Origin of the sequence: Micromonospora sp. NPDC049559 (assembly GCF_040676675.1) — a bacterium.
Lineage (GTDB): Bacteria > Actinomycetota > Actinomycetes > Mycobacteriales > Micromonosporaceae > JBFAPK01.
In genome coordinates, this window is record NZ_JBFAPK010000014.1 from 1 (window position 1) to 57,671 (window position 57,671).

General features: G+C 72.6%; 44 protein-coding genes and 1 pseudogene (1 of these 45 running past the window's edge). 10 read left to right on the plus strand and 35 right to left on the minus strand.

From position 1 onward, the window contains the following. Positions 1-153: 153 nt before the first annotated feature. Positions 154-3,006: a preprotein translocase subunit SecA gene (gene secA, locus AB0J86_RS17140; protein WP_363858043.1), complete on the minus strand. Its 2,853-nt coding sequence runs from the start codon at positions 3,004-3,006 to the stop codon at positions 154-156. Positions 3,007-3,176: 170 nt separating this feature from the next. On the opposite strand from secA, the gene AB0J86_RS17145 reads away from it, so the two are divergent. Continuing rightward, on the plus strand, positions 3,177-4,349 hold the full coding sequence (locus AB0J86_RS17145) for a GNAT family N-acetyltransferase (protein ID WP_363858045.1): 1,173 nt from the start codon (positions 3,177-3,179) through the stop codon (positions 4,347-4,349). 306 nt (positions 4,350-4,655) lie between these two features. Here the strand turns inward: AB0J86_RS17145 and raiA are convergent, their stop codons facing one another. The 8 genes from raiA to efeU all read right to left on the minus strand — a co-directional run bounded on the left by raiA (position 4,656) and on the right by efeU (position 14,374). Then, positions 4,656-5,321: a ribosome-associated translation inhibitor RaiA gene (raiA, locus tag AB0J86_RS17150; RefSeq protein ID WP_363858047.1), complete on the minus strand. Its 666-nt coding sequence runs from the start codon at positions 5,319-5,321 to the stop codon at positions 4,656-4,658. 248 nt (positions 5,322-5,569) lie between these two features. Further along, a complete protein-coding gene (locus AB0J86_RS17155; RefSeq protein WP_363858049.1) occupies positions 5,570-6,289 on the minus strand; it encodes a phosphoribosyltransferase family protein in 720 nt (239 codons plus the stop codon). A 20-nt stretch (positions 6,290-6,309) separates the two neighbouring features. After that, positions 6,310-8,142 (minus strand): LpqB family beta-propeller domain-containing protein, encoded by a 1,833-nt coding sequence (locus tag AB0J86_RS17160; RefSeq protein ID WP_363858051.1) that lies wholly within the window; start codon positions 8,140-8,142, stop codon positions 6,310-6,312. Next, entirely contained in the window at positions 8,139-9,803 is a 1,665-nt protein-coding gene (gene mtrB, locus AB0J86_RS17165; RefSeq protein WP_363858296.1) for an MtrAB system histidine kinase MtrB, read from the minus strand. The genes AB0J86_RS17160 and mtrB overlap by 4 nt, the downstream gene beginning before the upstream one ends. A gap of 142 nt (positions 9,804-9,945) precedes the next feature. After that, positions 9,946-10,635, minus strand: coding sequence for an MtrAB system response regulator MtrA (mtrA, locus tag AB0J86_RS17170; RefSeq protein WP_363858053.1), 690 nt, complete (start codon positions 10,633-10,635; stop codon positions 9,946-9,948). 389 nt (positions 10,636-11,024) lie between these two features. Then, positions 11,025-12,308 carry an iron uptake transporter deferrochelatase/peroxidase subunit gene (gene efeB / locus AB0J86_RS17175; RefSeq protein ID WP_363858055.1) on the minus strand — a complete coding sequence of 428 codons (1,284 nt, stop codon included), beginning with the start codon at positions 12,306-12,308 and terminating at the stop codon, positions 11,025-11,027. Positions 12,309-12,357: 49 nt separating this feature from the next. Beyond that, on the minus strand, positions 12,358-13,494 hold the full coding sequence (gene efeO / locus AB0J86_RS17180) for an iron uptake system protein EfeO (RefSeq protein WP_363858057.1): 1,137 nt from the start codon (positions 13,492-13,494) through the stop codon (positions 12,358-12,360). Positions 13,495-13,513: 19 nt separating this feature from the next. Then, positions 13,514-14,374: an iron uptake transporter permease EfeU gene (gene efeU, locus AB0J86_RS17185; protein ID WP_363858059.1), complete on the minus strand. Its 861-nt coding sequence runs from the start codon at positions 14,372-14,374 to the stop codon at positions 13,514-13,516. 239 nt (positions 14,375-14,613) lie between these two features. Between efeU and AB0J86_RS17190 the strand changes: the two genes are divergently transcribed. Next, positions 14,614-14,778, plus strand: a complete 165-nt coding sequence (locus AB0J86_RS17190; RefSeq protein ID WP_363858061.1) for a hypothetical protein — start codon at positions 14,614-14,616, stop codon at positions 14,776-14,778. A gap of 82 nt (positions 14,779-14,860) precedes the next feature. Here AB0J86_RS17190 and ahcY read toward each other — a convergent pair whose 3' ends face one another. From ahcY to AB0J86_RS17240, 10 genes and pseudogenes are all read right to left on the minus strand, one after another. Further along, positions 14,861-16,360, minus strand: a complete 1,500-nt coding sequence (gene ahcY / locus AB0J86_RS17195; protein WP_363858063.1) for an adenosylhomocysteinase — start codon at positions 16,358-16,360, stop codon at positions 14,861-14,863. Between the two features lie 606 nt (positions 16,361-16,966). Then, complete coding sequence (gene manA / locus AB0J86_RS17200; RefSeq protein WP_363858065.1) at positions 16,967-18,157, minus strand: mannose-6-phosphate isomerase, class I; 1,191 nt, start codon at positions 18,155-18,157, stop codon at positions 16,967-16,969. 155 nt (positions 18,158-18,312) lie between these two features. After that, a pseudogene (locus tag AB0J86_RS17205) lies at positions 18,313-19,233 on the minus strand (cation diffusion facilitator family transporter); the annotation flags it as partial. A gap of 82 nt (positions 19,234-19,315) precedes the next feature. Beyond that, positions 19,316-20,512 (minus strand): SIS domain-containing protein, encoded by a 1,197-nt coding sequence (locus AB0J86_RS17210; protein WP_363858298.1) that lies wholly within the window; start codon positions 20,510-20,512, stop codon positions 19,316-19,318. Between the two features lie 75 nt (positions 20,513-20,587). Then, positions 20,588-20,776 carry a Trm112 family protein gene (locus AB0J86_RS17215; RefSeq protein ID WP_363858067.1) on the minus strand — a complete coding sequence of 63 codons (189 nt, stop codon included), beginning with the start codon at positions 20,774-20,776 and terminating at the stop codon, positions 20,588-20,590. Positions 20,777-20,912: 136 nt separating this feature from the next. Next, a complete protein-coding gene (locus AB0J86_RS17220) occupies positions 20,913-22,298 on the minus strand; it encodes a phosphomannomutase/phosphoglucomutase (RefSeq protein WP_363858069.1) in 1,386 nt (461 codons plus the stop codon). A 102-nt stretch (positions 22,299-22,400) separates the two neighbouring features. Continuing rightward, positions 22,401-23,615, minus strand: coding sequence for a hypothetical protein (locus tag AB0J86_RS17225; RefSeq protein ID WP_363858071.1), 1,215 nt, complete (start codon positions 23,613-23,615; stop codon positions 22,401-22,403). 234 nt (positions 23,616-23,849) lie between these two features. Then, a complete protein-coding gene (locus tag AB0J86_RS17230) occupies positions 23,850-24,473 on the minus strand; it encodes an endonuclease V (protein WP_363858300.1) in 624 nt (207 codons plus the stop codon). 156 nt (positions 24,474-24,629) lie between these two features. Continuing rightward, positions 24,630-26,093: an aldehyde dehydrogenase family protein gene (locus tag AB0J86_RS17235; protein WP_363858073.1), complete on the minus strand. Its 1,464-nt coding sequence runs from the start codon at positions 26,091-26,093 to the stop codon at positions 24,630-24,632. A gap of 85 nt (positions 26,094-26,178) precedes the next feature. Next, positions 26,179-26,544 (minus strand): DUF3499 domain-containing protein, encoded by a 366-nt coding sequence (locus AB0J86_RS17240; RefSeq protein ID WP_363858075.1) that lies wholly within the window; start codon positions 26,542-26,544, stop codon positions 26,179-26,181. A gap of 243 nt (positions 26,545-26,787) precedes the next feature. Between AB0J86_RS17240 and AB0J86_RS17245 the strand changes: the two genes are divergently transcribed. Continuing rightward, positions 26,788-27,237, plus strand: a complete 450-nt coding sequence (locus tag AB0J86_RS17245) for a metallopeptidase family protein (RefSeq protein WP_363858077.1) — start codon at positions 26,788-26,790, stop codon at positions 27,235-27,237. 110 nt (positions 27,238-27,347) lie between these two features. On the opposite strand, the gene AB0J86_RS17250 is transcribed toward AB0J86_RS17245, so the two are convergent. Next, positions 27,348-27,605: a WhiB family transcriptional regulator gene (locus tag AB0J86_RS17250; protein WP_184534144.1), complete on the minus strand. Its 258-nt coding sequence runs from the start codon at positions 27,603-27,605 to the stop codon at positions 27,348-27,350. A gap of 420 nt (positions 27,606-28,025) precedes the next feature. After that, positions 28,026-30,572, minus strand: a complete 2,547-nt coding sequence (locus AB0J86_RS17255) for a bifunctional FO biosynthesis protein CofGH (protein ID WP_363858079.1) — start codon at positions 30,570-30,572, stop codon at positions 28,026-28,028. 795 nt (positions 30,573-31,367) lie between these two features. On the opposite strand from AB0J86_RS17255, the gene AB0J86_RS17260 reads away from it, so the two are divergent. Then, a complete protein-coding gene (locus AB0J86_RS17260) occupies positions 31,368-32,117 on the plus strand; it encodes a GntR family transcriptional regulator (RefSeq protein WP_363858081.1) in 750 nt (249 codons plus the stop codon). Between the two features lie 82 nt (positions 32,118-32,199). Then, positions 32,200-32,883 carry an MFS transporter gene (locus tag AB0J86_RS17265; RefSeq protein ID WP_363858083.1) on the plus strand — a complete coding sequence of 228 codons (684 nt, stop codon included), beginning with the start codon at positions 32,200-32,202 and terminating at the stop codon, positions 32,881-32,883. A gap of 332 nt (positions 32,884-33,215) precedes the next feature. On the opposite strand, the gene AB0J86_RS17270 is transcribed toward AB0J86_RS17265, so the two are convergent. Then, complete coding sequence (locus tag AB0J86_RS17270; protein ID WP_363858085.1) at positions 33,216-34,943, minus strand: thiamine pyrophosphate-binding protein; 1,728 nt, start codon at positions 34,941-34,943, stop codon at positions 33,216-33,218. A 719-nt stretch (positions 34,944-35,662) separates the two neighbouring features. On the opposite strand from AB0J86_RS17270, the gene AB0J86_RS17275 reads away from it, so the two are divergent. After that, a complete protein-coding gene (locus AB0J86_RS17275) occupies positions 35,663-35,893 on the plus strand; it encodes a hypothetical protein (protein ID WP_363858087.1) in 231 nt (76 codons plus the stop codon). A gap of 4 nt (positions 35,894-35,897) precedes the next feature. Here the strand turns inward: AB0J86_RS17275 and AB0J86_RS17280 are convergent, their stop codons facing one another. From AB0J86_RS17280 to frc, 5 genes are all read right to left on the minus strand, one after another. After that, positions 35,898-36,932, minus strand: a complete 1,035-nt coding sequence (locus tag AB0J86_RS17280; protein ID WP_363858089.1) for a TerC family protein — start codon at positions 36,930-36,932, stop codon at positions 35,898-35,900. After that, positions 36,929-37,507: a hypothetical protein gene (locus tag AB0J86_RS17285; protein ID WP_363858090.1), complete on the minus strand. Its 579-nt coding sequence runs from the start codon at positions 37,505-37,507 to the stop codon at positions 36,929-36,931. Before AB0J86_RS17285 ends, AB0J86_RS17280 begins: the two co-directional genes overlap by 4 nt. Before the next feature lies 1 nt (position 37,508). Beyond that, positions 37,509-39,071 carry an Nramp family divalent metal transporter gene (locus AB0J86_RS17290; RefSeq protein ID WP_363858091.1) on the minus strand — a complete coding sequence of 521 codons (1,563 nt, stop codon included), beginning with the start codon at positions 39,069-39,071 and terminating at the stop codon, positions 37,509-37,511. 150 nt (positions 39,072-39,221) lie between these two features. Further along, positions 39,222-41,390, minus strand: coding sequence for an acetate--CoA ligase family protein (locus AB0J86_RS17295; protein ID WP_363858092.1), 2,169 nt, complete (start codon positions 41,388-41,390; stop codon positions 39,222-39,224). Between the two features lie 64 nt (positions 41,391-41,454). Next, entirely contained in the window at positions 41,455-42,684 is a 1,230-nt protein-coding gene (gene frc, locus AB0J86_RS17300; RefSeq protein ID WP_363858094.1) for a formyl-CoA transferase, read from the minus strand. 392 nt (positions 42,685-43,076) lie between these two features. On the opposite strand from frc, the gene sucC reads away from it, so the two are divergent. The 3 genes from sucC (at position 43,077) to AB0J86_RS17315 (ending at position 46,601) form a co-directional block, all read left to right on the plus strand. Beyond that, positions 43,077-44,255 (plus strand): ADP-forming succinate--CoA ligase subunit beta, encoded by a 1,179-nt coding sequence (gene sucC, locus AB0J86_RS17305; RefSeq protein WP_363858096.1) that lies wholly within the window; start codon positions 43,077-43,079, stop codon positions 44,253-44,255. A 5-nt stretch (positions 44,256-44,260) separates the two neighbouring features. Then, positions 44,261-45,142 carry a succinate--CoA ligase subunit alpha gene (gene sucD, locus AB0J86_RS17310; protein WP_363858097.1) on the plus strand — a complete coding sequence of 294 codons (882 nt, stop codon included), beginning with the start codon at positions 44,261-44,263 and terminating at the stop codon, positions 45,140-45,142. A 241-nt stretch (positions 45,143-45,383) separates the two neighbouring features. Beyond that, a complete protein-coding gene (locus tag AB0J86_RS17315) occupies positions 45,384-46,601 on the plus strand; it encodes an acetylhydrolase (RefSeq protein WP_363858099.1) in 1,218 nt (405 codons plus the stop codon). 132 nt (positions 46,602-46,733) lie between these two features. On the opposite strand, the gene AB0J86_RS17320 is transcribed toward AB0J86_RS17315, so the two are convergent. From AB0J86_RS17320 to AB0J86_RS17355, 8 genes are all read right to left on the minus strand, one after another. After that, complete coding sequence (locus AB0J86_RS17320) at positions 46,734-47,084, minus strand: DoxX family protein (protein WP_363858101.1); 351 nt, start codon at positions 47,082-47,084, stop codon at positions 46,734-46,736. 101 nt (positions 47,085-47,185) lie between these two features. Then, a complete protein-coding gene (locus AB0J86_RS17325; protein ID WP_363858103.1) occupies positions 47,186-47,404 on the minus strand; it encodes a hypothetical protein in 219 nt (72 codons plus the stop codon). An 82-nt stretch (positions 47,405-47,486) separates the two neighbouring features. After that, complete coding sequence (locus AB0J86_RS17330; RefSeq protein WP_363858105.1) at positions 47,487-48,788, minus strand: alpha/beta fold hydrolase; 1,302 nt, start codon at positions 48,786-48,788, stop codon at positions 47,487-47,489. 173 nt (positions 48,789-48,961) lie between these two features. Beyond that, positions 48,962-50,326 (minus strand): OFA family MFS transporter, encoded by a 1,365-nt coding sequence (locus AB0J86_RS17335; protein WP_363858107.1) that lies wholly within the window; start codon positions 50,324-50,326, stop codon positions 48,962-48,964. A gap of 133 nt (positions 50,327-50,459) precedes the next feature. Further along, entirely contained in the window at positions 50,460-53,531 is a 3,072-nt protein-coding gene (locus tag AB0J86_RS17340; protein ID WP_363858109.1) for an NACHT domain-containing protein, read from the minus strand. Beyond that, complete coding sequence (locus AB0J86_RS17345; RefSeq protein WP_363858111.1) at positions 53,528-55,939, minus strand: AAA family ATPase; 2,412 nt, start codon at positions 55,937-55,939, stop codon at positions 53,528-53,530. The genes AB0J86_RS17340 and AB0J86_RS17345 overlap by 4 nt, the downstream gene beginning before the upstream one ends. 659 nt (positions 55,940-56,598) lie before the next feature. Beyond that, complete coding sequence (locus AB0J86_RS17350; RefSeq protein WP_363858301.1) at positions 56,599-56,859, minus strand: hypothetical protein; 261 nt, start codon at positions 56,857-56,859, stop codon at positions 56,599-56,601. Between the two features lie 152 nt (positions 56,860-57,011). Then, positions 57,012-57,266, minus strand: a complete 255-nt coding sequence (locus tag AB0J86_RS17355) for a hypothetical protein (RefSeq protein WP_363858113.1) — start codon at positions 57,264-57,266, stop codon at positions 57,012-57,014. 391 nt (positions 57,267-57,657) lie between these two features. Between AB0J86_RS17355 and AB0J86_RS17360 the strand changes: the two genes are divergently transcribed. Next, positions 57,658-57,671, plus strand: partial view of a hypothetical protein gene (locus tag AB0J86_RS17360; RefSeq protein ID WP_363858115.1) — the beginning only. 148 nt of this gene lie beyond the right edge of the window; 14 of the gene's 162 nt are visible here — the first part of the coding sequence; its start codon is at positions 57,658-57,660; its stop codon lies off the right edge, out of view.

A 57,671-nucleotide genomic window follows, 5' to 3' on the forward strand; every position in this document is an offset into this window, starting at 1 on the left:
AAACCCCCCCCCCACCCCCCAAACACCACAAAACCACTGGTGGCGCCGCCCCCCCCCCCGCCCGGGCCCCCCCCCCCCCCCGCCCCCCCGCCCCCCGCCCCCCCCCCGGTCGGGTAGTCGTCCGGCACCCGGTCGGACCGGGCGCCGCGGGGATCAGGCGCCGCCGCTGGGCGCGCCGTGGCAGCGCTTGTACTTGCGTCCCGAACCGCACGGGCAGGGGGCGTTGCGCGACGGGCCGCTGCCGCCGACCGCCTGGCCGGGCGCCGCGGTACGGCGGGGAGCCGGCGGCTGGGTACCGACGCCGAGCGCGGGCGCCTGCGTCTGCGGCTGCTCGCGTACCACGCCGCTCACGCCGGCCTCGCCGTCGACGACCGGGGCGGAGTACTGCAGCCCCTGCCGCCGGGGTGCCCGGTTGAGGCCCTTGGCCCGGATCTCCACCGGCTGCTGGTCGAGCACGACCTCGGTCGGGCCCTCCTCGGCCTCGGCCTGCTCGGCCCCCTCGACCTGGACCTCCAGGTTGAACAGGAAGCCGACGGTCTCCTCCTTGATGCCGTCCATCATCGTGGCGAACATCTCGAAGCCCTCGCGCTGGTACTCGACCACCGGGTCACGCTGGGCGTAGGCCCGCAGGCTGATGCCCTCGCGGAGGTAGTCCATCTCGTAGAGGTGCTCGCGCCACTTCCGGTCGATGACCTGCAGCAGCACCATCCGCTCGAGCTGGCGCATCGCCTCGGAGCCGAGCTCCTCCTCGCGCCGGTCGTACGCCGCGTGCGCGTCGTCCTTGATCTGCGCGAGCAGGAAGTCGGCGTCCATGCTGTTGCGCTCGCCGCCGGCCTCCTCCTCGAGGTCCTCGATCGTGACGCCGATCGGGTAGAGCTGCTTGAGGCTGGCCCAGAGCTGTTCGAGGTCCCAGTCCTCCGGGTAGCCGTCCGAGGTGGCGCCCTGGACGTACGCGGTGATGACGTCGTCGATCATGTGCTGGACCTGGTCGCTCAGGTCCTCGCCGTTGAGCACCCGCAGCCGCTCGGCGTAGACGACCTGACGCTGCTTGTTCATCACGTCGTCGTACTTGAGCACGTCCTTGCGGATCTCGGCGTTCTGGCCCTCGATCTGCGCCTGCGCGCTCTTGATCTGCCGGGTGACCATCTTCGACTCGATCGGCACGTCCTCCGGGATGTTGAAGCGCTCCATCACCGCCTCGACCGCCCCGGCCCGGAACCGCCGCATCAGCTCGTCCTGCAGCGAGAGGTAGAACCGCGACTCGCCCGGGTCACCCTGCCGGCCGGAACGACCGCGCAGCTGGTTGTCGATCCGCCGCGACTCGTGCCGCTCGGTACCGAGCACGTAGAGCCCGCCCGCCGCGGAGACGACCTCGGCCTCCTCCTCGCAGGCCTCCTTCCACCTCGGCAGGATCTCCTCGAACGCCTTCGCGTAGTCGTCCTCGTGCTCGACCGGGTCCAGACCGCGCTGGCGCAGCTCGTTGGCCGCGAGGAACTCGGCGTTGCCGCCGAGCAGGATGTCCGTACCGCGGCCGGCCATGTTGGTCGCGACCGTGACCGCGCCCTTGCGCCCGGCCTGGGCGACGATCTCCGCTTCCTTGGCGTGGAACTTGGCGTTGAGCACGGCGTGCGGGATGCCCCGGCGGCGCAGCAGCTGGGAGAGGATCTCCGAGTTCTCCACCGAGACGGTGCCGACGAGCACGGGCTGGCCCACCTCGTGCCGCTCGGCGATGTCCTCGACGACGGCGTTGAACTTGGCCTTCTCGGTCTTGTAGATCACGTCCGGCCGGTCGAGGCGGACCATCGGACGGTGCGTCGGGATCGTCACGACGCCGACCTTGTAGACCTTGTTGAACTCCCCCGCCTCGGTCTGGGCGGTACCGGTCATGCCGGAGAGCTTGGTGTAGAGCCGGAAGTAGTTCTGCAGGGTGATCGTGGCAAGAGTCTGGTTCTCCTGCTTGATCTCCACGCCCTCCTTGGCCTCGATGGCCTGGTGCATGCCCTCGTTGTAGCGCCGGCCGTGCAGGATGCGGCCGGTGAACTCGTCGACGATCAGGACCTCGCCGTCGCTGACGATGTAGTCCTTGTCCCGCTTGTAGAGCTCCTTGGCCTTGATGGCGTTGTTCAGGTAGCCGACCAGCGGGGTGTTCACCGACTCGTACAGGTTGTCGATGCCGAGCCGGTCCTCGACCTTCGCGACGCCGCGCTCGGTGATCGCGACGGTCCGCTTGGAGTAGTCGACCTCGTAGTCGCCCTCGCCGTCCTTGCCGGCCTGGAGCCGGGCCACCACGCCGGCGAACTCGCTGTACCAGCGCGCCGAGTGCTCGGCCGGGCCGGAGATGATCAACGGGGTACGGGCCTCGTCGATCAGGATCGAGTCGACCTCGTCGACGATCGCGAAGTTGTGGCCGCGTTGTACCAGCTCGTCCTTGGACCAGGCCATGTTGTCGCGCAGGTAGTCGAAGCCGAACTCGTTGTTGGTGCCGTAGGTGATGTCCGCCTCGTATGCGGCCCGGTGTTCGGCCGCCGGCCGGTTCGGCAGGATCACCCCCACCGTCAGGCCCAGGAACTCGTGCACCCGCCCCATCCAGGCGGCGTCGCGCTCGGCGAGGTAGTCGTTGACCGTGACGATGTGCACGCCCTTGCCGGAGAGCCCGTTGAGGTAGGCCGGCAGTACCGAGGTGAGGGTCTTGCCCTCACCGGTCTTCATCTCGGCGATGTTGCCGAAGTGCAGGGCGGCACCGCCCATGATCTGTACGTCGTAGTGGCGCTGTCCGAGCACCCGGGCGGCCGCCTCCCGGGCCGTGGCGAACGCCTCGGGCAGCAGGTCGTCGAGGGACTCGCCGTCGGCGATCCGTTCCCGGTACTGATCGGTCAGCGCCCGGAGCTCGGCGTCGGTGAGGTCGACGTAGTCGTCCTCGATCGAGTTGACGGCAGCGGCTACGGCCTTGAGCCGGCGCACCATGCGACCTTCGCCGGCGCGGAGGACCTTTTCCAGAATCGACACGGATCAACGCTCCCCTAGACAGTCTGCCGAACCATCGTAGGCGCTGCGCCGGGCCATCTGGCAGTCGCGGCGCTGCCCGATCACTCGAAACCGACATTCCACCCGACTATTCCGCGCGGCGACGCCAAATCCGATTACGCCCAGCGCGAACGGTCCGGCACGATGGCCCGGTGGAGCCAACGGAGCTGAACGAGGACGGCCTACTCCTGCGTCCCTGGCGGGCCGCCGACGCCGACGCGGTCCACCGCGCCTGCCAGGATCCGGACATCCGGCGCTGGACGACGGTTCCCTCGCCGTACCTGCTCGAACACGCCATCGGCTTCGTCGGCACCATCGCCCCGCAGAGCTGGGCCGCCGGCACCGGCGCCCCGTTCGCGGTCTGCGACGCCGGTACGGGCGAGCTGCTCGCCTCCTGCGGTCTGGTCGGCATCGACCACGGGCTGCGCTCGGCCGAGGTCGGCTACTGGACCGCGCCCTGGGCCCGGGGCCGCGGCGTGGCGGTACGCGCCACCCGGGCGGTCGCCCGCTGGGCCTTCGAGTCGCTCGGCATCCGCCGGGTGATCTGGCAGGCCGAACTCGGCAACCACGCCTCCCGGCTGGTCGCGCTCCGGGCCGGATTCCGGGTCGAGGGCCAGCTCCGGCTCGCCGATCCGAACCCGGCCGGTACCGGGGACGGGTGGATCGGCTCGCTGCTCCCCGGGGACCTGGACCGGGACACCTCGGCCCTGGCCGGGCCGGGGACGCTCGCCGCCCGGCGGGCCGCCGTCTTCGGTCGCCCCCAGCCGGTGCTGGCCGGCAAGGCCCGGGGCGGGGAGATCCGGCTGCGCCGGCCCGAGGAGCGCGACGTCGAGTCGCTCGTGACGACCTGCCGGGACCCCGAGACCGTCCGCTGGACCGGCGTGCCCCATCCGTACCAGCGCTCCGACGCCGAGTTCTTCACCGGGCCGTACGCCCGGGGCCGGTGGGACCGCGGCGACGGCGCGGTCTTCGTCCTCGCCGACGCCGCCGACGCCGCGGTGGGCGCGATGGAGCTGCGCATCTCCCCCGCCGACCCGACGCTGGCCGACATCGCCTTCGTCGTCGCGCCGGCCGCCCGGGGACTCGGTTACGCCTCGGCCGGGCTGCGGACGCTCTGCATCTGGGGCTTCGCCGCGCTCGACCTGGCCCGCGTCGAATGGGAGGCGTACGTCGGCAACACCGCCTCGCGCCGGGTGGCCGAGCAGGCGGGCTTCGTGCCGGAGGGCGTCCGGCGGGCCGGCGCCTGGCAGCGTGGCGAGCCCCGCGACGTCTGGACGGCCGGGCTGCTGCCGAGCGACCTGTCGGTGGACCGTGCGGACGCCTGAGGTCGTCGAGGTCGACGGCGTCCGGCCGCGTCCCTACCGGGCGGACGACGTCGACGCGCTGGTGGCGGGGGCGAACGACCCGTGGACCCGGCGCTTCGTCCCGGTCCTGCCCGACCCGTACACCCGTGACGGCACCGCAGACCGCACCCCGACCAGGTGGGGCCCGCCGGGCCCGACGAAGAGATCGAGCCTGACGAGCTGCGCCGGGTACGGCGGGCCCCGCCCTGGAGCGCCCGGCCGAGCCATCCACCGCGCCCACCACGGACGCGACAGGCCCGGCGGACGCCCACCGTCGGGTGGTCGTGGTTACCGATCGGCGATGGCGATGAGCCCGTAGTCGTAGCCCTTGCGCCGGTAGACGACGCTCGGCCGGCCGGATTCCTTGTCCAGGAAGAGGTAGAAGTCGTGCCCGACGAGCTCCATCTCGAAGAGCGCGTCGTCGACGGTCATCGGCTCGGCGGTGTGCGTCTTCTTCCGCGCGATCTGCCCGGGCCGGTCGCCGTCGAGGTCGCCGTCGAGGTGGCCGTCGAAACCGTCGAACTCCGGCTCGGCGTGGTCGAGGCGGGCGGGCGCCACCGCGGTCAGCGTGGCCAGGGCGGAACCGTTGGAGGCCGCCACGGGCAGCTCCGCGGTGGCCTCGGCGACGGATACCGGGGCGTGCCGCCCGCGGTGCACGCGGCGGCGGTCGGCCACCCGGCGCAATCTGGTCTCCAGCTTCGCGTACGCGGCGTCGAGCGCGGCGTAGAAGTCCTTGGCGCAAGCCTCCGCGCGGATCACCGGTCCGCGGGATACGCACGTGATTTCGATTCGCTGGCAATGGTCGGACTGTCGCGGATTGCGTTCGTGAAACAGCTCTACGTCAACACGAATAATCTTCTGATCGTATCGCTCGATCTTGGAGAGCTTGTCGGCTACGTGTACCCGGTAATGGTCCGGCACTTCGACATTGCGGCCCTTGACCACGATATCCACGCGTGACCTCCCTGCAGTGGACAGCCGTGCGGTGACATGACTCCCGGCCGTGCAGACCCTGTCGGGATGGTTCCCTGGCCCCGACCGGTTGCGTACTGGCGCGCCTCCTTTCGGTGCCCGGGGGAGCGGGTTGGATATCCGACATACCCCCGGTAAGGAAAACGCTAACTCCTGTTCTCCCCGACGTCACCACTTGCAGCAAGACCGTTTCGAGAAGTTTTAGGTGAAAACGCGAGCACGCAGAGTGATCATGCGCGGCGGCGGGGAGTGGCCGCCAGCACCGCGGCGCCACGCACCGCCACTCCGGCGCCGGTCAGCAGCCGGGTCGCCGCGGCCAGCGTCACGCCGGTGGTCACGATGTCGTCCAGCACGATCACCGTGGCCTGCTCGGCGGTACGCCGCAGCGCGGGCAGCCGGCCGGGGCGCAACCGGAACGCCGAGGCGGCCGCCGCCGCCCGGCCCGCGCTGTCCAGCACCGCCGAGTCCGGCCGGGGCAGCGCCACCAGCGGCTGCGCCACCGCGACCGGCCAGCCGGACCGGCGCAGCCGACCGGCGGCGTGCCGGGCGAGCCGGCGTACGTGGTCGCCGTGCCGGGCCCGGATCGCCCGGGCGGTGGCGGGCACCGGTACCAGCAGCACGGGTCCGGGCGGGCCGGCGGCGGGGGCGGCCAGCAGGGCCACCACCTCCGCGAGGAGCAGGCCCAGCGGCCGGGCCAGCCCGTGCCGGCCACGTTCCTTGTACGACAGCAGCGCCTCGCGCAGCACCCCCTGGTACGCGCCGAGCGCGGCGCACCCGGGCAGCCCGGCCGGGGCCGGAGTGGGGCGTACCGGCCCGGGGCGCAGCGCCTCCAGGGTCGCGGCGCAGGACGCGCAGACGCCGTACCGCAGCGGTACCCGCTCCGCCGCGCAGCCGGCGCACTCGGCGGGCAGCACGAGGTCGGTCAGCTCCGCCCAGACGCCAGCCACCATGCCCGGCCTCCCCGCCGTGCTCAGTAGTAGAAGAACGGCGCGGTGATGTTCGCCGTGACGCCCGGGGCCGGGGGCGGCGCACCCGCCACCGCGTCCCGCTCGATCTTGATGAAGTTGTTGTACTGCGCGTACCAGGAGACCTTGTTCACCTCGTAGAGCACCCGGGCGGTGACGGTGTTCATCGGGTACGCGGCGAGGTTCGTGACCTTGGAACCCAACTGCTCGGCGAAGGTCGTCTCCACCCCGCCGTCCAGGTTGATCTCGTAGATCGCCGGCCGCCGGTTCTCGGGGGCGGTACCCGCCACGAGAAGCTGCTGCTCGCTGCTCCAGTCGAGCCCCGAGAGGTCGGTCAGCGACGTGACGACCTGGCGGGCGGGCCCGACGGTCAGCGCCGGCCCGGTGCCCGCGGCGCCGCTCTCCGCCGTCAGGGCGGCCACGTAGAGCCGGCCGCCCGCGACGAAGGCGATCCGACTCCCCTCGAGCGCCGCGGCGACCGAGGTCACCGGGCCGGGCGCGTCGGGGAGCGCCACCTGAGCGAGCGCCGGGTCGCCGGGCTGGAACCGGTAGAGGACGCCGTCGGCGACCACCAGGCCGACGGGCTTCTCGGGGTCGCCGCCCCTGAGCCAGACCGGCCGGCTCATCGAGGCGTACGTCTTCGCGCCCGGCGTGACGCCCTCCACCTGGACCGGGCCCACCCCGACCTGGAGCCGCCGCCGCCCGTCGTCGGTCGCGGTGACCAGCGCCGCCAGCACCCCGTGCGCGCCCCGGGCCAGCGCCGCGGAGACGACGTCGTGGTTGAGGGCGGGGGCGATCGGCGTGCCGGAGTTCTGCTCGCCGATGGTCAGCGGCCGGACCATGCCGCCGTAGACGCAGTACCGTTGCGGGGCCGCGGTGCTCGGCCGGTGGTCGTTCCGCTCCTGACCCACGTCGATCACCCGGCGGGTCTGGTTTCGGATCTTGAGTTCCAGCTTGCCGTGCAGGTCCGGCGGGAGCGACCAGGCGAACTGGGTGGCCAGCCGGTTCAGCTCGGCCTCCTCGTCCGGCCCGGGCAGGGCGGAGAGGTTCACCTCGATGCGGTCACCGGTCTGCGGCACCGTACCGATCTGCTCGGTGCCGTCCGGCAGCGGCACCGCGGTGGAGGTGAGCCAGTCGGCCGGGCCCCTGATCAGCCAGCCCAGCACCTCGGTGGCCCGCCGCTGCGGCGGTACCTCCAGGGGCAGGTAGCGCAGGTCCGGCACCAGCGCGCTCCGCTCGCTGTTCCAGAAGTAGACCGTCTGCTCGCGGTAGTACTTCTTGATCGCGTCGTCGCTCAGCAGCAGCGCGGGCGGCGGTTCCAGCAGGTAGAGGCCGACGTTGCCCCGGGTGTCGTTGGGGTCGGCCTTGCCGACCTTGAAGGTGTACCGGGAGTCGGTGAGCACCGGCGGCGCCAGCGTGCCGTCGGCCCGGAGCACCCCGACCTGCTGTACCTCGATGGTGACGGAACTGCTGGAGCTGTCCTCGGTCACCAGGGGCACGTCGGTACGGAGCCGGACCACGTTGATCTGGGCCCCGCCCTGCTTCTCCTTGAAGTCCCCCTGCCGGCTCGGCACCAGGTAGTCCCGGACCCGCTGGTAGGCCTTGTTGCTCTCGCCCGCGGCCGCCTGCAGGAAGTTGGTGACGAACTTCGACACGTCGTCGCCGCTGCTGAGCCGCTGCGGCGGTATCGGCGGCGCGTCCCCGTACGGCGAGTCGTACTTCAGGGTCGGTACCTGCCCGTCGACCCGTACGTCCGTCTCGTCCGGGATGCCGCAGCCCGTCAGCACCGTCACGAGCAGCATCGACGCGCTCGCCGCCAGCAGCGGTAGGCGTCTCACGGGCTCACCTCCGTACGGGGTTCCGGCACGGCGCCGCCCGGGGCGAGCGGCGTGGCGCCACCGGCGGTGATGGCCAGCGGTGCGGCGGAGGGCTGGAGCAGGTCGTCGACCGGGGCCGTGGCGTCGGCCGGCACCAGTCGCAGCGGCGAGGTGGTCAGCCGGTCGCCGGCCCGGGCGGGCAGGGTGAGCCGGAACTGGGCGCCCTGGCCCGGCGCGCCCCACGCCTCCAGCCAGCCGCCGTGCAGCCGGGCGTCCTCCAGGCTGATCGACAGGCCGAGGCCGGTACCGCCGGTCTGCCGGGCCCGGGACGGGTCGGCGCGCCAGAAGCGGTTGAAGACCAGCTTCTCCTCGCCCGGCTTGAGCCCGATGCCGTGGTCCCGGACCGTGATCGCCACGGCGGTGGCGTCCGCGCCGAGGGTGACCTCGACCGGCCGTCCCTCGCCGTGCTCGACCGCGTTGCCGACCAGGTTGCGCAGGATCCGCTCCACCCGGCGCGGGTCGACCTCGGCGATCACCGGGTGGTCCGGTACGAGCAGCCGCAGCGGCACCCCGCACCGGGTCGCCAGCCCGTCGAGCCGGTCGACCACCCGCTCCACCACCGGCACCAGGTCGGTGGGCTCGGCGTCGAGCATGGCGAAGCCGGCGTCGAAGCGGCTGATCTCCAGCAGGTCGGTGAGGAGGCTCTCGAAGCGGTCCAGCTCGGCCTGGAGCAGCTCGGCGCTGCGCGCCACCGCCGGCTCGAACTCCTCCCGCTCGGCGAAGATCAGGTCCGCCGCCATTCGGACGGTGGTCAGCGGGGTACGCAGCTCGTGCGAGACGTCGGAGGTGAACCGGCGTTGGAGCCGGGACATCTCCTCCAGCCGCAGGATCTGGCGTTGCAGGTTGGTCGCCATCTGGTTGAACGAGGCGGCGAGCAGCGCCAGGTCGTCCTCGCCGTTGACCGCCATCCGCTGGTCGAGCAGGCCGGCCGAGAGCCGCTGGGCGGTCCGCGCGGCGACCCGGACCGGGTTGACCACCAGCCGGGTGACCAGCGCGGAGAGCAGCCCGAGCAACAGGACCAGGGCCACGCCGGTGGCCAGTACCGTCGACCGGGCCTGGGTCGCCGTGGTGTCCTGCCGCTCCAGCGGTACAAAGTAGTACAGCTCCAGCTGGCCGACGCGGGTCCGTACCGGCGAGCCGTAGACCAGGTACTTCTTGCGCCCGCTGCCCAGGTCGCCGGTCCGGATCTGGTGGGCCACCTGGTCGTTCTCGGCGACCCGCTGCCGCAGCTCCTCGCTGATCATCGGCCGGACGTCCACGGCCGGGGAGATGGCCGGTTTGATCGAGGCAGGGTACTGGTCGGCGGTGAGGGCGACGACCACGCCACCGACCTGCCGGGGGTCCCCGCCGGCCAGGTAGCCGACGGTGCTCTCCAGCGTGCCCTGCAGCTTCGGCTCGCCCGGCTGGTTGTAGACGCTGATCTGGTTCGCCGCGTACTCGCGCCCGCTCTGCAGCCGTTCCCGGACGTCCTCGGAGGTGTTCTCCAGCAGGATGTTGGTGATCTTGTCAGCCACCAGGTAGGCGAAGCCGCCCACCAGCAGGCTCGACGCGATCAGGGTGATGGAGACGACCCGGACCTGCAAGGAGCGGCGCCAGGTCTGGCGTACCGCCGAGACGAGCATCGCCACCCGCAGCACCAGGGCACGCCAGAAGGCCCGCACATTGCCGCGCGCGCGAGCGGAGAGGAGGACTCGCGCGGCGCGGCGGGCGCGGGCGAGGAACGCCGGAGTCAAGGTCGTCGGGCCGGCCACAGTGGCACCCAGCCTATCCGGTGCCCGCTTTGTAGCCGACGCCCCGTACGGTCAGGATGATCTCGGGTCGCTCCGGATCCGGCTCGATCTTGGCCCGCAGCCGCTGCACGTGCACGTTGACCAGGCGGGTGTCGGCCGCGTGCCGGTAGCCCCAGACCTGCTCCAGCAGCACCTCGCGGGTGAAGACCTGGCGGGGCTTGCGGGCGAGCGCGACCAGGAGGTCGAACTCCAGCGGCGTGAGCTTCACCTCGTCGCCGTCCCGGCTGACGGTGTGGGCCGGCACGTCGATGCTGATCTGGTTGCCGGGCGGCCCGATCGAGAGCATCTCCGGCGCGGCGTCCTCGCCCCGGCGCAGCCGGGCCCGCATCCGGGCCACCAGTTCCTTGGGCTTGAACGGCTTGACCACGTAGTCGTCCGCGCCCGACTCCAGCCCGAGCACCACGTCGACCGTGTCGCTCTTGGCGGTCAGCATGACGATCGGCACCCCGGACTCGGCACGGATCGCCCGCGCCACGTCGATCCCGCTCATCCCGGGGAGCATGAGGTCGAGCAGCACGATGTCGGGCCGGCTGTCGCGGAACGCGGCCAACGCCCGTTCGCCGTCGGCCACGAACGAGGGTAGGAAACCCTCGCTTCGCAGGACGATACCGAGCATTTCGGCCAGCGCGGGATCGTCGTCAACCACCAGTACCCGGGCTCTCATGGCACTAATATTCCACCCCCGCTCCGGCGCGTGGGACCCGCCCACGCCCCCGACGGTCCCCCGGCCCCGCGGGGATCCCGCGATCGCCGGAGAACAAAAGCCGCGCGAAACCATAACTACTGCAAGCCCGGTCGCGATCTCGCCCCAGAGTCGGATATGCGGCCGAGGATCCGAGGTTATCCACAGATCCCCCGCTCATCCACAGGCCCGACGCGGCTGCCCGGAACCGGCCCGCCTGCCCGGATCGCCGGCCGCCGGGCCGCCCCGGGTCGCCGGGCCGCGGGTCCGCGCCCGGCCGCCGGGCCGCGCCTTGCCGCGCCGGAACGGAGGGCCCGTCGCCAACGGAGGGCCGGCGCCCGGCAGAGGGCGGCCAGCGGGGACCGGCGGGGTCAGGTGAAGAGGGTCCGGCCCCAGAAGTCGCCCGCGTCGCGTACGCCGGGCGGGCAGGCGAAGAGCCCGCTGGAGACGTGCCGGAGGTACTCGTTCATGGCGTCGTTGCGGGCAAGCTGGGTCTGGATCGGGACGAACTGGCGGCGCGGATCCCGCTGGTACGCCATGAAGAAGAGCCCGGCGTCCAGCCGGCCGAGCCCGTCGGAGCCGTCCACGAAGTTGTAGCCACGGCGCAGCAGCCGGGCACCGGAGTTGCTGTCCGGGTGGGCGAGCCGGACGTGGGAGTCCCGGGGGATCCGGGGCGTACCGTCCGGTCCGGTCGCGGCGAGGTCGATCGGGTCGAACTCGCCCGAGGCGCCCAGCGGGGCACCGGTGCCCTTGGTCCGGCCCACCACGGCCTCCTGCTCGGCCAGCGAGGTCCGGTCCCAGGTCTCGATCGTCATTCGGATCTTGCGGGTGACCAGGTAGGAGCCGCCCTCCAGCCAAGCCGCTCCGTCACCGGGCTGCACCCAGAGCTGCTGCCGGAGCAGCTCCGCGTCCTCGGCCTTCAGGTTCGCCGTACCGTCCTTGAAGCCGAAGAGGTTCCGCGGCGTCGCCTGGTCCCGGGAGGTCGACGAGGTACGCCCGAAGCCCAGCTGCGACCAGCGCACCGTCACCACCCCCATGCCGATACGGGCCAGGTTGCGGATCGCGTGCACGGCCACCTGCGGATCGTTGGCGCACGCCTGCACGCAGAGATCACCGCCGGAGATCTCCGGCCGCAGCGCGTCGCCCGGGAACCGGGGCAGCTCGACCAGGGCGGCTGGCCGCCGGTCGGCGATGCCGAAGCGGTCCCGGCCGTCGGCGTCGCGGAACAGCGTCGGGCCGAAGCCGACCGTCAGGGTGAGCCCGGCGGGCGGCAGGCCCAGGGCCTCGCCCGTGTCGTCCGGCGGCGCCTCCGGCGCGCCGGAGACCGCGCCGATCACGCCGGCGTCCGCGCCCGCGGTCATCCGGGCCGCCGCCGCGCTCCACTCGCTGAGCAGGTCGACCAGCCGGGCCCGGTCCTTGGTCACCACGTCGAAGGCGACGAAGTGCAGCCGGTCCTGTGCCGGGGTGGTGATGCCGGCCTGGTGCTCGCCGTAGAAGGGCACCGCGCCCGAGGGGTGGTCCGGCTGCTGCCCGGCCGAGGCGTCCACCGCCCCGCGTACCAACGCCCCCGCCCCCGCGGCGACCCCGGCGACGCCCGCGACGCCGGCCCCGGCCAGCGCCAACGCGCCCCGCCGGGAGACCTTGATCCCGCTCACGCCGGCCTCCCGCGCCGTACCCCGCTCCGGCCCGCCCGGGGGGCGGAGCTCACTTCGCCACCACCGCGGCGACCCGGCTGATCGGTTCGGCCAGCGCGTTGACCACGTCCGACAGCTCCTTCAGCTCGGCCGGGGTGAGCTGGTTCTGCGGCTTCCAGCCGTCGCCCGCGCGGTGCCTGCCGAGCGTGGTCTCGACGTTGGCGAACTCCGTGTCGAGCTGCTTCACCAGGTCCGGCGCCCGCTCCTGGAGCACCGGCCGCAGCGCGGCGATCGCGGCCTTGGAGCCCTCGACGTTGGCGCTGAAGTCCCACAGGTCGGTGTGCGAGTACCGCTCCTCCTCGCCCGTGATCTTGCTACTGGCCACCTCGTCCAGCAGTTCCTTGGCGCCGTTGGCCAGGTTGAGCGGCGAGAGCTTCTCGGCGTTGGCCTTGGCCACGATCTCCTTGACGTCGGCGAGCAACCGGTCCGCGATCGGGCCGTCGGCGGCGATGTTCCCGGTGGTCCAGAGGTCCTTCTCGATCCGGTGGTAGCCGGTGAACTCCATCCCCTCCTCGATCACGTCCTCGCGGCCGTCGATCTTCGGGTCGAGGTCTCCGAAGATCTCCGCGACCGGCTCGATCCGCTCCCAGTACGTCCGCGCGACCGGGTAGAGCGCCTTCGCCTTCGCCACGTCGCCGGCCTTCACGGCGTTGACGAACTCCGTGGTCTTGTCCAGCAGCGCGCCGGTCTGGCTCTGCACGTACCGCTGGTAGCTCGCGCTCGCCTCGGCCAGCGCGGCGTTGTCGGTCAGCGGCGCGGCCGAGCCACTGACCTTGAAGGCGCCCCGGATCCCGTTGCCGATCATGCCCGGCTTGCACGCGGTCTGGTACGTCCCGGCGGGGAGTTCGACCCGCAGTTCCCGGCTCACGCCCGGCACCACGTTCTCCACCTCGCCCATGATCCGGTCACCGGTCGCGTAGATGTAGAACTCGGTGACCTTGGCACCGGAGTTCGTGACCTTGAAGGTGACCGTGCCCGCCGTGGTGTCGGTACGGGCCACCTCGCAGGAGCTGTCGGTCGCCTTGACCGCGATCGGGCCACCGGCCGCGGCGTCGGCGCCGTCGCTATCGCCACCACCGCAGCCGGCCAGCCCCACCGGGGCGAGCAGGCCGGCGGCGGCCAGCACCAGGAAACGGGTGGAACGCATCGGTACGTACTCCTCGCGGTCAGGCGTTCTGCGGCGCGGCCGTGGACGCCGGGCTGGTGGGACCGGCCGCGGTCGTACGTCGCGCCGGCCGCAGGAAGATGACGAGCACCGGTACGCCGTAGGCCAGCCAGGCGACGACCTCGAAGACGCTCGGCGCCGGAGTGATGTTGAACATGCCGGAGAGCAGCGCGCCGTACCAGCTCGACGGGTCGAGCACGGTGCTGATGTCGAAGGCCAGGGTGGTCCGTCCCGGCAGGGCGTTCGCCTCCTGGAAGTCGTGCACGCCGTACTTGAAGATGCCGGCCGCGACCAGGATCAGCAACGCCCCCGTCCAGGTGAAGAACCTGGTGAGGTTGATCCGTACGGCGCTGGCGTAGAGCAGGTAGCCGAGGGCCACCGCGGTCAGTACGCCACCGGTGAGCGCGTAGAGCGGGCCGGCCTCGCCGCTCGCGCCCTGCGCCGCCGAGTAGAAGATCATGGCCGTCTCCAGACCCTCCCGGACCACCGCCAGGAACGCCATCCCGGCCACCGCGAAGGCGCCGAGCGCGAGCGCCTCGGTGAGCCTGCTGCGCAGCTCCCCGGCGATCGAGCGCGCGGCCCGCCGCATCCAGAAGATCATCCAGGTCACGAAGACGACCGCGAGCACCGACGTGACCGCGTCGAAGAGTTCCCGCTCGGCGGAGGTGTTCAGCAGCGTGGTGCTGGTGTACGTCAACAGCCAGCCGAAGAGGACGGAGAGCGCCACCGCCGCGCCCACGCCGAGCCAGACCTGCGGCAGCCGGTCCCGGCGCTCCGACTTCACCAGGAACGCGACGAGGATGCTGACCACCAGGGTGGCCTCCAGCCCCTCGCGCAGGCCGATCAGGTAGGTGGCGAACATCGGAACTCCGAGGGCAGACGTAAGGCGTGCCTAACTTAGGGCAGCCATACCTTCCCCCGAATCGCGGCGCCCGTCAAGCCGTTCCGGCTGAATCCTTCGCCACGTTTCCGCTGCTCATCGACGGAGCGTGACGTCCACGTACCGGATGCGGCACGACGGAGCCGGGGCCGGCGCGGGACGCCGCAAGATCAGAGCCCGGGGGCGTCACCCGGCGGGCGCCGCTCTGGTCCAATGGGCCGGTGAAGTCCTGGCTGCCGTGGCTCGCGGTACTCGCGATCGTCCTGATCCTGAACATGCTGCGGCTGCGTCCGCTGGCCACGGCCGTCGCCACCGGCTGGCTCGTCTACTGCGTCTGGACCTGGGTACGCGCCTTCGGCGGGCGCGGAAAGGACCGGGCCGGCTGATCCCAGCCGGCCCGGTCCTTTCGTTCCCGCCTCCGGGTGCCGCCACCCGCCGAGCGCGGTCGGCGGCGGCACCCGGCAATCGTCAGTAGCGGTAGTGCTCCGGCTTGAACGGCCCCTCGACCGGCACGCCGAGGTACGCCGCCTGCTCCTTGGTCAGCTCGGTCAGCTTCGCCCCCAACGCGTCGAGGTGCAGCCGGGCCACCTTCTCGTCCAGGTGCTTCGGCAGCGTGTACACCCCGATCGGGTACTCGTCGGTCTTGGTGAACAGCTCGATCTGCGCGATCGTCTGGTTGGAGAACGAGTTCGACATCACGAAGCTCGGGTGCCCGGTCGCGTTGCCCAGGTTCAGCAGCCGGCCCTCCGACAGCACGATGATGGCGTGGCCGTCCTCGAAGCTCCAGAGGTCCACCTGCGGCTTGATGTTCGTCCGCCGCACGTCCGACCGCTTCGACAGGCCGGCCATGTCGATCTCGTTGTCGAAGTGGCCGATGTTGCCCACGATCGCCTGGTGCTTCATCCGGGCCATGTGCTCATGGGTGATGACGTTGAAGCAGCCGGTCGCGGTGACGAAGATGTCCGCCGTCTCCACCACGTCGTCGAGGGTGGCGACCTGGTAGCCGTCCATCGCCGCCTGCAACGCGCAGATCGGGTCGACCTCGGTCACGACGACCCGGGCACCCTGACCGCGCAGCGACTCGGCGCAGCCCTTGCCGACGTCGCCGTAGCCCATCACGACCGCCACCTTGCCGCCGATCAGCACGTCGGTGGCCCGGTTGATACCGTCGATCAGCGAGTGCCGGCAGCCGTACTTGTTGTCGAACTTGCTCTTCGTCACCGAGTCGTTGACGTTGATCGCCGGGAAGAGCAGCGTGCCGTTCTGCTGCATCTCGTACAGCCGGTGCACCCCGGTCGTCGTCTCCTCCGTCACGCCCTTGATGCCGGCGGCGATCCGGGTCCAGCGCTGGCCGTCCTCCGCCAGCGAGCGGTGCAGCAGTTCCAGGATCACCGCGTACTCCTCCGAGTCCGCGCTCTCCACCGGCGGCACCGCCCCGGCACCCTCGAACTGCGCGCCGCGGTGCACCAGCAGCGTCGCGTCACCACCGTCGTCGAGGATCATGTTCGGACCCGCGCCGTCCGGCCAGAGCAGCACCTGCTCGGTGCACCACCAGTACTCCTGGAGCGACTCGCCCTTCCAGGCGTACACCGGCACCCCGGCCGGCTTCTCGGCGGTCCCTTCCGGACCCACCACCACCGCCGCGGCGGCGTGGTCCTGGGTGGAGAAGATGTTGCACGAGGCCCAGCGCACCTGCGCGCCGAGCGCGACCAGGGTCTCGATCAGAACCGCGGTCTGGATGGTCATGTGCAGTGATCCGGTGATCCGGGCACCGCGCAGCGGCTGGGCGGCGGCGTACTCCCGCCGCAGCGCCATCAGGCCGGGCATCTCGTGCTCGGCCAGCTGGATCTCCTTGCGGCCGAACTCGGCGAGCGACAGGTCCGCAACCCTGTAGTCGCCCTCGGCGACCGTTCCGGGCCGGGCCTCGCGGGAAGCGCCGCCGGAGGGCGCCGGGAGGGTGCTGGTCATTGAAGCTCCTGTCATGACGGATCTGGTGGGCGACCCTCAACCTTACCGGGGCCGCCGCCCCGTGAGCGGTCAGGCGGACACCGACCGCGTCGGAAGGACCACCCGATCCGTCGGCGGGCAGATCCCGGACCGTCCCGGCGGACGGCGGCGGGCCGCCTCACCAGCGCAGGGCCGCGCCCCCGCCGACGCGCGGCGACGGGGGGCACGCGGACAGCGCGCGGGGCGAGGGCGACACCGGTTCTCCGCACCGTCGGCCACGCGGACAGCGCGGGGGCGTCCGGCGTACGCGGACAGCGCGCGGGGCGGTCGGCCGTGAACGGTCTTCCGCCCACTGTCCGCCCGCCCCGCGCATCCCCCCGGTTTGGCTGTCCCGCAACACTCCGAGGCTCTGCGCTCCGTCACGCTGCGTGGTTATAGAGTCACACTCCGCGCGTGGGCGTGTCAAGCGAAACGGCAAATTCCCGGTAATCCCGGCAAGTCGGCCCCGCGCCGAGACGGCCCCGACAGCGCGCGTAGGACCGCCGGTCACGGACGCGAGCCGGCCACGGGTGCGCGTGGACTGCGCCCCGGCGGGTCCGGCGGACCACGCCGGCCCCCGGGGCGGCGTCAGTCCAGGCCGGGGCTCGCCAGGCCCGCGGAGGCCACGTACGCCTCGGCCGCACCGGCGAAGTGCAGCGGGCCGCCGTCGGCCGCGCCGACCGCCGCCTGTCCGGCATCGAGCGTCACGCTCCCGGCCGCGTCCCGTACCTCCGACCGGCCGCTCCAGCAGAGCACCACGCGGGGCCCCGGCGGGGCCAGCTGGACCGCCGGCACGTCCTCGTCGAGCCGGACCCGGTGCAGGGCGAAGTCGTCGATCGGTACCGGCCAGGTGACGACACCCGGCCCGACCGGCGCCGGCGCGACGACCGGATCGTCCAGCACCTCGAACCGCAGCACCCGCAGCAGCTCGGGCACGTCCACGTGCTTCGGGGTGAGGCCACCGCGCAGCACGTTGTCGCTGGCCGCCATGATCTCCACGCCGGCGCCGTGCAGGTACGCGTGCAGGTTGCCCGCCGGCATCCAGATCGCCTCGTCCACGCCGAGGGTGACGTGGTTGAGCAGCAGCGCGACGAGGACGCCCGGGTCGCCCGGGTACCGCTCGGCGAGCATCCGCACCAGCGCGGCCTCCGCCGCGAGGCCGGCGCCGAGCTCGGCCGTGGCGACCGCGTCCACCAGCTTGACCCGGTCCGCGTCGGGCCAGGTCAGCAGCGTACGGACCGCCTCGCGCAGGCCCTCGGGGCCGGTGCGCAGCGCGGCCACCACACCCACCAGCGCCGGTACGTCGAACGCCTCGATCACCGCCGCCGAGGCGTACGGGTCGCGGAAGCCGCAGAGCGCCTCGAACGGCGTACGGGCGACGAGCAACTCCGGCTTGTGGTACGGGTCGGCGTAGTTGCGGTGCGCCCCCTCGGGCGCGTCCTGCTGCGCGGCGTACGCGGCGCGGGCGTGCTCGCTGTCCGGGTGCGCCTGCAACGAGAGCGGCTCCTCGGCGGCCAGCACCTTCAGCAGGAACGGCAGCCGGGGCCCGAACCGCTGCACCAGTGCCTCGCCCAGCCACCGCCCCGGCTCGTCCGCGAGCACGTCGAGCAGGCTGACCGCGCCGCCGATGCGGCGTACGGTCGCGGGCGCGCCGGGGTGCGCGCCCAACCACAGTTCCGCCTCCGGGCCGTCGCTCGGTACCGGCCGGCCCTGGAGACCGGCGATGACCGAGCGGGAACCCCACGCGTAGTCCCGGATGGGACCATCGAGCCGCTCCACCGTCAGACCCCGCTCCCGGCGGCCCGCTGCGCGTCCGCCGCGCCGCCGGCCACCGCCGGGTCGGCGGCGCCGCCGCCGGACGCGGTGCCGTTGGCGGTCGACTCGCCGCCGGACGCGGCCGGCCCGCCCGCCGTACCGGCCGCTTCCCCAGCGGGGGCGGCCGAGGCGCGGTAGATGTCCGGTTCCAGGTAGATGACCCGGGCGATCGGCACCGCCGAGCGGATCCGGGACTCGACCGCGTTGATCCCCCGGGCCAGGTGCTCGGCCGTCTCGGCCGCACCGACCGCGACCTTGGCGGCGACCAGCAGTTCCTCCGGCCCGAGGTGCAGCGTCTTCATGTGGATGATCCGCTCGACCTCGGGCCCCTCGGTGATCGCGGTCTCGATCTTCCGGACGTGCTCCGGCGACGCCCCCTCACCGAGCAGCAGGCTCTTCGTCTCGATCGCCAGCACGATCGCGATCACGACGAGCAGGATGCCGATCATCGCGGTACCGACGGCGTCCCAGATGCCGTTACCGGTCGCCAGGGTCATCGAGACGCCGAAGAGGGCGAAGACCAGACCGAGCAGGGCGCCGAAGTCCTCCAGCAGCACCACCGGCAGCTCGGGCGCCTTGGCCCGGCGGATGTAGTCCTTCCACGAGGTGTCGCCCCGGACCAGGTTCGACTCTTTGATCGCGGTGCGGAACGAGTAGGACTCCAGCGCGATCGCCACCAGCAGCACCGTCACCGGCACCCATTTCCAGCTCTCGATGGCGCCGCCGTCGTGCCACTTGTGGTACGCCTCGTAGAGCGCGAAGAGCCCACCGAGGCTGAACAGGACGATCGAGACGATGAAGGCGTAGATGTAGCGTTCCCGCCCGTACCCGAAGGGGTGCTCCGGGGTGGCCCGGCGCTGCGACCGGCGACCGCCGAGCAGCAGCAGCGCCTGGTTGCCCGAGTCCGCGACCGAGTGGATCGACTCGGCGAGCATCGACGACGACTGGGTCAACAGGTACGCGGCGAACTTGGTCACCGCGATGCCGAGGTTGGCCGCCAGCGCGGCGACGATCGCCTTGGTACCGCCGCCGGCGCTCATCGCGTCGTTCCGCCCGATCGGGCGGTGCCGGTACGTCGGGTCGCGGGGTGGGGCGACATCGGGGCGGGATCACTCCGCTCGCTCACGGGTTGGCAAGCTCCTTCATCTCGGTAACGGCCGGTACCGCCATCGGGTCCAGGCCATGGGCCAGGGCGAGATAGATCGAGGCGAAGTCGGGCACCGCGATCAGCGACGCGAGCCGCTCCAGCGCGGAGCCGCCCTCGGCGGTGACCACGTCGCAGCGCACGCCGCGCCGCTCGGCGAGGGTCTGCAGCGCGTCGGCGCGCCGCTCCTCCACCGCGAGCGGCTCGTCGGTGTCGTCGTCGGCGTTGAGCCCGCCGTCGCGCAGCAGCACGACCCGCAGCCGGGTGGCCTCCACCCCGTCCTCCTCGGGGTCGGCGAAGATGTCCCGGCTCGACTCGGCCAGCCCGCCGAAGACGCCGTCGAGCAGCCCGACCCGACCCCGCCCGGCCTCGCCCAGCGCGCCGCTGACCACGGGATAGCGCGCGTTGGCCGAGAGGGTGTCGCCGAAGCGCCGGGCGGCCACGGTCGCCAGCGGCGACGAGCCCCAGACGATCGGGACCGAACCGGCGAGGCCCAGCGCCAGCGACTTCGCCGGGTTGACGAAGGACTCGGCGGCGGGACGGCAGCGGTCGGCGTCCGCGTCCAGCCGGGCCGCGGTCTCCGCCAGGTCCGCCTCGTTGACCTTCACGAGGCCGAGCGTACGGGCGGCGAGCAGCACCGGCACGGTGAGCGCCCAGAGGCTGGCCCGGGCCGGGGCGCGCCGGGGAACCGGGATGAACGGCGCCCGGGCCCGCTCGGCGACCGACTGGAGCTGCGAGTCCGGGGCGCCGACGGCCACCAGGCGGGCGCCGCGTCGGGCCGCCGCCTCGGCCGCGCCGAGCGCCTCCGGGCTGCGTCCCGAGGCGCTGACCGCGATCACCACGTCCGCCGCGCCCACCCAGCCGGGCACGCCGGCGCTGCGGTGCGCGATCACCGGTACCGGACAGCGCGGTCCGGCGACCGTGGCGAGCACGTCGCCCGTGCGGCCCGCCGTACCGATCCCGGCGATGACCACCGCACGGGGCCGCCCCTCGTCGCCGAGCGCGGCGAGGTTCGCCTCCGCGGCGAGCGCCGCCGATTCGCGTACCTGCGCGCCGGCCGACGCGGTGAACCGGAGCATGCCGCCCGGATCGCTGTCGGCGAGCGCGGTCACGTCGTCGAGCAGGGTCTCATCGGCAACGCGTCGCCCGCGTACGCCGGCCGTGCCCTCCATCACTGCCACCCTTCGGCCTTGCGGCTCGCGATCGTCTTCACTTCTGGCCTCCCCGGAGCGTCGTCGCCCCGGGCGAACTCACTGCGTACCGGCGGTCGGCCCGCCCCGCGCCTCGTCCAGGAGCAGCACCGGCACGTCGTCGCGCACCTCGAAGATCCGGCCGCACTCCGTGCAGGTGAGCGTCTGCGCCGCCGCGTCGTAGTCCAGCGGAGCGTGGTGCGTGTCCGGGCAGGCGAGGATCTCGAGCAACTGCGGGTCCAGGGCCACGATCGGCTCCTTCACGTCGGGCGGGCGAGCGACCGGCGGTCGTCACCGGCGCAGGGATCCTATGCTGCCGGATCCTATGTCGCGTACCGTTCCGGCCGGGGCGGTACGCGGCCCGGGGCCGTCCCGGCGGTGCCCGTCAGCCGCGGATCAGCGCCAGCAGCTCGTCGCGGAGCGCCGTCATCCGCTCCCGGTCCGATGCCTCGACGTTCAGCCGCAGCAGCGGCTCGGTGTTCGAGGGGCGCAGGTTGACCCAGGCGCCGTCGTCGAAGCGGACCGTCAGTCCGTCCAGCTCGTCGAGCTCCGCCGCACCGTAGACCCGCTTCACCTCGGCCAGCTTCCCGGCCTGGTCCGGCACCGTGGAGTTGATCTCGCCGGACGAGACGTACCGCTCGAACTCGCAGGCCAGCTCCGACAGCGGGCGCTCCTGCTCGCCGAGCGCGGCGAGCAGGTGCAGCGCGGCGAGCATGCCGGTGTCGGCGAACCAGAAGTCGCGGAAGTAGTAGTGCGCCGAGTGCTCGCCGCCGAAGACGGCGTTGGTGCGGGCCATCTCCGCCTTGATGAACGAGTGGCCCACCCGGCTGCGCAGCGGTTCGCCCCCGTGCTCGCGGACGATCTCCGGTACCGCCTGCGAGGTGATCAGGTTGTGGATGATCGTGGCGCCCGGGTACTTGGCCAGCTCCCGTACCGCGACCAGGCCGGTGATCGCCGACGGGGAGACCGGCTCGCCGCGCTCGTCCACGACGAAGCAGCGGTCGGCGTCGCCGTCGAACGCCAGTCCCAGGTCGGCACCGTGCTTGCGGACCGCCACCTGCAGATCCACCAGGTTGTCCGGGTCGAGCGGGTTCGCCTCGTGGTTCGGGAACGTCCCGTCGAGTTCGAAGTAGAGCGGCACGATCGTCAGCGGCAGCGCCGGCAGCACGGCGTCGCCGAGCACCGCCGGTACCGTGTAGCCGCCCATCCCGTTGCCCGCGTCGATGACCAGCTTGAGCGGGCGGATGCCGGAGAGGTCGACCAGCCCGCGCAGGTGCGCGGCGTAGTCGGCGAGCAGGTCCCGGCGCTCGTGGGCCCCGACCGGCTCGCCCGCCGGACGCGCCTCGCCCCTGTCGAGCAGCGCCTGGGCCCGCTCCCGGATCTCGGCGAGCCCGCTGGACTGGCCGATCGGCCGCGCCCCGGCGCGGCACATCTTGATCCCGTTGTACCGGGCCGGGTTGTGGCTGGCCGTGAACATCGCGCCCGGCAGGTCGAGCACGCCGGAGGCGTAGTAGAGCATGTCGGTGGAGCCGAGTCCGGTCTCGATGACGGCCAGCCCCTCGCCGCGGATCCCGCGGGCGAAGGCGGCGGCGAGCCCCGGGGACGACTCCCGCATGTCGTACGCGATGAGCACCGCGTCCCGGTGGTCCGGCGCCTGCCGCAGGAGCTGCGCGAACGCCGTACCGAGCGCCTCCGCGCACCGCTCGTCCCACTGGTCCGGCACTGTCCCACGGACGTCGTACGCCTTGACGATCAGGGACAGATCGAACACGAGTCTCGCTCCTCTGCGGGACGGCATCAACTCCCCTGAGCGTATCGGAGCCGGTCCCGCCGCCTGGTGGCAAGTCCCGCTGGTCGCCGCCACCGGCGGGGATCAGTCCGGCAGTCGCGGCATGATCTGCGTGGCCTCGCCGAGGCGCGGCGCGCCGCCCGGCGGCACGACCTGCGTGGCCTCGCCGCCACCCGGGGCACCGGCCCGGGGCATGATCTGCGTCGCCTCGCCGAAGCCCGGCGCGCCGCCCGGCGGCACGACCTGCGTGGCCTCGCCGCCACCCGGGGCACCGGCGGACGGCAGCACCCGCGTCCGGTCGCCGGGGACCGGCCCGCCGGACCGGGGGACGACCTGCGTGGCGTCGCCGCCGGGGGCGACCGGGGGCTGCCCGTAGAGCGTCGGCGCGGGCTGCGCGGCCGGCCGCTGGCCGTACACGGTGGGTGCCGCGTGCCCGCCCGGCACGGCGCCCGCCGGCTGGCCGTACACCGTCGGGACCGGCGTCTGGTTGATCGGCATGCCCCGGTACGCGTCGATCGGTCCGGCCTCGGCCGCCGCCGGGTCGTCGCCGCGGCGGTTGCGGCGCAGCAGGAACACCAGCAGCGCGCCGCCCAGACCGACCAGCGCCACGCCGAACCCCATCGCGACCGCGCCGGCACCGAGCCCGCCGCCGCCCTGGTCGGCGGGGGGCGGGGTCGGCACGGCGGCGGCAGCCTGGGTGGGGGCCACCTCCGCCGGCACCTCGGGGGCCTCGGTCTCCTCCACCGGGGTCGGCGACGCGGTGGCGGAGCGGCTCGGCGAGGCCGACGCGTTCCGGTTCACGAGCCGCGCGGTGGCGGTGTCCCGCTCGATCGGGCCGCCCCCCACCGCCTCGGCCTCGCCGACCAGGGTCAGCGTGCCGGCCGGTGCCCCGGCCAGGAACGTCACCCGGTACCGCACCGTCACGCTCTTGCGCTCGCAGAGCACCGGCTCGTCCGGGGTGGTACGGCCGGTGAAGACCAGCCCGCCCGCGCCGCCGGAGAGGGGTACGGGGCGCCACTGGCGGCGCGTCGCGTACTCGACCTGGACCTGGTGCGCGGCGAGGCCGGCGAGCCGCATCCGCAAATCGGTGCTGACCACGGCGCAGCCTCCGCTGCGCTTGCTCACACCCACGCTCACCGCGCCGGCCGAACCACCGGCGGTGAAGCTGCTCGGCACCCGCAGGTTGACCTTGTCCTCGCCGTCGGCCGCGGCCGGGGCCGCCCCGAGCGCGACCAGCCCACCGAGCACGGCGAGTACCGTCGCGAGCCGCGCCGCCTGCTGCCGTACCCGCATCTCCACCTCGCCGTTGTGTCCTGCTGGGGTCCGGCGGACAGGCTACCGTGTCCCCCCGGCGCGCCCGCGCCAGCGAGTCCGTCGGCCACGCCGCCATGGTCGGCCATCCGACGCCGGGGCGGGCGGATCCCGGCACCGACCGGGCCGGACGGCGGATTCCAGGGTCCGGGCCGGACCGCGAATTTCAGCGTCCGACCGGGTCGGACGGCGGATTTCAGGATCGAGGCCGGCTCGCGGATTTCAGGGTCGGGGCCGGACCGTCGCGAGGGCGTCGCGGCACAGCCGGTCGGCCTGCCGGGTCGTCTCCGGCAGGCGGTACCGGGGCGTGAGCGCCAGCACCTGGGCGCAGGCGTTCTCCAGGCTCATCCGGTGGCCGACGGAGACGAAGACGGGCTTCACCCCGTCCCGCGTACGCAGCACCCGCCCCACCGTCTCGGTACCGTCGCGCAGCGGCGCCGAGTCGCCCCGACGCGGCCCGGGCTCGTCCCAGGTCCCCAGCAGCGGGGTCTTGCCGACGCCGATCGCGGGCAGCCCGGTGAGCACGCCGAGGTGGCAGGCGAGCCCGAAGCGGCGCGGGTGGGCCAGCCCGTGCCCGTCGCAGACCAGCAGGTCGGGGACGGTGGAGAGCCGGTCGAGCGCGTCCAGCAGGCCGGGCAGTTCGCGGAAGGCGAAGAGCCCGGGCACGTACTCGAAGGTCGGCCGCCCGACGCTCACGGCGGCGTCGACCACCGCCAGCGTCCGCGGGTCGAGCACGGTCACGGCCGCGGCGAGGCGGTCGCCGTCCTCGGCGTACGCCACGTCCAGACCCGCGACGGTACGGGGAGCGGCCGGCCCGGGGCCGACGAGGTCCGCCAGCGGACGCAGCCGGTCCTGCTCGGCGCGGGCCTCCTCGGCGGTACGAGGCCACCCGGGCGGCGGGACCGACCCGGCCGACGGGGACGCTGTCGACGGAGACCCTGCGAACGGGGACGACGTCGCCGGGAACGGCTCGGGTACGGATCGCGACAACGGGAGCCCGCCCTACAGTTCGAGGCCGGTGAGGACCATGACCCGCGGCTCGGTGTAGTCGTCCATGGCGCTGCGCACTCCCTCGCGTCCGGTCCCGCTGCCCTTCACCCCGCCGTACGGCATCTGGTCCGCCCGGTACGACGGCACGTCGCCGATGACGACGCCGCCGACGCGCAACGCCCGGTGCGCCGCGAACGCGGTCTGCAGGCTGTGCGTGAAGACGCCGGCCTGGAGGCCGTACGCCGAGTCGTTGACCGCCGCGAAGCCGGCCGCGTCCCCCGCCACGGGGCCGGCCACGAGCACCGGGCCGAAGACCTCCTCGGTGCTGACCCGGGCGTCGGCCGGTACGCCGGTGAGCACCGTCGGCGGGTAGCTCACGCCCTCGCGTCTCCCGCCCACGAGCGGATCCGCGCCGCCGGCCACCGCCTCGTCTACCCACTCCTCCACCCGCCGGGCGGCGGCCTCGTCGATCAGCGGCCCGACGTCGGTGGCGTCGTCGAACGGGTCGCCCACCCGCTGCTCGCGTACGGCCGCGACCAGCCGGGGCAGGAAGCCGTCGTAGAGCCACTCGTGCACGTAGACCCGCTGGACGGCGATGCAGCTCTGGCCGGCCTGGTAGTTCGAGAAGGTGGCGATCCGGCGGGCCGCCCAGGTCAGGTCCTCGTCCGAGGCCCAGTCCTCGCAGATCAGAACGGCGGCGTTGCCGCCGAGTTCGAGGGTGACGTGCTTCTCCGGGACGGCGCGCCGGATCGCGGCACCGACCGGGCCGGAGCCGGTGAAGGAGACCACCGGCAGCCGGGGGTCGGCGACCAGCGCCGGGGCGCGGTCGTTCGGTACCGGCAGCACCGACACCATCCCGGCGGGCAGCCCGGTGCCGGGGCCGTCGGGCTCGGTGACCTCGGCGAGGAGCGCGCCGAGCAGCAGCGCGGAGAGCGGGGTCGCCGGCGCGGGCTTGAGCACGATCGGGGCGCCGACCGCCAGCGCCGGCGCGATCTTGTGGGCGACCAGGTTGAGCGGGAAGTTGAACGGCGAGATCCCCAGTACCGGGCCGCGCGGCACCCGGCGGACCACCGCGAGCCGGCCGTCGGCGGCCGGATCGGTGTCCAGCCGCTGCAACTCCCCGGAGAAGCGCCGGGCCTCCTCGGCCGCCCACCGGAACGTCGAGATCGCCCGCGAGACCTCGATCCGGGCCCACTTGACCGGCTTGCCGTTCTCGGCGGTGATCAGCCGGGCGACCTCCTCGGCCCGCTCGGCGAGCCGCCGGGAGACGTGGTCCAGGGCGGCGGCCCGGACGTGCGCCGGCAGCGCCGCGGCCCGCTCGGCGACCTCGGCCGCGGCGGCCACCGCGGCCTCGACCTGCTCGGGCGTGGCATTGCTGGTACGGCCGACCAGCCGGCCGTCGTACGGGTGCCGGACCGGCAGGAGGTCGTCGCTCTCGGCCGCCCGACCGGCCAGCAGGAACGGGGTCAGCTCCACGCCGGCAGCCTACTTCGGTCGGCCGCGTCCGCCGGTGGGCGCTCCGGCGCCGGTCGTACCGGGAACGGGCGGAACGGGTGTCCGCTCAGTGCGCGGGCGGTATCACCCGGAGATGTCCCCGACGGCCGGTCTGGGGGCCGCTGTTCGGGTCGACGTCGATCTCCTCCGGGCGCTGCACCGGTCGGGCCGCCTCGCGTACCGCCTCGGCGAGCGCGACCAGGTCGTCCGTGGTCGGCGGCGGGGGCTCGAACTCGCCCTCGTGCCGCACGACCTGCCAGCCACGGGGTGCGGTCAGGCTGCGCGCGTGCTGCTCGCACAGGTCGTACGTGTGCGGCTCGGCGAACGCGGCGAGCGGCCCCACCACCGCCGTCGACTCGTTATAGACATAGGTCAACGTGGCGACGGCCTGTCGGGGGCAGCCGTTACGCGAGCAACGCCGTGTCGACCTCACCGCGGCACGGTATCTCCATTACCGGCTTCCGCACCACGGTTGACGGTCCGACACGCCGGCAACGGTGATCACAAATTCCGCCGCCGGTGGCGTTCGACACGGCCGGGCGTGCGCGGTTACCCGGCCCCGCTGGGGCTACCCTGTGCTCAGTGAACCCCGCCGCCGGGCAACCCGACGGCTCAGCCGCCCCGGTCATGGCCCCGACGAAGGTCCTGGCACCGACCAGCGGAGCGAGGAGAGGCCATGACGAGTCCGGACCGCCGCCGGCCGGTCACCGGACGCCGCACCCACCGGGACCGCCACGGGCGTGGGCTGCGCGGCCGCCTCGTCCCGGCGACGGTACCGCTGGCCCGGACGAAGGCCGAGATCTTCGACGACCTGGTGCTGGACACGGTGGAGACGCTCGAACGGCGGTTCGCCAAGGAGTTGGCGGGTGTCGAGTTCGCCGTCGAGGACGTGCCGCCGGACCTCAACGTCTACGACTCGGACGTGCTGGAGGACGGCGAGGTACCGCTGGCGCGGCTCCTGCCCGGCCGGCCGGGCCGTCAGGAGGTGCCGCCCCGGATCGTGCTGTACCGCCGGCCGCTGGAGTTCCGGGCGATGGACCGGGAGGACCTCGCCGACCTGGTACACGATGTGATCATCGAGCAGGTGGCCAATCTGCTCGGCGTCGACCCCGACGAGCTGGCCTGAGTCGGGCGGCCCCCACCGCCCGAATCGGCGTACCTCGTCGGCGACGCGTCCGCCGCGCCCCCGTGCGGCGTTCGCGCGCCCCGTGCGAACGTTCGGACCGCTGCGACGGGTCAGGCCGCCCGGCGCTTGAGCTTGCGGCGCTCCCGCTCGGAAAGCCCGCCCCAGATGCCGAACCGTTCGTCGTGCCCGAGCGCGTATTCGAGGCACTCGGCCTTGACTTCGCAACGTGAGCAGATCCGCTTCGCCTCGCGGGTCGAGCCGCCCTTCTCGGGAAAGAATGCCTCCGGGTCGGTCTGCGAGCACAGGGCCCGCTCCTGCCACTCCGGCGCATTCCCGAGCAGGTCGGCCACCTCGAGTCGGCCGTCCATCCAGCTGCCTCCTTTTCGCGCAACGGCGTCAGCGCCGCTGCAACCCCCCACGCGGAAGGCGTGATTTTTGCCCGTCCGGTGGCAATTCGATGCGCTCCGTTCGGACAACCCCTACGAAATTACACGCGTGTAATCCGTGCGTCGTCAAGCCGAACCTGATACACGGGATCACCCTTTCGCCAGTGCCGAGCACGGCTCGTCGAGCCGTCCAGCCTCGCAACCTGCCCTATCGATTCAGACCCGGCGCGGGTAACGCCCGCACCGGCGAGTTGCCCGAGATATCGGCGTGGCGCGCCGGCCGGACGGGTGTGTCGGGCCGCCGTACGACGGATATGCGGCACCCCACCGGGCGGCGACGACCGCGCCTGGCTCCATGATCAAACAGGACCGGCGGTTCCGCATCCGGTGCGGACGGAAAGATCAGCCGACGTATCCGTACGCCGTGGTGCGCTGGCGGGCCGGACGACCGGCGGCCGCCGCGATGGCCTCCAACTGGGCCACGGTACGGGCGGAGCCGTTCGCCGATCCCGCCATTCGCGAAATCGTCTCCTCCATCAGCGTCCCGCCCAGATCGTTGCAACCGCCGCGGAGCATCTCGACCGTGCCCTCGTCGCCGAGCTTCACCCAGGAGCACTGGATATTGTCGATCCGGCCGTGCAGGAGCACGCGGGCCATCGCGTGCACGACGCGGTTCTCCCGCCAGGTCGGGCCCGGACGCGCGATGCCGGCGAGGTAGATCGGCGCGTTGGTGTGCACGAACGGCAGCGCCACGAACTCGGTGAAGCCGCCGGTACGGTCCTGCACCCCGGCGAGCACCCGGAAGTGGGCCAGCCACTGTCCGGGATGGTCGACGTGACCGTACATCATGGTCGAGCTGGACCGGATGCCCAACTCGTGCGCGGTGCTGACCACCTCGACCCAGGTGGCCGCCGGCAGCTTGCCCTTGGTCAGCACCCAGCGCACGTCGTCGTCGAGGATCTCGGCGGCCGTGCCCGGAATGGTGTCCAGCCCGGCGTCGCGCATCAGGCCCAGCCACTCGCGCACCGGTACGCCCGCCTTGGCCGCCGCCGTGACGATCTCCATGGGCGAGAACGCGTGGACGTGCAGCTCCGGTACCCGCTGCTTGATCGCCCGCACCAGCTCCGCGTACGCCGTCACCGGCAGCTTCGGGTCGATCCCACCCTGCATGCAGACCTCGGTGGCACCGGCCCGCCAGGCCTCCTCGGCCCGGTCGGCGACCTGCTCCACCGAGAGCCGGAACGCGTCGGCGTCCCGCTCACGCTGGGCGAAGGCGCAGAAACGGCAGCCCACGTAGCAGACGTTCGTGAAGTTGATGTTGCGGTTGACCACGTAGGTCACGTCCTCGCCGACCGCGTCCCGCCGCAGGTCGTCGGCGATCCGGCACAGCTCGTCCAGCGCCGGACCGGCCGCGGCGAAGAGCGCCAGGGCGGCCTCCGTGTGCCGCGGCTCCAGCAGCGCCGCCGGATCGGTGGCGGCCAGCCGGAGCCCCGCCCGCAGCTGGGGATCGGCGTCCGCCAGACCCGGCGCGCTCGCGGCGGTCTCCCCGATCGGACCCGGCGCGCCGCCGACCCGGGTGGCGACCTCCGACCAGTCGCCGTAGACGCTGTCGAAGTCGCCCCGCCGGTCGCCGGTACGCCCCGTCGTGTCGATCGTCGCGTGCAGGTCCGTACGGCCACCCGGCACGAACGCGTCGTCCGGCTCCTGCCAGGGGCGGCCCACCGGCAGCGCCTCCTCGACCGCCATCCCGGTCTCCGGCCGCGCCAACGCCGTGACGTGCGGCAGCAGCCGGGGATCGAGCCACGGGTCGCCGCGGCGGACGTACTCGGGATAGATGGTCAGTCGCTCGCGCAGCGTGAACCCGGCCGCCGCCGACCACTTGGCCAGCTCGTCCAGCTGCGGCCAGGGCCGCTCCGGGTTCACGTGGTCCGGTGTCACCGGGGAGACGCCGCCCCAGTCGTCGATGCCCGCGCGCAGCAGCAGCTCGTACTCGCCCTCGATCAGGTTGGGCGGCGCCTGGATCCGGGCCGCCGGGCCGAGCAGGATCCGCGCCACCGCCACCGTGGCGGCCAGGTCGTGCAGCTCGGCGTCGGGCATGCCCCGCATCGCCGTGTCCGGCTTGGCCCGGAAGTTCTGCACGATGACTTCCTGGATGTGGCCGTACTCGCGGTCGGCGCGCCGGATCGCGAAGATCGAGTCGACCCGCTCGGCGAGCGTCTCGCCGATGCCGATCAGGATGCCCGTGGTGAACGGCACGGCCACCCGGCCCGCGTCGTCGAGCACCCGCAGCCGTACCGCCGGTTCCTTGTCCGGCGAACCGTAGTGCGGGCCGCCCGGCTCCGACCAGAGTCGGGTGGCGGTGGTCTCCAGCATCATGCCCATGCTCGGCGCCACGGGCTTGAGCCGCTGCAACTCGGCCCAGCTCAGCACCCCGGGGTTCAGGTGCGGCAGCAGCCCGGTCTCTTCGAGCACGGCGATCGCGCTGGCCCGTACGTAGTCCAGTGTGGAGTCGTAGCCCCGCTCGTCGAGCCACGCGCGCGCGGCCGGCCAGCGCTCCTCCGGCCGATCGCCCAGCGTGAAGAGCGCCTCCTTGCAGCCCTGCGCGGCGCCCGCCCGGGCGATCTCCAGCACCTCGTCCCGCTCCAGGTACGCGGCGGGCAGCCGGTGCGGCACGGTGGCGAACGTGCAGTAGTGGCACCGGTCCCGGCAGAGCCGGGTCAGCGGGATGAAGACCTTCTTGGAGAAGGTGACCACCCCGGGACGACCGGCGTCGCGCAGCCCCGCGTCGCGGATCGCGCCCGCGATGGCGAGCAGTTCGTCGAGCTGGGCGCCACGCGCGGTGAGCAGCGTGGCGGCCTCGTCGACGTCGAGCGCGCGGCCGTCGGCGGCGCGGCGCAGCGCGCGACGCAGACTCGCCTCGGTCGGCCGGGATTCAGTGCGGTCAGCCACCCGTCAAGCCTAGGGTGGTTCCGGCATCGACCGGTCGGGTGGTCCCGCCGCTCGGTCCGGGTGGCTCGTGCGCCGAGCCGGGGCCACGTGGTTGGCGCGACCGGGCCGGGGTCACGTGGTTCGTCGGTCGAGCCGGGGTGACGCCGGTGCTGCGGCCGGGCCGGGGTCACGTGGCGCTCGGTCGAGCCGGGGTCACGCGGTCGGTGCCGCCGGGGCCGGCCGCGACTCGCGGGTTGGCGGTGCCGTGGGTGTGGGGAGGGGCCCGCCGTACCCGGCGAAGCCCGTCACGCTTGATGTCTTCGCCGGGCACGGCGGGCCCCACCGACGCGTCGCGCGCCGTCGTGCGGGCGCGTTCGGTGGTCGCCGGCCGCTGCGGCTCCGAGCACGGCCCGCGCCGAGGACGCGCGGAACGGGCGCGGTACCTCGACGGCATGGCGGTGGTGCCGCTCGGCCGGGCGCGTCCCGCGCGGTCTGCTGGGCGGCCGGGTGTGTCCGCGCGGTCCACTGGGCGGCCGGGTGCGGTGGCACACGCGCGCCGGTTGGCCGTTACTCGCCTCGGGCGTCGTGCCGGGTTCGGGTGGGCGGGTGCGCGGCGCCGGGGGCGGTTCGCCTGTTCGGGCCGGCGGGTCGCGCGGCCCTCGGTCGGCACTGTGTACCGTATGCGATCTTGCTTATCGATGCCCGTGCCATGTTTCCAGCGGAGCGGCGTTACCGCTTTGCATCTTGGAGACTGTATGCTATCAACCGCAACGGGCGGCAAGACGTCCGACCGACCCAGCACCGCCGGAGGTTTCCATGACGGAATGGGGCTCGACCTCGCCGGCCGCCAACGGCGGCAGACGGATCGCCGCACGCCGCACCGAGGCGCGTGGCGTACGGCAGCCCTTGGAGCGTCCCGCGCCGCTGCGGCAGGCGGTCTACGACGTGATCGCGGAGATGATTATCAACCGCGAGCTGCAGCCCGGTGAGCACCTGGTGGAGAACGAGCTCGCGGCCCAGTTGGGGGTGAGCCGCCAGCCGGTCCGGGAGGCGCTGCAACGACTGCACAGTGAGGGCTGGGTCGACCTGCGACCGGCCCTCGGCGCCTTCGTGCACGTACCGACCGAGGCCGAGGCGGACGAGCTGCTGGCGACGCGGACGTTGCTGGAGACGGAGTCGGCCCGGCTCGCCGCGAAGCGCGCCACCCCGGAACAGATCGAGCACCTCTGGGAGTTGCAGCGCGCCGGCGAGAAGGCGCTCAGCGACGACAACCAGGAGGGCCTGGTCGCCGCCAACGCCGCCCTGCACGCGTACGTGGTGGAGATGTCGGGCAACAAGGTGCTCGCCGAGCTGATCGCCCTGGTCGACCGCCGGGTGCGGTGGTACTACGTGCCGATCGCGCGCTCCCGCGGCGCCGAGGCGTGGGAGGAGCACCGGGCCTTGATCGAGGTGATCGCCAGCCGCAACGGCAAGCGCGCGGGCGACATGATGCGCCGGCACACCGAACGCACCCGGGAGAGTTACCACCAGCGGCGCAAGGAGGCCGCCGAGCGGGGCGTGATCTGAGGGTCGTACCCGCTCGCCGGCCGGGGAGCGGTCGAGATCAACTTGGTGCCGCGTCGCGCCGCCGGTGCATTACGCTCGCCGCGTGCTCTCACCCGGATATCCCGCACCGCCCCGTCCCCCGGTGGTTCGCCCACTCTGGTCGCTCGGCGGCCCGGCGCTTGGCGCCCTGCTCGCCGCCGGGCTGCTCACCGCGCCCATCGGAACGCTGACCAGCGCGATCCAGGGCGACCTCGGACTGACCGGCGCGGCCGTCATCGCGACCGTGGTCGCACCGTACGTGGTGGCGGCGGCGGCCCTGGTCGCGCCCGGCTACCTGCTCGGCCGGCGGTGGCCCCACGCGACCGTGTTGTCGGCACTGGTGCTCCTGCTGCTCGGGACCCTGGTGAGCGGGATCGCGCCCGGTACGGTGGTGCTGGCGGTCGGCCGGGTGCTCGCCGGGTTGGGCGCCGGAACGGTCGTCGGTGTCGTCCTCGCTCTCTCCGGTCAGGTGGCCAACTGGCGTACGCCGGCCCGGCTGGTGCTCGGCGTGGCCTTCGGCGCCGCGCTCCTGCTCGGGCCGGTCGTGGGCGGTGCGGTGGCGCGGGCGGTGAGTTGGCGGATGGGACTCCTGGTCGGCGCGCCGGTGGCCGTGATCGCGCTGGCCGTCACCGGGGTGGGCGGCATCGCCATGCTGGTCCTACGTGGTTCCCGGCAGAGCCCGCCGGTCGCCCCCGCGACGTCCACGCCGCTCCCCGGCGAGACCCGCCTCGGCGGCCCGGCGCGGTGACGGTCCGGCAAGCCTGATCCGCGCAACCCGGGCGACACCGTCCACGCCAGCCGCGTGCGCCGGGGGCGACCGGTCCGCGCGGCGGCCGTCCCCGGCGGGTGAGCGGCGTACGACGAGAGCCGGCTGGGCCTGCCAGCCGGCTCCGGGGTGGGCCGTGTCGGGACCGCGGGTCCCCTGAACGACGTGCGACGGTGTGGCCGGCGCTCCGTGGGGAGCCGACGCACACCGCCGTAGCTTCCGTCTCCGGTGTCAGCCGGACCGGGGCGCCGGCCCCGCGCCGGCCGGTCGGTGCGGGGCCGGCCCGCAACCGCCCGACCGTGGCGCGGGAACCGTCACTTGTACATCGTCTGGTTCATCGTGCCCGGGGCGTACGCGTCCGGGTCGACCCATACGTTGATCAGCGAGGGCAGGCCGGACTCGCGCGCCCGGCGCAGGGCGGGGGCGATGTCCTCCGGGTTGCGGACCTCCTCGCCGTACCCGCCGAGCATCTTGGCGAACTGGTCGTAGGGGACGTCGCCGAGGGTGTTGCCGACCCGGCCGCGGGCGGCGCCGTACTTCTGGATCTGCCCGTACCGGATCTGGTTCATCGACGAGTTGTTGCCGATGATGCCGACGAAGGGCAGGTTGAACCGGACCATCGTCTCGAAGTCCCAGCCGGTGAGGCTGAAGGCGCCGTCGCCGAAGAGGCCGACGACCTCCTTGTCGGGCCGGGCGTACTTCGCGGCGAGGGCGAAGGGGATGCCGACGCCGAGGGTGCCGAGCGGGCCCGGGTCCATCCAGTGCCCCGGGGACTTGGGCTGTACCACGCCGCCGGAGAAGGTGACGATGTCGCCACCGTCCCCGATGTAGATCGAGTCCTCGGTGAGGAACTCGTTGATCTCGTGGGCCAGCCGCAGCGGGTGGATCGGGCTCGCGTCGGAGAGCTGGCGGGGGAGCCGCTTCTCGTACGCGGCGGTCTCCTGGGCGCGCAGCTCGGCGAACCACGGCTGGCGCTTGGCGGCGCCGTTGCCGAGCCGGCCGGAGGCGGCCTGGGTGACCGCGGCGAGGATCGTGCCGGGGTCGCCGACGAGGCCGAGGTCGATGTCGCGGTTCTTGCCGACGGTGCGGTAGTCCATGTCGACTTGGACCACCGTGGCGGTCTTCGGCAGCCGGCGGCCGTAGCCCATCCGGAAGTCGAACGGCGTGCCGACGATGAGGATGACGTCGGCGTTGTTGAAGCCGTACCGCCGGGAGAGGTGGAAGTGGTGCGGGTCGCCCGGGGGCAGGGTGCCGCGCGCCGAGCCGTTCATGAAGACCGGGATGTTGAGGGTACGGGCGAACTCGATCGCGGCGTCGGTGCCGCGCGACGTCCAGACCTGCGTACCGAAGAGCACGACCGGCTTCTCGGCCCGGACCAGGATGTCGGCGAGCCGCTCCACCGCGGCCGGGTCCCCGGCGCTCTTGGTGGAGGCGCGGTACGCGCCGGCCTGGGGGATGGTGACGTCCGCCAGTGGCACCTCGGCGTCGAGCACGTCCCGCGGGATCTCCAGGAACGACGGCCCGGGCGCGCCGTTGAAGCACTCGCGGAAGGCCATCGAGACCATGTCGGCGGTACGGGCGGTGTGCGGCACGGTGGCGGCGAACTTGGTGATCGGCGTCATCATGTCGACGTGCGGCAGGTCCTGCAGGGAGCCCATCTTGTGCTGGTTGAGGGCGCCCTGGCCGCCGATCAGGAGCATGGGGCTCTCGGCCCGGAACGCGTTGGCCACGCCGGTGACGGCGTCCGTGGTGCCCGGGCCGGCGGTGACGACCGCGCAGCCGGGCTTGCCCGTCACCCGCGCGTAGCCGTCGGCCGCGTGCGCGGCGACCTGTTCGTGCCGGACGTCGACGACCTCGATGCCCTCGTCTACGCACCCGTCGTAGATGTCGATGATGTGCCCGCCGCAGAGAGTGAAGATGACGTCGATGCCCTCGGCCTTCAGCGCCTTGGCGACGAGGTGGCCGCCGGAGATGCGCTCGGGGTCGCGGCTCGGCTCCTGCAGGATCGGGTCCACGACGGCTTCGGTCGCGGTCTGAACCATTTCTCTCAACTCCCTTGAGTCGCCGCCGGCGACCTACGTGCGATGTCGTGCCGGGTCCGGCGGTGTTGGACTGGAACTCCTCCGCCATCTCTGGAGATTGCATACCGTATTCGGTAGGCAATATCGTTGCGCACCTGATAGTGGGGTGTCTAGGGGGTGACGCTAGGTTTTTCGCCACCCCGGCGGACCACATCGGACCCCGGGCGCGACGGCGGCGACCTCGATGATCGCCAGGCCACGGGACATGGGCGTGCCGGTGCCGCGGGCGTAACGCCCGCGACACCGGCCGGTGTTCAAGCCCGTCCAGGATGGGTAGTAAGCACGGTGACCCGCTCTCACGAGAGGGGGTGGCGTCCGCCACTAAATCATCTACTGCATACAAAAGCCTGTATGCTGGAGCCGTAAGGCCTGATGGATCGAGGGTTGAGCAGGTCGTGGTGAGCCGGAACAGTCCATTCCGTCGGGCGGCACCGGGCGAGACCCGGCCGTCGGCGGGACGGAACCGACTCGCCGGCCCCGCCCGTCGCGGCAGTGACGCCGCGCCGGGCCGACCGATACCGACGCGACCGAACGACACCGGCCGTGCCCGACGGAGCCCCGGGTCCTGCCGGGGATGGCGGGGCCACCGCCGGACACAGCCGGTAGCGGTGTCGCGTCCTGCCACCCGGGACGTCAACCCGGGTGGAGTGAAACCAGTCGCTAACCGAGGTGATGTTGTCATGACTACCCGACGAACCGCCGTACGCTTCCTCACCCGACTGGGGCGTGGTCTCGCGCTGCCCCGCGGGTTCGTGGCGGACGGCCGTACGCTCGGCCTGGGGCTGGCCAGCGCGCTGCAGCGCCAGCAGCGAGCCAGCCAGCCGACGGACGAGGAGATCGAGCGCTTCCTCGCCGGGCACGCTGGGGAGAACCTCAGCGGGCCCACCGGGGGCGACCTGGTGTCGCGGTGACCGCTCAGCGGACATCGCGTTCCGCCAGGGCCACGTCGGAGGTACGGGACACCTCTTCCGGCGCCTGATCAGGGGCGGGACGAGCGGCGGATTGGGCCCGCCGCTCGTCCCGCCGTGACTTCGCCAGGCTGGCCACGGTGGTGATGGCCAGCGTGCCGAGAATCACCCCGAGCGAGACCAGGATGGGCAGCTCCGGCGCCCAGCCGACGCCGTCGTGGTGCAGCGCCTCCAGGACCAGCTTCACGCCGATGAAGGCGAGGATGAGCGCCAGCCCCTTGCTGAGGTAGACCAGCCGGTCCAGCAACGCGCCGATGAGGAAGAAGAGCTGGCGCAACCCCATCAGCGCGAACGTGTTCGCGGCGAAGACCAGGTACGGCTCCTTGGTCAGACCGAAGATCGCCGGAATCGAGTCGAGCGCGAACAACAGGTCGGTGGTGCCGATGGCGACCATGACGATCAACATCGGCGTCACCAGCAGCCGACCGTCCACCCGGGCCAGCACGGAGGCGCCCCGGTAGGAGTCGGTGGTCGGCAGGATGCGCTTGGCGGTACGCAGCGCGATGTTCTCGGAGAACTCGTCCTCCTGCTGCGGCCCGACCAGCTTGATCGCGGTGTAGACCAGGAACGCGCCGAAGATGTAGAACATCCAGTCGAACCGCGCGATCGCCTGGGCGCCGGCCGCGATGAACGCGCCCCGCATCAGCAGCGCCAGGACGATGCCGATGAGCAGCACCTTCTGGCGGTACTGGAGGGGCACCGCGAACCGGCTCATGATGATCACGAAGACGAAGAGGTTGTCCACGCTCAGCGAGTACTCGGTCAACCAGCCGGCGAAGAACTCACCGCCGTACGAGCTGCCCGCGGTCGCCAGGAGGACGCCGCCGAAGGCGACCGCCGCCAGCACGTAGAAGGTCACCCAGGCCACGCACTCGCGGACCGACGGCTCCCGGGGATTGCGGGCGACCAGGTAGAAGTCGAACGCGATCATCACGGCGAAGCCGGCGATCGTGACGGCCCATACCCAGACCGGTACGTTCATGATTCTCCCTTGGTACGGGACAGGGCCGGTTGCCGCACCACCCGCCGGTCCGCCCGGGCCCGCCGCCGGTTCTCCCGGGTCTGCCACTGCGCCTCCGCGTGCCGCAGGTAGTAGCCGTACAACCGGTCGGCCCGTGGGTTGTGGGCGCGGATCCGGTGCAGCCACCGCGGTGCGAACCGCTCGTGCAACCAGGTGAAACCGAGCGCGAACCCGAAACTGACCATCGCCTGGTAGGCGAGGAAGCCGAGGGTGTCGGCCGGCGGGGCCGGCCGGCCCGCGATGAGCAGGCCGGCCAGCACCTCGTGCAGCAACCGGGCGAGCGGGAAGCCCAGGAACCAGTAGAGCGCGGCCGGGGCGAAGACCCCCGGCCGGACCCGACCGGTACCGAGCAGCAGCCCGAACCCGCCACCGAGCAGCGCCAGCGGCAGTCCCAGGGCCAGCCCCTGGGCGGCGGCCCAGTCGACGGGCTGGCTCACGACCAGCGCCATCGCCATGGCCACCGGACCGGCGGCCGCGCCGATCGCGGCGCCGGGCACGGCCAACTCGGCCAGCTCTCGCATCCGATTCGTCGTCATGTCAGTCCACGACCACGCCGAACCGGATCAGGCTGTAGAAGAGCATGCCCAGGTAGAAGACCGCGCCGAAACCGATCACCGCGTTCTGGACGATGCCCGGCCGGATCGGCTTGGGCAGCATCCGGTTGTTGACCAGCAGCAGGACGACGCAGTAGGCGCCCATCGCGAAGGTGGAGAGGAAGGCCAGCACGTCCAGGATCGCGCCCGGACCGTCGGCCGGACCGAAGAGCAGGATGACGATCCCGAACGTGATGACACCCCAGAGGAAGCCCGCGTAGAGCTTCGACACCCCGAACCGCTTGGCGCCCGGTACGAAGTGGTAGGTCATGTCCGACTGGCCCCGGGAGAACGAGTCGAACAGCCCGAGCGTGGCGTTGAGGCCGATCAGCGCGATGAAGCCGAGGAAGATCCCGTGCAGCACCGGCGCGCCGGCGGAGGCGAAGGCGTCCGCCATCGCGGTCAGCGAGGCTTCCCGGTCGCCACCCCTGATGATGTCTCCAACGGCCGGGTTCTCCCGCGCGGCGGTCCGCGCCAGCACCGTGAACGAGATGGTGACCAGCATCGTCACGCCCCAGAAGAGCAGCAGCGCGTCGAAGGTCACCCACCGCCGCCAGCCCTTCCACTTGCGCATCTCGGCCGGGTTGTCGGTGTCGAACATGAAGCCGCGCGACGGCATCTCCTCCTCGTCGCCCGCCGCCCGCAGCCCGCGTACCTTGGGGATGTGCGCCCCCATGCCGGCGCCCGAGTCGCGCAGGTGCAGCGTGTACCACATCTGCTGCATGCCGGACGGACCGGCGAACGCGATCGCCCCGACCAGGACCGGGAACCACGTCTTGGAGAGCGAGCCCTCCGGGAAGTAGCCGAAGTGGAACATGCCGCCGAGGGTGGCGGTGACGTCGCTCCACTGGCCGACCAGCGAGGCCGCCACGGCGGTACCGACGACCAGGACGCCGATCAGGATGCCGAGCACGTTCTCCAGCAGCGAGTAGATGACCGACGCGAGGCTGAAGATGATGCCGACCGCGATCAGACCGACGATCGCGGTGACCACCCAGGGTATGCCGGTGACCTGCTCGAACGCCGCCGCGCCGGTGGAGAGGTGACCCGGCCAGATGTAGACCAGGATCGCCGCTGTGAAGAAGAACCACATCAGTGGTTTGAAGACCCGGGCGGCCCCGAAGAAGATGCTCTCGCCGGTCGCCATGGCGTACCGGGCCATCTCCAGCATGACGAAGGCCTGGAGGGTCACGCCGATCAGGAACAACCACCGGATCTCCGGCCCGAAGACCAGGACCAGGCGGGGCCACATGTACGCCTCGCCCATCCCGACGCCGAGCGCGACGAGGAAGACGGTGGGACCGAGCAGATGGACCGACGGCGGCGGGTCCGGCAGTTCCCGGATCGGCATCGGTTCGAGCCGACCGGCCCGCCAGACCCGCTCCTGGGTCGTCGCGCCGCCGCCGACGGTCGCGGTGGTGATGGATGGATCCCCGCTGGGTGGTGCCGATGAGCCGGTCGCGCTGCCCACCTGCTGGCTCGGGGCAGGCTTTTTCGAAGCCTCCACGCTGGACCTCCTCGGTTTGCCTAGTGGCTGTACGGGGTCTGGGGGACGGATCCAGAACCCTGACGCGTTTGTCCTTGTCGCCCCCTGTTCACGGGACGGCCACGCGGGGTGGCCGTCCCCCTGGCTGATACGTCGCGCGGGATGGAGCTGTCAGCCGTCGCCGTGCGGGCGGCCGCCGAGCAGGCCGGCGGACCGGGCCCAGCGGTACTTCGCGCCGAGTACCGCGACCGGTTTCTCGGTCGTGTAGGGGTACGCCACGATGCCGTGGCGGTACAGGTGCTCGCTGGCCTGCTCGACCTCGACGTCGCCGGCGAGCGAGGCGACGACGGGCTTGTGGATGCCCTTGGCCCGGAACTCCTCGACCACGTCAACGACCAGCTCGGCGAAGACCATGGGCGGCGTCACGATGGTGTGCCAGTAGCCCAGGATCAGCGAGTGGATGCGCGGGTCGGAGAGGCCGAGCGCGATGGTGTTCCGGTACGTCGACGGCGGCTCGCCGCCGGTGATGTCCACCGGGTTGCCGGCCGCGCCGAACGGCGGAATGAACTTCCGGAACGCCTCGTCCAGGTCCGGCGGGATGGACATCAGCGTCAGGCCGTTGTCCACGCACGCGTCGGAGAGCAGTACGCCCGAGCCGCCGGCGCCGGTGATGATGACGACGTTCTCGCCCTGCGGGGTGGGCAGCAGCGGGATGCCGCGGGCGTACTCGAGCAGGTCGTTGAGGCCGGGAGCGCGGATCACGCCGCTGGACCGCAGGATGTCGTCGTAGACCTTGTCGTTGCCGGCCAGCGCGCCGGTGTGCGAGCTGGCCGCCTTGGCGCCCTGGTCGGTGCGGCCGGCCTTGAGCACGACGACCGGCTTGGTCACCGAGACCCGCTTGGCGGTCTCCGCGAACGACCGGCCGTCCTTGAGGTCCTCCAGGTGCATCGCGATGAGGTTGGTGTTCTCGTCGCTCTCGAAGAAGGTGAGCAGGTCGTCCTCGTCGATGTCGGCCTTGTTGCCCACGCCGACGATCGCCGAGACGCCCATCTGGGCCGAGCGGCTGAAGCCCAGGATGGCCATGCCGATGCCGCCGGACTGCGAGGAGAGCGCGACGCCGCCCTTGACGTCGTACGGGGTGCAGAACGTCGCGGAGAGGTTCTGCGGCGTGTAGTAGTAGCCGTAGATGTTCGGCCCGAGGATCCGTACGCCGTGCCGGCGGGCGACCGCGACGACCTCCTCCTGCAGCTCGTGGTTGCCGGTCTCGCCGAAGCCCGAGGGGATGAGGATGGCGCCCGCGACGCCCTTGGCCCCGGCCTCCTCCAGCGCCGCCGGCACGAACTTGGCCGGGATCGCGAAAACAGCGACGTCCACGTCGCCGGGTACGTCGCTGATGCTGCGGAACGCCTTGCGTTCCAGGATCTCGCTGGCCTTCGGGTTGATCGGGTAGATCTCGCCCTGGTAACCGCCGTTCACCAGGTTCTTCATCACCGAGTTCCCGATCTTCCCGGCCTCGGCCGAGGCGCCGATCACGGCGATCGAGGCCGGCTTCATGATCCGGTTCATCGACGCCAGGATCTCCTCCCGGCTGAACCGGACCGGCTCCTTGGCGGCGTTGTCGTCGACCAGGATCCGAACGTCCACCGCGGTCGCACCGTTCGGCGTGGCCAGCACCGGGTTGAGGTCGACCTCGGAGAGCTCCGGGAAGTCGGTGACCAGGTTCGAGACCCGGACGATCAGGTCGGCCAGCAGCTCCCGGTCCGCCCCCTCGGCGCCGCGTACGCCCCGCAGGATCTCGGCCGAGGCGATGCCGTCGACCATCGACAGCGCGGTCGGGTGGTCCGTCGGGGCGAGCCGGAAGGTGACGTCCTTGAGCACCTCGACCAGTACGCCGCCGAGCCCGAACGCGACGACCTTGCCGAAGGTCGGGTCGGTGACCGTACCGATGATGACCTCGTGACCGGAGGTGAGCTGCTGCTGCACCTGGACCCCGAGGATGTTGGCGTCCGCCTTGTATGCGCGGGCGTTGGCGACGATGGTGTCGAAGCCCGCGGAGACCTCGTCGGGGGTCTTCAGCCCGACCAGTACGCCGCCCGCCTCGGTCTTGTGCAGGATGTCCGGCGAGACGATCTTCAGTACGACCGGCAGGCCGATCTCGATGGCCAGCCGTACCGCCTCCTCGGCGGTGGTGGCCAGGCCCTCGCCCGGCGTGGCGATGCCGTACGCCTCGGCCACGGCGCGGCCCTCGGGGGCGGTCAGCGAGCTGCGCCCCTCGGCCTTGACCTGGTCGATGACCCGCCGTACGGCGTCGCGGTCGTAGCGCTGTTCGTTCTCTGGCATGTCCTCGACTCCTTGCAAACGGTTGCCCCGCCGGCTCCGGCGGTTCCGGTTGATTCGCGGGTGGTCAGATGGCGCCGGCGGTGCGCAGCTCACCGATCTGCTGCTCGTCGTAGCCGAGCTCGGCGAGCACCTGATCGGTGTGCTCGCCCAGCAGCGGCGAGCGCTCGACCTCGACGAAGGAGTCCGAGAGCTTGATCGGGTTGCCGACCGTCTTGTACGAGCCGCGCTTGGGGTGGGCGACCTCGACGACGGCGCCCAGCTCGGCGAGGGTCTCGTCCTCGATCAGCTCCTTGGTCGACAGGATCGGACCGCACGGGATGTTGTGGGCGTTGAGCTTCTCCATGACCTCCCACTTGGTGTGCTTCTCGGTCCACTCCTCGATCAGCGCGAACGCCTTGTCGAGCTTGTTGAGGCGCGCCTGCGGGGTGCTCCACGCGGGGTCGTCCGCCAGCTCCGGCCGGCCGATCAGGTCGGTGATCGGCTTCCAGCCGACGGGCTGGATGATCACGTAGATGTAGTCGTTGGGGCCGCCGGGCGCGCAGCGCACCGCCCAGCCGGGCTGGCCGCCGCCGGAGGCGTTGCCGCTGCGCGGTACCTCGTCGCCGAAGTGCTGGTTCGGGTACTCGTTCAGCGGTCCGTGCGCGAGCCGCTGCTGGTCGCGCAGCTTGACCCGGCACAGGTTCAGCACCGCGTCCTGCATCGCGACCTGGACCCGCTGCCCCCGGCCGCTGTGGGTGCGCTGGTACAGCGCCGCGAGGATGCCGGCGACCAGGTGGATACCGGTGCCGGAGTCGCCGATCTGGGCGCCGGTCGCGGTCGGCGGGCCGTCCTCGAAGCCGGTGGTGCTCATCGAGCCGGCCATCGCCTGCGCGATCACCTCGTACGCCTTGAAGTTGGCGTAGCGGCCGGGCCCGAAGCCCTTGATGGAGGCGTAGATGAGCCCGGGGTTGATCTCCTGGAGCTTCTCCCAGGGGAAGCCGAAGCGCTCCACCACGCCGGGCCCGAAGTTCTCGACCAGGATGTCGACCCCGGAGACGAGCCGGGTGAAGACCTCCTTGCCCTGCTCGCTCTTCATGTTCAGCGTGATGCTGCGCTTGTTGCCGTTGAGCATCGTGAAGTAGAGGCTGTCGACGTCGGGGATGTCCCGGAGCTGGCTGCGGGTGATGTCGCCCTGGCCGGGGGCCTCGAGCTTGATGACGTCGGCGCCGAGCCACGCGAGGATCTGCGTGGACGAGGGACCGGACTGCACATGCGTCATGTCGAGGACCCGGACGCCCTCGAGTGCCTTACCCATGAGTCAACCTCCTGTACGCGACACGCCTTTGCCGATCGATGCTGATAAGTCCGCTACGTGCGCCCGGCGGCGGTCCCGTTTCCGCGCGACGGGCGGCGGGAAAAGCCCTCCGGACGGCGGTGCGGGCGGGTCCTACCTGGCTGACCCGGGAAACGAGTCATCGGAGCCCTCCGCATTCGTCGGGGATTGCATACCGTATGGGGTAGGCAATATCGTGCCCCTTGTGACAGTGGGGTGTCTAGGGGGTGGCAGAACGTTTTCGGCGAAGCCATGCCGGTTCCGCCCCCACCACCGGTCCCGGTGATCCGCGCCTGCCCGCGCGCGTTACCCGGTACCCGTCCCGACCCGCACCGGGGTGCGCCCGGACTCCGCGCCACGAAGGGAGATCCACAATGGATCTGTACGAGCATCAAGCCCAGGAACTCTTCGCCAAGTACGGCGTGCCGGTGGGCCGCATGCAGGTCGTCCACACCGCCGAGGAGGCGCGTACCGCCGCCGCCGAGATCGGTGGCCGGGTCGTCGTCAAGGCACAGGTGAAGACCGGTGGGCGGGGCAAGGCCGGTGGGGTCAAGCTGGCCGCCGGGCCGGACGCCGCCCACGAGACCGCCGAGGCGATCCTCGGCATGGACATCAAGGGCCACACCGTACGGAAACTGCTGGTCACCGAGGCGAGCGAGATCGCCGACGAGTACTACGCGGCCCTGCTGCTGGACCGCGCCAACCGCTCCTTCCTCGCCATGGTCTCCCGCTCCGGGGGCATGGACATCGAGCAGGTCGCGGCCGAGGACCCGGCGGCGCTGGCCCGGCTCGAGGTGGACCCGGCCCTCGGGCTGAAGCTCGAGGGCGCGTACCAGCTCTGCGCCGACGCCGGGCTGCCGTCGGACGTGTACGACGAGGTCGGCGAGGTGCTCATCAAGCTCTGGGACGTCTTCCGCGGCGAGGACGCCACCCTTGTCGAGATCAACCCACTGGCCCGGCTCGCGGACGGCTCGGTACGCGCGCTGGACGGCAAGGTGACCGTGGACGACAACGCGCGCTTCCGGCAGCCCGGCCACGCCGCGTTCGTCGACAACGCCGCGACCGACCCGCTCGAACTGCGGGCCGCGGAGAAGCACCTCAACTACGTCAAGCTCGACGGCGAGGTGGGCGTGATCGGCAACGGCGCCGGGCTCGTGATGAGCACCCTCGACGTCGTGGCGTACGCGGGCGAGCGGTTCGGCGGCGTCAAGCCGGCCAACTTCCTCGACATCGGCGGCGGCGCCTCGGCCGAGGTGATGGCGAACGGGCTCGACATCATCCTCGGTGACCCGGCCGTGCGGAGCGTCTTCGTCAACGTCTTCGGCGGCATCACCGCCTGCGACGCCGTCGCCAACGGCATCGTCCAAGCCATCGACCTGCTCACCCGCAGGGGCGAGGTCATCGACAAGCCGCTGGTGGTCCGGTTGGACGGCAACAACGCCGCCGAGGGGCGCCGGATCCTCGCCGAGGCCGCCCTGGACTGCGTACGTACCGCCGAAACGATGGACGGCGCGGCGGCGCTCGCCGCCGAACTCGCCAGCAAGGGGGCCTGACCGAGATGGCAATCTTCCTCACCGAGAACAGCAGGGTGCTGGTCCAGGGCATCACCGGTACCGAGGGCACGAAGCACACCCGCCGGATGGTCGCGGCCGGCACGAACATCGTCGCCGGCGTCACCCCGGGCAAGGGCGGCCAGGAGGTCGACGGCATCCCGGTCTTCGGCGGCGTCGGCGAGGCGGTACAGGCCACCGGCGCGGACGTCTCCGTCGTCTTCGTACCGCCCCGGTTCGCCCGGGCCGCGGTGGTCGAGGCGATCGACGCGGGGATCGGGCTCGTGGTGGTGCTGACCGAGGGCATCCCGGTGCACGACACGGCGGCCTTCTGGGCGTACGCCTGCGCCAACGGCAACCGGACCCGCATCATCGGCCCCAACTGCCCGGGCCTGATCAGCCCCGGCCAGTCCAACGCCGGCATCATCCCCGCCGACATCACCAAGCGGGGCCGGATCGGACTGGTCAGCAAGAGCGGCACCCTGACGTACCAGATGATGTACGAACTGCGCGACTTCGGCTTCTCCACCTGCGTCGGCATCGGCGGTGACCCGATCATCGGGACCACCCACATCGACTGCCTCCAGGCATTCCAGGACGACCCCGAGACCGACGCGATCGTGCTGATCGGCGAAATCGGCGGCGACGCGGAAGAGCGGGCCGCCGAGTACATCCGGGCCAACATCACCAAGCCGGTCGTCGGCTACGTCGCCGGCTTCACCGCGCCGGAGGGCAAGACCATGGGGCACGCCGGGGCGATCGTCTCCGGCTCGTCGGGCACGGCAGCGGCCAAGCAGGAGGCGCTGGAGGCGGTCGGCGTCAAGGTCGGCAAGACGCCGTCCGAGGCCGCGGCGCTGATGCGGGAGATCATCCAGTCACAGGCCAAGTGAGGGGGGCCGGGTATCCCGCGCGAGCCACCGCGCGGGATACCCGCCGGTCCGGGGGTGCGGGCCATACCCGGTCCGGGTCGCGGGCCGCGCGCCGACGTAGCGCGCCGCGCCCGCGACCGGGTCGCCAGGATTACGCCCGCGGGCTACCTGTCCGCCCGTCGAACAGTCCCACGGACCGACGACATCGCCGCCGCCCACCGAGACAGTGGACGCAGGTTGTCCACACGGCGGGAGGACAGAGATGGCGGCAGCATTCACGGCACGCGTCGACCGGGTACGGATGACGCGCCGACGCCTGCTCGAAGCGGCACTGGTGGTGGGAGCCGGCCTGCCGGTCGGCGCGGCGAGCCACGCGTCGGCGGCGCGGGCCACCCCGGGCCCGGTACGGCTCACCCTGCCCGTGCCCACCGGACCGTATTCGGTGGGCACGGCGCGACTGCACCTCGTCGACGGCTCCCGGCCCGATCCCGTGGCCGGCCCGGGGCGTCACCGCGAGCTGATGGTGAGCCTCTGGTACCCGGCCCGGAACGTCGGGCGGTATCCGCGGGCGAGCTGGATGCCCGCCGCCACCCTGCGGGCGTACCTGGTGTCCGGGGGGTTCGCGGCCGACGCCGTGCTCGCGCCGTTCACCGCCGGACACGAGGGCGCCCCGGTGCGGCGGACGGGCGGACCGTTCCCCGTCGTGGTCTTCTCCCACGGCGCGCACGACCACCGCGCCGACACCACGATCGTGGTGCAGGAACTCGCCAGCCACGGGTACGTCGTGGTCACGGTGGACCACACGTACGACGCGTTCAGCGAGTTCCCCGACGGCCGGCTCACCGTTCCGCTCGACGATCCCGAGCACGCGTTGTACCCGGCGGACTTCGCGACGGACATCCGATTCGTCCTCGACCGCGTCGAGGACCTGGCCGCCGGACGCAACCCCGACGCCGGACACCGGCCGCTGCCGGCCGACCTGCGGGGCGCCCTCGACCTGCGCCGGGTCGGCATGTTCGGCTGGTCGAAGGGCGCAACGGCGACGGCCCTCGTCATGGTCGACGACCCACGGGTCCGGGCCGGGCTGAGCATCGACGGCCCGATGCAGGCGCAGCCGCCCCTCGGCACCGACCTGGATCGGCCCTTCATGCTGATGACCGCCGTCTTCACCCGGGCCGCGGAGCCGAGCGTCGCCGAGTTCTGGTCACACCTGCGCGGATGGCGGCTCAACGTGCACGCCGAGGGCGCGGTCCACTCGTCGTACGGCGACAACCAGGTGCTCATCCCGCAGTTGGCGCGGGTCGTCGGGATGAGCGACGAGGAGCTGCGCGGCTGGATCGGCACCCTCGACCCGGTCCGGGCGACGCGCATCCAGCAGGCGTACCCGCTCGCCTTCTTCGACCTGCACCTGCGCGGCCGGCGGGGACGCCTGCTCGACGGTCCGAGCCCGGCCTTCCCGGAAGTGACGTACGTTCCGTGAGGTGACGGACCGCGGCGCGGGAGCCCGTACCGCGGTCCGCGCTCCGCGTCCCGTCCGTGGTGTGCGCGGTGCTTTCCGTCCGTGGTCCGCGTGGCGGCCGTCCGGTGTGGGCGCCCACCGACAGCGGACTCGTCACCCCTGCTGGCTCAGCCGCACGGCCAGGGCGGCGACCGCGGTGGTGAAGAAGACGGCCCATCCGACGAGTTGGCGGGAGCCCACCCGCAGGTGCGCGACAAGCGCTCCGACGAAGTACAGCACGAGACCGCCGGCCGCCAATGTCCCCAGCCACGGCACGGCGAAGCCGGCCAGCAGCCCGAGGGAGCCCGCCGCCAGCAGCACGCCCAACACCGGTACCCACGACCGTGGCACGCCCTTCATGTCCGCCTGGGCTCTCGGATAGTCGTGGCCGATCAGGTAGGTGACGGCGGCGATGCCGTTGAGGACCGACGCGAGGACGGTGACCGTGACGTAGGCGGCGAACATGGGCTGTCTCCTTCTGGGTTGCCACAAGGACGAGCCGGCGCCGGCGAACGTGACGCGCTTGGCCGGACGGGATGGGCGGCGCCGTGGGCGCGCCTGCCGACCTACCCGTCGCGGGAGACAAGGATCATCAGTACCAGGCGCCATGCGATGAACGGCCCGAGGCCGAGAGCCGCGAGCAGCGCGACAATGCCGGCGCTGGTCAGCGCGACCAGCCCGGCGAAGACGGCGCCGTGCGTAGCCAAGGACCGGGCGATGGACCCCGCGAAATCGCGTCTGGTCCGCGGCTCGGCCGGCTCCGGATCGTCCTCGAAGAAGATCACGATCACGACGCTAGGGCGTGCATCGCCGCCGACGAAGTCGCCGTGACGGATCTTCACCGAACCCGCACAAGGCGGTGGGGTGTCACAGCTCGTCGCGGATCATCCGGATCAGCCGGTCGAGGACGCGGCCACCGCTGACCCGCAGACCGTCGTGCTCGTACTCGTTGGTGATCCAGGTACGCAGACCGCGTACCGAGTCGGCCGTCTCCAGCGAGTGGGCGGTGTCGACGTACATGTCGTCGTGGTAGACGGCGGCGACCACCGGTACCTCGTTGCGCGCCAGCTGTCGCGGGTCGTACAGGTCGGGCCACCGCTCCCACCGCGCCAGCAGCTCCGCCACCTCGCGCAGCGGCGCCAGCGCCGGGTCGGTGGTGAACATCCAGGGGTAGATCATCTCGCCGGTCAGCAGCACGGGAAGCTCGTCCGCCAGCGCCCGGTCGACGTCGAAGCGCGGGAACTCGGCGCGGACCGCCTGGGCCGCCCACCCGGTGCCGTACGGCGACACCGAGCGCTGCCCGTAGCTCGGCTCGTGCAGCACCGCGAAGAGCGGGTTGACGGCGAACGACAGGTGGCCCTGGACCTGGGCGAGGAACGCGTCGCCGAGCTCGCTGCCCGGCAGGAACGCGTCTTCCAGGAGGTAGTGCAGCGTGTGTGAGCCGTTGCCGGTGCCGAGCATCATGCCGAGCGCCTGGAACGCCTCGGCGGTCAGCAGCCCACCGCCGGGCAGCCGTACCTCGTGCTCCCGTAGGTGTCGTACGACGGCGCGGACGGTCTCGACGTCCCGGGGGTAGCGGGCGTAGTGCGCCTCGACCTTCCGCCGTACGCGCGGGTAGGCGGCCCGGTAGACGTCCTCGGCCGTGCGGTCCAGCCCGGGCAGGCCGCCGGTCACGAACGCCTCGCGGATGCCCTCCGGCGCGTACGACAGGTAGGTGAGGGTGCAGAAGCCGCCGAAGCTCTGGCCGAGCACACTCCACCGGCCCTGCTCGCCGAGCAGTTGCCGGCGGAGCAGCTCGCAGTCCCGCACGATCGAGTCGGCCCGGAAGTGCGCGAGGTAGCCGGCCTGCGCCGCCGCGTCCCCGCGCCGGGGCAGGGTGTGCCGGTCGGCGGGGGTGGAGCGGCCGGTACCGCGCTGGTCCAGCAGCAGCACCCGGTAGTCGTCCAGCGCCCGGTCCAGCCAGCTGTCCCGGCCCACCGGGCGGGGTGACCGGCCGCCGGGGCCGCCCTGGAGGAACAGCAGCCACGGCAGCGTGTCGGGATCCTTGCCGGCCGCGACCACCTCGCGGGCGTACACCTCGATCTGCTCACCGGCCGGCTCCGCGTGGTCGAGCGGTACCTGGAAATGGTGGTCGGTGACGACGGTGCCGGGTTGACGGTAGGTCGGCACGGTTTCCTCCTCCGGAAGTTCTGCGGCGCGCGGCCCGGCTTCCGGAACGGGATCCTGCCAGGTCGGGTGGGTGGACCAGCGCCGGGCAGGCGGAGAGCCGCCGGCGGGGCCGGCGGCTCTCCCGGTACCGGCACGCTCCCCAACGCGCCGGTGGTCTCCTGCGTGGACGGCGGTCAGCCGCCGGCGCGAAGGTGCTGGGGCAGGGGCAGCGCGGGCCGTCCCGGCTGGCGCAGCCGCGCGGTGAGCAGCGCGCCGACCAGCCCCAGGCACCCGGCGACGACCGACGCGACGATCGCTCCCGGAGCGGCCACCACCAGCCCGGCGAGCCAGATGCCGAGTACGCCGCCGACCGCCTTGCCGCTGTAGACGATGCCGTAGTTGGTGAGGTTCGCCTCGCCGCCGAACCAGTCGCGCACCACGCTGACCATGAGCGAGTAGCCCGCGCCCGTGCCGGCGCCCGCCAGCGCCGCGAAGCCGACCACCGCGACCGTCTGCTCGGCGTGCAGGGACGCGAGCAGCCCGAACTGGGCCACCGCGCCGAGGCCGAGCGAGAGCCCGAGGGTGCGCCGGCGGCCGAACCGGTCCGAGAGCGAGCTGGTGACGGTACGGCCGATGCCGGTCGCGGCAGCCAGCGCGCCGATCGAGGCGAGCAGCACGAGCGGTGCGCTCTGTGCGGTCCGGGCGTACCCGCCGAGGTACGCGATGTCGAAGAGCGCGATACCCGAGGTCAGGACGACGACCAGGAACATGATCGGCAGCATGCCGCTGCGCAGCGCGGCCCGGGGGGAGTGCGGCCGGATCGCCGGGGTGTTGTTCGGGATGCTGCGGTTGAGCCGGCGGTCGACCGCCCAGCGCTGCGGGTCGATGTGCGGCGGCCACCAGTGCGCGGGTGGCTTGCGCAGCAGCAGTGCGGCGGTGGCGACCACCACGAAGACCACGGCGGCGGTGGCGTCCAGGATCGCGGCCCGGTTGTCGACGCCGAGGGCGTACGCGGCGACCGCGACGAACGGCAGCGCACCGTAGCCGAACGCGCCGCTGACCAGGCCGACCCGCCCCGCGGTCCGTTCGGGGAACCACTCGGTGACGGTGGCGATGCAGGTCATGTAGACCAAACCGGCGCCGACGCCGCCGAGCACGGAGTAGCCCAGCAGGACCGTGGCGAGGTCGCCGGAGTGTCCCAGCGTCACCAGCGCGACCAGGCATCCGGCGGCGCCGACCAGCATCGGTACGGCGGGCCGGGCGCGCAGGCGGCGGTACCACCACGCGGCCAGGGGAGAGCTGCCGGCCTGGCACACCACCCAGAGCGCCAGTACGGCGAACGCGTCGCCGTGGGACCACCCGTTGGCCCCGGTGAGGGCGGGGATCGCGGCGCCGAACCCGTACTGGAACAGGCTGATCGCCAGCATCGAGGCCCAGGAGAGGCGGATCATCCAGGCGCGGGACCGTCCGATGAGTTCCCGGTCGGTCTCCCCGACCCGGTAGCGGCGGCCATATACGTCGCGGATCTCGCGTACGGCGGTCGTGCTGGAGTCCGTCATGGGTGCCTCCATTGCATACAGTATGCCAGCTGCCTTTCTGTGTACCATCGGTCACACCACACTGTCCAGGTACGCCCGGAAAGCGGGACGTGGTCGGCCGCCGGTGGTCCCGGCCCCGCCGGTACCCGGGTGCCTAACCCGCCACGCCGTCGGAACCCGCCACGGCGTCGGAACCGGCCGTGCCGGCGGAACCGGCCACGGCGTCGGGACCGGGCACACCGTTGGGACCGGGTGGGTCCGCCTCGGGCGTCCGCGCCACGGGTACCCGCGTACCGGAGTTCCCGCGCGTCGCCGGCTCGGTCGGCACCGGCTCCGCGAGGCGTTCGGTCATGGTCACCGACAGGCCGGCGGGCACGGCGGAGAAGACCCGGCCCGCGCGCGCGTCGTCCACACCGAGCGGCTCCGGGCCGGGGGAGACGACGGGACTGCGCGCGGCCGGCCGGTTCACCTCCAGTGACCGCAGGACGTCCCGCAGCGCGGCCCAGTCCTCCTGCGCCGCGAACATGGCGGCGGCGGTCATCAGCAGGTGCCGGCCACCCTCGTAGTCGCCCGCCCGCAGGCGGATCTCGCCGCGGACCCGGTCCAGCCGCGCGGCCAGCGGCGCGAGCACCTCCCGCGGCTCGCCGGCGGCGTGCAGCAGGCCCAGCTTCCCGCCCGCGACGTGCGCGAGCCGGTCGGCCTCCACCGACCGGCCCAACTGGAGCACCGTACGCGCCAGCATGCAGTAGGCGCGCACCTCGCCGACCGGGTTCTCCATCTGCCGGAAGAGCACCGCCGCGTCCGCCGCCCGCCTGGTCGCCAGTACCGCGGGCGCCGTACCGGGCCGCGGATCGGCCAGCTCGTCGCGGGGCGCGGCGGCCTGGCCGAGCAGGAACCGCGCCATCCGGTACTGCACCGTCGCCCGGCGGCGCTGGTCCTGCTCGACGAAGGAGAGCACCGCGCCGAAGTAGTCGGTCGCGCTGTGCCAGTCACCGCGCCGCCGGCCCGCCTCGGCCAGGGAGAGCAGGATCCGGTACCGGGTCGCGTCCGGCACCACCGGGTCGAGCAGTTCGTCCTTTGCCGCCTCCGGCGTGTCGACGTGGTGCGCCTCGCCCAGCAGCACCCGGATCAGGCGCTGCTCGGGCCGGTCACCGGTCGCCTCCGCGTTGCGGTACGCCGCCTCCAGCGCGTCGATCGCCTGCCGGTGCCGGGCGGCCTGCAGGTACGCCTCGCCGCGCTTGCGCAGCACCTTGGTGAACCGGCGGCTCGCCGTCGCCCGTACCTCCTCGGTCGGGCCGCCGTCCCGCAACCGGAGGCAGAGGTGCAGCGCCAGGGTGAAGCTCCGCTCGGCGTCGCGGTACCGCTCGACCGCGACCAGGAACGTGCCCTGGGCGAGCAGCACGTCGACCTGCCCCAGCCGTTCCCCCTCCCGCTCGGCCGCGCGCACCGCCTCCTCGTACGCCCCCAGGCTGGCGCGCAGCGGCACGTCCGCGACCACGCAGCCGTCGAGCCAGGCGCCGATCCGCCAGCGGACGGCGTCGGCGGTACCGGGCGCGCGGATCAGCCGGAGCAGGTTCGGGTACTCGTTGCGCACCCACCGCTGCGGGTAGTCCGCGATCCGCCTCGCCAGCGACCGGGCCGGCGCGGACTCCTCGTCCAGCGCCTTCAGGGCGGCGGTGACCACGTCGAGGTAGGCCGCGTCCAACCGGGCGAACGCCCGCCCGACCTCGTCCTCCGGGAGCCGCACCGCCTGCTCGAAGGCGAAGAGCCGGGTCAGCGGGTGTATCCCGTACCGGGCCACCCGCTCGGTCGGGTCCATGCCACGGTCGTCCAGCAGTTGCGCCGCGGCCAACCGGTCGACCAGCGCCTCCGCCTCGCCCGGCGGCAGCTCCAGCAGCGGACAGAGCACCGACGGTACGAAGGTCGCCGACGGCACCAGGGCGAGCAGCATCAACGCGCGCTGCTCCTCGGGGAGCAACCGCTGGTACTCGGTCATCAGGTGCCCGCGCAGCGAGCGGCCGGGACGCACCAGCCAGGCCAGCCGGGACCGCTTCTCCCGCAGCAGCCCCGCGACCTGGCAGACGTCCGCCCGGTCCTCGGAGACCCGCTCCGCCGCGGCCCGGATCGCCAGCGGCAGCCGACCGCAGTACTCGATGACCTCGGCGACGCACTCGGGTCGCAGCCCCTCCTCGACGCCCGAGATCGTGTGGAACATGGCGAGCGCGTCGTCGGCGTCGGGCAGCCCGAGCCGGTACGAGGGGTAGGGCAGCGGGTCCGGCCAGAGCAGTTCCCGCCGGCTGGTGATCAGTACGGCGGTGGCCGGATCGCTCGGCATCACCGCGCGGACCTGCTCGGCGTGGCGGGCGGCGTCGAAGATGAACAGGATCCGCTTGCGGGCCGTGAGCGACCGGAACACCAGCGCGCGGTCGGCGGTGGTCCGCTTCTTGCGCATCTCCTTCTCGTCCCAGCCGAGCGCGAGCAGCAGCTCCTGGAGGACCTCGTTCGGGCTGCGTGCGGTGCTGCCGGTGCCCAGGCTGACGTAGACCTGGCCGTCGGGGTACCGGTCGGCGAGGCTGCGGGCCAGCCCGTCGACGAGGGCGCTCTTGCCGACCCCCGGGGCGCCGTGCACCAGCAACATCACCGGACCCGTGGCCGGGGCCCGGACCCCGCCCGCCCGCCGCCAGCCCAGCCGGCGTCGCGACGCGGCGTCGCGCTCGGCGCGCTGCCGGTCGTGCCGCTCCCGCAGCTCCACGAGCTCACCCGCCCGGCCCACGAAGAGCACGTCGCGCGGCGGCAGGGTGGGCACGGCCCGCACCCGCCGGCGCGGCAGCCAGCGCCACCACACCCGGCCGGCGCGCGACTTCCGCTTCCGCCGCTCGCGCCGGCGCTTCCTCTTCGGCGTGGCGCCGCCCGACCGGCCGGTGTGCCGGGACGAACCGGTGGGCGCAAGGTGCCCGCCCGCCATGGCCGGCTCACCGCCCGGTTCGGTCGGCAGGGCGCCGATCGCGCCCGCGACACCCAGCACCACGAGGGCGACGATCTGCAGGTGGGGCGGTATGTCGTCGTAGACGGTGCTCAGGCTGACCGAGAGCACGGTGGCGAGCAGCACGGCCGGCAGCCGGAACCGGCGTAGGCGGCGCAGCCACGTCCGCAGCCACGTCCGGAGCCGGATTCCGCGTGACAGCGATACGCGCTCGCCGGGGCGCCCGTCGGGGTCGTAGCTCATCGCGTCACCCGGTCGGTGCCGATCGGGCCGGGACGCCCCGGGCGGTGCCGGCGGGGCCGTTCCGGGCCCCCGGCGCCGGCCTCGTCCGAGACCACCTGCCAGAGCAACTGCTCGGCGAGCCGGCGACCCTCGGCGTCGTCGACGTTCATGAACGCCTGCTTCGCCGCCTCCAGCAGCCGTACCGCCTCGGCGCCCCGTCCGGCGAGGCGGTACGCGTCGGCCAGCGCGGTCGCGGCGCTCGCCATGATCCATCGGTCGCCGCAGCGGCGGAAGGTGCCGTGGCACTCCTCCAGCATCGGGATCGCCCGCCGCACGTGCCCCTGGTCGAGGTGGGCACGGCCGAGCGCGAGCCGGGCGTGCCCGGCACCGTACCGGTGTTGCAGCGCGGTGAACCCGGCCAGCGCGGTCGAACTGAATTCGCGGCTCTGGTCGTAGCGGCCCTCGTCGAACAGGAGCAGCGCGCGCTGCAACCGGATCCAGCAGCGCGGCAGCGGCTGCGCCGACTCGACGGTCAGCCGCTCGGCGGTGGCGAGCAGCCGCGCGGCCTCGTCCCGGTCGCCGCACGCCTGCTCCACCGTGCCGTGAGCCAGCAGCACCGTGGCCAGCTCCCGCCGGCCGGGCTCCCCGTTGCGCTCGCACCAGGCGCGCGCGTGCTCGGCGTACGAGCGCCCCGCGACCGGGTCGCCGCGCAGCGCCTGCAACAGGATCAGCTCGCGGAGCACCTGGATCCGCTCGATCCGGTCGTCGTCGGCGCGCACGAGCGCCGAGTACGCATCGTCGAGGTCGCGCTCGGCCTGGGCGACCTGGTGCAGGCGCCGGCGCAGGCTGCCCCGAAGTCGCATGGCCCGGGACGTGACCAGGTACGAGTCGCCGCCCCGGTCCCGGGCCTCGTCGGCGTACATCGCCGCGGCGTCGAACCAGCCGAACTCGGCGAGCACGTCACCGAGCGCGACGAGGATGAACGCCTCCTCGACGTCGAACGCCGCGGTCGCGCCCGCCCGCGACGCGCGCCGCTCCCGGCACAACGCCAGCGCCTCCCGCGCCCCCTCCAACGCCTCGTTGAGCCGGCCCTCGCCCAGCCGCTGGTAGACCGCCTGCCGCAGCGACAGCTCGGCGTCCTGGGCGACGCGCCGTTCGCGCGCGGCCCGCAGCTCCTGGCGGATCTCCTCCGGTGCCCGCGGGAAGAGCTCTGCGAGCCGCGCCGCGGCGTACGCCCGGGTGTGTGTCGGCAGACCGTAGCTCGGCAGTCCGGACCCCTCGTCGAGCTGCCGTTCCAACAGGCGGGCCCGGGCGAGCCGGTCGAGCAGCCGGCCGGCCCGCGCCAGCGGGACCTCCTGACCGGGCCGCGCGCCCCGCAGCAGCGCGGCGAGCATCCACGGCTCGACCCGGTGGGTGTCGGCCAGCCCGAGCAGCGCCAGCGCCTCCTGCTCCGAGCGGGTGAGCAGGGCGAACGCCAGGTCGAGGATGCCCGCGAAGGCCACGTCGGGCAGCACCGAAGGGTCCGTACGCGCCTCGGTCATCCGGCGGACGGTGACCTCCAGCATCCAGTTGCGACGCGCCGCGAGCACGGCGCCGGCGATCGAGAGCGCGATAGGGTAGCCGCCGGCGGCCGCCACGATCCGGTCGGCCTCCGCGGGCTCCTGGTCGACCCGGTCGCCGCCCACGAGCTGACCGAGCAGTTCACGGGCGTGGTCTGGGTCGAGCGGCGGCACGACCAGGCTGAGTCGTCGGGGGTACCGTTCGGCCAGCTCGGGCAGGTCTCGCTCGGCGGTGACGATGGCCAGGCAGCGCGGTCCGGCCGGCACGAGCGGCAGGACCCGCTCCGCCGTCGGCGCGTCGTCGAGGATCACCAGGACCCGCCGGCGCCGGGTCCGTTCCCGGTACCAGCTCTGATAGTCGGTCGGGTCGGGGTCCGGGTCGCGCGGTCCCTTCAGCGCCCAGACGAACGTACCGAGCTGCTCGTTGACGCTCGTGTCGCGACCGCGGTCGAACCGCAGCAGCAGTTGCCCGTCCGGATAGTCGCGCGCCACCAGGTGCGCCACGCTCACCGCGAGCGCGGTCCGGCCGACGCCCGGTGGTCCGTGCAGCACGACCAGCAGCGGTTCACGCCGGCCGCCGGCCGGATCGCCGAGGTACGCCGAGAGCGTCGCGAGCTGCCGCTCCCGTCCGACCAGGAGCCCGGGCGGCGGTGGCAGCTCGGCCGGGGCGACCGCCTGGTGCCGCTCGTCGTGCGCGGTGCGGTCGAGGCCGCCGGGGACGACCGCCACGGGCGGGGCGGCGGAGCGGCGGTACCGGACGATCAGCACCACCAGGTACGTCAGCAGCGCCCCGGTACCGGCGGCGGCGACGAGTTGCACGGTCGAGAGCCAGGAACTGTATCCGGTGGCAAGTGCGATGGGAATCAGCACGACAGCCGCGAGAATGATCCTGATCCGGTGGCCTGTTCCCATCGCGATTCCTCCCTCGGTTTCTCATCTTCACCCGAGGAAGTGACTCGATCCAGCCGATGAATCCCTTCAGGCGCGGAAACGGGACGTGCCGTGGCACGATTCGGGGCCGGTCAATCAATGGCAATTGGCCGAGCGGATGATGTTCCGCGGGCGGAACTGTCGAATCAAGGACTCCGCGAAACCGTCGGTACGACCGGCGCGGCCGCGGTTCGGCGGGCGTGCTGGGCGCGGGTTCCGGTCGGTGGCGACACGGGCGGAGGTGGGCGGCCGGGCCGTCGGCGCGCAACCCCCGCGTGGGCGAGATGGAAATTCCACGCCGGCACGGGCCGGCCGGCGCCGGGATTCGGGACCCGTGGCGCAGCGGTGCGGAGTAGGCCGACGGCGATTCGCGGCGGGACGGGGAATCGCACGGGCGGAACGATTGGTGCTGGGCCGATTCGCGTCGCACCGGCCGATTCGCGCCGGCCGGGGCGATTGGTAGTGGCGGGCCGATTGGTAGTGGGCGGGTGAGCGCGGTTGGCGGTCCGTCCGGGAGTGCGCGATGACGTTACCGCCGTCGGTCCCGCCGACCGTGACGTCGGCGGGTGACGATCGGAGTCGCTACGGGGTGCGGGCGGTCAATCCAGTGGGCGCTTCAGGTGGTAGCGGTGGATCTCCGTGGTGCCCTGGAGATTGTTGACGTCCTCCTCCGCCGAGACCAGCTCCCAGCCGTCCGCGCCGGCCCGGTTCAGGTGCGCGATCGCGGTGTCGCCGAACTGCGTCACGTCGCGCCGGGAGCCGTCCGGCCCGTACCAGGTGAAGCTGATTCCCCAGCCCTGACCCTCGGCGGTGCGGCGCCGGACGAGCAGGGCGTACTCCCATCTGACCATGCGCTCCATTATGGCCTGTCCCATCGGCGCGACCGCTCCGGAACACGGCACGGAGCGGGTGGCTCCCACGCGGGCCACCCGCCCCGTGCGTGTCGACCACGCCGGTACGCCCGGCCGACAGACGAAGATCGTGGTCCGGGGCGTCCGCGAGCCCCCGACGGTCAGTAGGTGAAGGTCCAGAGGAAGTAGAAGCCGGGGCCGGTGGGCCCGTACTGGCGGTACTCGCAGTAGTACCAGCTCCACTGGCCGGTCTGGACCCCCTCGCTGCCGTAGCTGTTGCAGAACTGACCGTCGGAGTAGACGCCGCGTAGCGTGCCACCCACCGGGTCGGCGCCGGCCGGCGCGGCGCCGACCCCGACCAGGCCGCCCAGGGCGAGCGCCAGCGCCATCCCCAGGGTTACCCATCTGCGTCGCATGAAGGCTCCTCTCGTCATCGTCCACAGCGCACGGTGACTCGATTCGAAGTCGGGCCGTGACATCGAAAGATGCGAATACAGCCTTGCCGGGTCGGGCGCCGTCCGGTTCCCGACAACGGGCCGTGCTGCGCCGACGTTCCGCCACCGCGCTCTCCGTCGAACGGGCATCCGGCCTGGCGACCGAGCGGGACCGAGCGCGCTCGGCAGCCGCCGTGGGCAGAAGCGGACCCTGTCTCCTCGTCTCCTTGTCCGGGTCTCGATCGCTTGCGCTCAATGAAGTCCCGGACTCCAGGAGGGCTGAATGAGGGTGCGGCGACATTGGGGTGCGAGGTGGCTGGCGCTGGTACTGGTGGCGTCGGTCGGGTTCGCACCAGGGCGGGCGGAGGCGGCGGTGAGACCGTCGTG

Coding starts and splice junctions, on each gene's coding strand:
- AB0J86_RS17155 (WP_363858049.1), bottom strand. CDS start 6,289: ATGGTGGCTGGCGTCTGGGCGGAGCTGACCGACCTCGTGCTGCCCGCC.
- mtrB (WP_363858296.1), bottom strand. CDS start 9,803: ATGCTCGTCTCGGCGGTACGCCAGACCTGGCGCCGCTCCTTGCAGGTC.
- mtrA (WP_363858053.1), bottom strand. CDS start 10,635: ATGAGAGCCCGGGTACTGGTGGTTGACGACGATCCCGCGCTGGCCGAA.
- efeO (WP_363858057.1), bottom strand. CDS start 13,494: ATGCGTTCCACCCGTTTCCTGGTGCTGGCCGCCGCCGGCCTGCTCGCC.
- efeU (WP_363858059.1), bottom strand. CDS start 14,374: ATGTTCGCCACCTACCTGATCGGCCTGCGCGAGGGGCTGGAGGCCACC.
- ahcY (WP_363858063.1), bottom strand. CDS start 16,360: ATGACCAGCACCCTCCCGGCGCCCTCCGGCGGCGCTTCCCGCGAGGCC.
- AB0J86_RS17245 (WP_363858077.1), top strand. CDS start 26,788: ATGACGAGTCCGGACCGCCGCCGGCCGGTCACCGGACGCCGCACCCAC.
- AB0J86_RS17250 (WP_184534144.1), bottom strand. CDS start 27,605: ATGGACGGCCGACTCGAGGTGGCCGACCTGCTCGGGAATGCGCCGGAG.
- AB0J86_RS17260 (WP_363858081.1), top strand. CDS start 31,368: ATGACGGAATGGGGCTCGACCTCGCCGGCCGCCAACGGCGGCAGACGG.
- AB0J86_RS17270 (WP_363858085.1), bottom strand. CDS start 34,943: ATGGTTCAGACCGCGACCGAAGCCGTCGTGGACCCGATCCTGCAGGAG.
- AB0J86_RS17275 (WP_363858087.1), top strand. CDS start 35,663: ATGACTACCCGACGAACCGCCGTACGCTTCCTCACCCGACTGGGGCGT.
- AB0J86_RS17280 (WP_363858089.1), bottom strand. CDS start 36,932: ATGAACGTACCGGTCTGGGTATGGGCCGTCACGATCGCCGGCTTCGCC.
- AB0J86_RS17285 (WP_363858090.1), bottom strand. CDS start 37,507: ATGACGACGAATCGGATGCGAGAGCTGGCCGAGTTGGCCGTGCCCGGC.
- AB0J86_RS17295 (WP_363858092.1), bottom strand. CDS start 41,390: ATGCCAGAGAACGAACAGCGCTACGACCGCGACGCCGTACGGCGGGTC.
- frc (WP_363858094.1), bottom strand. CDS start 42,684: ATGGGTAAGGCACTCGAGGGCGTCCGGGTCCTCGACATGACGCATGTG.
- sucC (WP_363858096.1), top strand. CDS start 43,077: ATGGATCTGTACGAGCATCAAGCCCAGGAACTCTTCGCCAAGTACGGC.
- sucD (WP_363858097.1), top strand. CDS start 44,261: ATGGCAATCTTCCTCACCGAGAACAGCAGGGTGCTGGTCCAGGGCATC.
- AB0J86_RS17315 (WP_363858099.1), top strand. CDS start 45,384: ATGGCGGCAGCATTCACGGCACGCGTCGACCGGGTACGGATGACGCGC.
- AB0J86_RS17320 (WP_363858101.1), bottom strand. CDS start 47,084: ATGTTCGCCGCCTACGTCACGGTCACCGTCCTCGCGTCGGTCCTCAAC.
- AB0J86_RS17335 (WP_363858107.1), bottom strand. CDS start 50,326: ATGACGGACTCCAGCACGACCGCCGTACGCGAGATCCGCGACGTATAT.
- AB0J86_RS17340 (WP_363858109.1), bottom strand. CDS start 53,531: ATGAGCTACGACCCCGACGGGCGCCCCGGCGAGCGCGTATCGCTGTCA.
- AB0J86_RS17350 (WP_363858301.1), bottom strand. CDS start 56,859: ATGGAGCGCATGGTCAGATGGGAGTACGCCCTGCTCGTCCGGCGCCGC.
- AB0J86_RS17355 (WP_363858113.1), bottom strand. CDS start 57,266: ATGCGACGCAGATGGGTAACCCTGGGGATGGCGCTGGCGCTCGCCCTG.